The sequence below is a fragment of the Xanthomonas sp. NCPPB 2250 genome (assembly GCF_056725265.1).
Window position 1 is genome coordinate 1,667,295 of sequence record NZ_CM161520.1, and the last position, 54,102, is coordinate 1,721,396.

Consider the following 54,102-nt stretch of genomic DNA (forward strand, 5'->3'; position numbering starts at 1 on the left):
GCTTGGTCTGCGGGCTCTTGATCACGTACGAGGTGATGTACTCGCCGTTGGATCCGTAGACCACCACGATGGTGGTGTTGGCGTCGCGGTAGACCACGGTGGCGTTGCACGGGCAACTCGCCGCGGCGGTGACCATGCCCAGCGGCTGGTTCTTCGCGTCGTTGACCGCGATCATCTGCTCCTCGGCGGCGGTGCCGATCGGCAGCCGTGCCTCGGTGCCCGGCGTGGCGGTGAGCACGGTGATGACCTCGTCCCGCAACGAGTTGATCTGCACGAAGCGCAGCCCGGCCTTCTCGAACGTGTAGACCTTGAACAGCGGCGACAGGCTGACGTTCTTCTTGCCGATGGGCAGGCGTTCGCCCATGCCCTGGATGGCATCGGCGGCGTTGAGCGGTGCGCGTTCGGCGGCCTGCAGGCAGGGCGCCGCCAGCGCGGCCGCCAGCACCGTCAGGGTCAGCAACGGTTTGATCATGGTGTCTCTCCTTGTCTGGATGGTACGGACCTGTACGCCATGGGACGAGCGGCAACCGTGGTCCTTTCCGGCCGGAGCGCCCGCAACGGGCCGTCTCCCGGTCCGTCGTCGCCTGCCGTCCTCCCGGCTCCGCGTGCATGCCCTCATCGGCTGGTACGGAGATAGGAGATTCGGTGGGCGTCGAGTTCAGTATTTCTGACGTTAGCATCGCTGTCAATATGCAAAATCAACCAGATGGAGCGAAAGCTCGTGATGGCTGCAGGTAAGGCGATTCCGTACCTGTCGAGCATCGAGCGGTGCCGTGGTCTTGCCGGGCGTGGAGCGGCCGCCAGCAAGGCGCTCGCCGTCCGCCGTCGCGGTGTGCATCGCGGCCGCGTGCGCGGATCCGCGCTGCGTTGCAGCAGCCATGCCGCCGCTGTGCGCCGATCCGCGCTCGCAGGCGGCCAAACGCGCGCGCAGCCGCACGGCATCGTCGCCAGCCTGTATCGTGTCGCGTTTTCCGCACCCGACCGAGCCGATGCCGCATCCGTCCGCGCCTGTCCCGCCTGCCGCCGCACCCGCCTTGCGCCATGCGCTGAAACCGCGGCAACTGATCATGATGGGATTGGGCAGCGCGATCGGCGCCGGCCTGTTCCTGGGCTCCGGCGTCGGCGTGCACGCGGCAGGGCCCGCGGTGCTGATTTCCTACCTGGTCGCCGGCGCGCTGGTGATCATCGTGATGAACGCGCTGGGCGAGATGGCGGCGGCCAAGCCGGCCAGCGGCGCGTTCTCGGTGTACGCCGCCGACGCGATGGGGCCGACCGCCGGCTCAACCGTGGGCTGGCTGTGGTGGCTGCAGCTGGTGATCGTGATCGCCGCCGAGGCGGTGGGCGCCGCCGGCCTGCTGGCGACGGTGTGGCCGGGCCTGCCGGTACCGCTGGCCGCGATCGCGTTCATGGCCGCGTTCACCGCGATCAACCTGCTGGGCGTGCGCAACTTCGGCGAGTTCGAATTCTGGTTCGCCATCCTCAAGGTGGCGGCGATCGTCGGCTTCATCCTGGTCGGCATCGCCTTGCTGGCCGGCTGGCTGCCCGGGGTGGCCTCGCCGGGTCTGTCCAACGTCACCGGCAACGGCGGCTTCGCGCCGAAGGGCCTGGCTGGTATCGGTGCCGCGCTGCTGGTGGTGGTGTTCGCGTTCGGCGGCACCGAGATCGTGGCGGTGGCCGCGGCCGAGACCGCCGACCCGGAGCGCAGCATCGCCCGCGCCATCCGCACCGTCGCCTGGCGCATCCTGGTGTTCTACATCGGCTCGCTGAGCGTGATCATCGCGGTGGTGCCGTGGCAGAGCGAGGCGCTGAGTTCGCCGTTCGCCGCGGTGCTGCAGGTGGCCCGGATTCCCGGCGCCGCCACCGCCATCACCCTGATCGCGGTGATCGCGCTGCTGTCGGCGCTCAACGCCAATCTGTACGGCGCCTCGCGGATGATCTTCTCGCTGGCCCAGCGCGGCGAAGCGCCGCGCGCCCTGGCCGCGTCCAGCCGCCAGCAGGTACCGTGGATGGCGGTGCTGGCCAGCGTGCTGTTCGGCTTCGTCGCCGCGGTGCTGGAGCTGCTGTATCCCAACCGCGTGCTGCCGGTGCTGCTGAACATCGTCGGCGCCACCTGCCTGCTGGTGTGGACGATCTCGCTGCTGTCGCAGCTGATCCTGCGCGCGCGCGCCGACCGCGCCGGCACCCGCCTGCCGTTCCGCATGCGCGGCTATCCGGTGCTCACCGTGCTGGCGCTGGCGATCCTGGCGCTGATCTTCGGCCTGCTGGTCGCCTCGCCGGACACCCGTATGCAGTTCCTGTCGATGGCGGCGCTGACGGCGGTCATTGCCGTGGTCAGCGGCGTGGCGCGGCGGCTGCGCGCGGGGTAGGGCGCGCGTAGCAGCGGGAGCGTCGGGCCGTTGTGGGAGGGACTTCAGTCCCGACGAGGGGGCGATGGCCGATGGCCTTGCGCGTCGCGACTGAAGTCGCTCCCACAATGGGGGGCTTAGCGCGCGTCACGTGTGCTGCCGCAGCGGCGGCGCTTGTTGCTTTTCATGGAGCAACCGCGGCAGGTGTCCGCGGTAAGGCCTGTCGCGGCTGAAGCCGCTCCTACAGGGGAATTCTGCGAGCTGTCCGATGCCCTCGTAGGAGCGGCTTCAGCCGCGACGCGTTGCGGTAAAAGCCGCCGCGGTCGCTACAGGCCGGGCCTGGGTGCCCATCCCGCGGGCTTGGCCGCCATGGGCAATCCGCGAAGTGCACGCGCGCGACTCAGCCCAGCAGCAGCCGCGCCCCCAGCGCGCACAGCAGCGCCGGCGGCATCACCAGCGCGCCGACCTTGAGGAAGCGCCAGAAGCCCACGTCCTCGCCTTCGCGGCGGATCGCGGTGAGCCACAGGATGGTCGCCAGCGAGCCGGTGATCGACAGGTTCGGCCCCAGGTCCACGCCGATCAGCAGCGCGTCCACCACCAGTTGCGGCGGCTGCGCCTGGGCCACCGTGGTGCTGGCGATCAGCCCCGCGGGCAGGTTGTTCATCAGGTTGGAGCCGAACGCCAGCAGGGTACCGGCGATGCCGGCGGTGGCCTGCGGCGAGTGCGCGGCGGCGTCGGCCAGGGTACGCGCGAGCAGGCCGATCACGCCGGTGCGCGACAGCGCCTCCACCAGCACGAACAGGCCGGCCACCAGCGGCAGCACCGACCACGACACCGCCTTGGCCATCGGCAGCGGCGACTGCCGGCCGCCCAGGCAGACCACGCCGAGTGTCGCCAGGCCGGCCAGGCAGGTCGGCAGACCCAGGTCCAGGCCCAGCGCGGAGACGCCGACCAGCAGCGCCGCGGTGGCGAGGATGCCGACCAGGGCGAAGGTGCCGCCGCGGGTCAGCGGCACCGTGTCCACGCGCGCGGCGCAGTGGCCGGTCAGGTCCTTGCGCTCGGCCCAGCGCAGCATCACGAAGGTCACTCCGATCGCCAGCAGCGACGGCAGCGCGAACGCGGCCATCCACGCGCCCAGGGTCGGCATCTTGCCGCCGTACAGCACCAGGTTGGCGGGGTTGGAGATCGGCAGCACGAAGCTGGCGGCGTTGGCGATCAGCGCGCAGGCGAACAGCAGCGGCAGCGGCTTGGCGCCGGCCTTGCGCGCGGCCGCGTACACCGCCGGGGTCAGCACCACCGCGGTGGCGTCGTTGGACAGGAACGCGGTGACCACGATGCCGACGCCGAACACCAGCGCGAACAGGCGCTGGGTCGAGCCCTTGGCCAGGTTCACCGCATGCATCGCCACCCAGTCGAACAGACCTTCGGCGCGCGCGGTTTCCGACAGCAGCATCATGCCGATCAGGAACAGATAGACGTCCAGGCCCTTCAGTACCGCCTGCCAGGCCTCGCCGCCGGGCATCAGCCCCAGCGCCATCAGCAGCAGCGCCCCGCCCACTGCCCAGCACGCCTCGGGCAGCTTGAACGGCCGCGCGATCACCCCGGCGGTGGCTAGTGCGCAGATGCCCCAGGTGGCGAAATTCGCGGTATGCGCGACGGGCATGCTCATGCCGCCGCGGCCGTGGCACGGGCGCCAAGGCGCGTGCGCGAGCAGGCCGCCGGGGCAGGGCAGGGGAGGGCAACGAGAGCGGGCACGGGCATGGGGCGTCGGGCAGCGGAGTCCGAGGGGCGTGCAGGATAGCAGCGGGGCAGGTGCAGGCCGGGCGGGCATGGTGCTTCGGCGCCCGCGGTTTAGCTTGCGTAGACACGCGCGGCGTGGTCGCCGGCATATCGATGCGCACCTGGGCCGCGCGGCAACGCGGTGCCGCTACCCCAGATGGCGTGCGAGCCACCCTTGCACGAACGCCACCGGCCCGGTCCGCGGCGGTGGCGTCAGCCCGGCGCTGCGCACGAAGCCGGCGGCGGCCTGCGCCAGCGCCTGGTTGGCACGACGCACGGCCTGCTGCGCGGCCGCCTGCTGCTGGCGCAATTGCACCAGGTGCAGCGACGGCCGCCCCGGCGGCGCGAACTTCTGGTCGCGGCGCAGCGCATCGGCGGACAGGCTGTTGGCCTGGCTTGCCTGGTGCAACGCGTCCAGCGCGTCCAGCACCTGCAACAGCCAGCGTCCGCTGTCGCTGAGTTGCAACGCAGCGGCGTCGTCGTGTGCCGGCACCAGCAGTGGCGGAATCGCCGCGCCGGCGACCACCGCTGCGCTCGGTTCCAGGGCGCGCAGGCGGGCATGGAACGCGGTTTGCGATGAAGAGAGGGCGGTCGCCATGCCGGGCCTATGCACGAAAGCGCGGACTGTACGCGGTTTGGCGCGTCGCCGCACCGCTGATTGCGTTGCGCAGCGGGAACTGTCGTCGTCGACCGGACGCGTCACGCGGGGCCGTTGCCGCTGCGCACTACCCGCAGCGCCGCGGCCATGTTCGCCGCGTTGGGCCCGATCGCACCGTCGGTGTTGCCGGCCGTCGACGCACGCGGCGCGTGTCGGCGACGCACCTGCCAGGCCCGCGCCGACCGGCGTGGCGGTGGACCCATGCGCACAGGCCTGTGGTGGTGCCTCTGCCGTAGGCGTGCATCACCCCGGCGCGGCATGCGCGGAAGCGCGGGCAGGGCCTAATGGGCTTGCGACGCTGCCGCCTCCATCTGGTCGAGATACCGCAGCTCGTGCAGGGCGACGGCATTGCCGGGTTCCAGCTCCAGCGACTGCTGCAGGGCCGCGCGGGTGCCGGCCTTGTCCGGGGTGTCGATCAACAGCGAGCCGATGCCGCGCAACGCGATCGCGCGGCCTGCCCGTGCCCGCGGCGACACGTCGGCCAGGGCCAGCGCCTGCCGATAGCTGGCGAGCGCTTCGTCGGTGCGCCCGAGGTTGCGCAACGCATAACCGCGTTCGGTGTAGGCGGAGAACAGGTACGGCCCGAGCGCGATGGCCTGGTCAAGCCATGCCAGCGCCTCCGACCACTGCCGTTGTGCGGCGGCGGCAAAGCCGCGCATCTGCAGTGCGTTGGCGCAACTGAGGTCGATCCATTCGGTCGGCTGGCCGTCGCCATGCGTGGCCATGTAGGCCTCGTACTCGCGCGCGTCGGCCACGCTGACCACGCGCAGGCCGGGCCGCTGCCAGGTGCCGCAGTGGGCGATGATCCGGTCCAGCAGGGCGATGTCCGCCGCATCCATCTTGTCCAGCCGCGCCTGCAGCGCGGCGATGTCCTTGCGGTACTCCGCGCCGGGGCGGGCGGTCGCCGCCTTGCTCTGCAGGTAGGTGGTGACCGGTTCGGTCAGCGCCTGTGCCGCCGCGCCATGGCCGGCGCAGGCCAACAGCGCGCACACGATGGCGCGCAGCATCCCCTTGTGTCGCATGCATCCCCCTGCATCGAACGGTGATCGAAGATCGGCAGCGTGCGGCCAGGCCGGCTGCGTTGCCGCGCACGTGCGCGCAGCGCGGGCCGCGCTCAGTTGTCGGCGGTCGTCTGCGTGGCGGCGTCGCTGCGCTTCTGCGCGAACAGCCACTGCCACATCTTCGGATCGCGGTAGGTGGCATCCCAGGCGTTGTGGTTGCCCTGCGGGTATTCGGTGTAGCGCACGTCGGCGTCGAGGTTCTTGAATGCGCGGACGATCTTGCGGTCGTCGTGCGGCAGCACCACGTCGTCCTGGGCGCCGTGGAAGATCCACACCGGCACGTGCCGCAGGCGCTGCGCCAGGGCGCTGTAGGGATCGGCCAGATAGGCCACCGGCGTCACCACCAGGTATTCGCGGTCTTCGTGCGGGGACAGGATCGCGCCGCAGATCGGCACCAGCGCGGCGAAGCGCTGCGGCTGCTTCAGGGCGATCTCCCAGGTGCCGTAGCCGCCCATCGACATGCCGGTCAGGTAGGTGCGCTGTGGGTCGCCGTTGAACTCGGCACTGCTGTCGTCCAGCGCCTGCAGCGCCATGGTCGCGTTGGCGCCGTTCCATTCCTCGCCGTCGGGCGCCTGCGGCATCACCACCAGGGCCGGGAAATCGGCCAGGTGGCGGCGCAGGTACGGGCCCAGCCCGGCCGTGGTCTGGTCGCGGCCATCGTCGCCGCGCTCGCCGGAGCCGTGCAGGAACAGCACCACCGGCACCGGGCCTTGGCGATGCGCCGGCGCCGGCACGAACACCTGGTAGCGATAGACGCGCCCGTCGAGGCTGAGCTGGCGGCTGACGAAGTGGCCGGTGGCCGGGTCGCTGGGCAAGCTGCTGCATCCGACCATCGACAGGCACAGCAGAAGCAGCAACGAACGCATCGACATGGCCGGCCCTCGGATGGGAAGGCCGCAGTATCGTGGGCGGGACGTCTCCACGACAACCCGGGCAGGGGCGGCGGACATGCGGCAGTCAGCCGGCGGCCAAGGCGCGTGCTGGCGTGGCGTGCCCGTCGTGCGCCTGTGGATGCGGCGACGCGCGCTGCTGCCGCTCCGTGCGGCGCGCCGGCGGGAGGCGCGCCCGCGGCATGGACACGCGCTACAGCAGGACCAGCGTGGCCAGGCCGAGGAAGCTGAGGAAGCCCATCACGTCGGTCAGCGTGGTCAGGATCACCCCGCCGGCCAGCGCCGGATCGAAGCCCAGGCGCTTGAGCGTCAGCGGCACCAGCACGCCGCCCAGCGCAGCGGTGAGCAGGTTGATGGTCAGCGCCGAGCCGATCACCAGCGACAGCAGCGGCTGCTTGAACCACAGCAGCACGATCAGGCCCAGGCCGATACCCAGCGCCAGGCCGTTGATCAGCGCCACCGCCAGCTCCTTGCGCAGCAGTACGATCACGTTGGAGGCGCCGATCTGGCCCAGCGCCAGGCCGCGCACCATCAGCGCCAGCACCTGGGTGCCGGCGTTGCCGCCCATGCCGGCCACGATCGGCATCAGCGCGGCCAGCGCCACCAGCTTGGCGATGGTGCCCTCGAACTGGCCGACCACGCTGGAGGCGATGAAGGCGGTGCCGAGATTGATCGTCAGCCACAGCAGGCGGCGCCGGAATGCGCGCCGCACCGGGCTGAACAGGTCTTCGTCCTCGTCCAGGCCGGCGGCGCTCATCGCCTGGTGCTCGGCCTGGTCGCGGATGATGTCGACCACGTCGTCGATGGTGATGCGGCCGAGCAGGATGTTGTTGTCGTCCACCACCGGCGCGGAGATCCAGTCGTGGTCGGAGAACTGCCGCGCGACCTCGTCGGCGCCTTCGCCGACGTCGATCGCCGGCTGCTCGTCGTCGATCAGCCGGTTGATCGGGGTGGAGTCCTCGTGGGTCACCAGCGCCGCCAGCGACACCCGCCCCAGGTACTGGTGGCGGCGGCTGACCACGAACAGGTGGTCGGTGTGGTCCGGCAGTTCGCCGCGCAGGCGCAGGTAGCGCAGCACCACGTCGACGTTGACGTCGGCGCGCACGGTGACCACGTCCGGGTTCATCAGGCGGCCGGCGCTGTCCTCGGGATACGACAGCACCTGCTCGAGCCGCTCGCGGTTCTCGCGGTCCATCGACTTGAGCACTTCGTCGATGACCGTGTCCGGCAAGTCCTCGACCAGGTTCGCCAGGTCGTCGATGTCCAGGTCTTCGACCGCGGCGACGATTTCGTCCGGGTCCATGTCCGCGAGCAGGCTCTCGCGCACTTCCTCGCCGACGTGGACCAGCACCTCGCCGTCGTCCTCCGGATCGACCAGCCCCCACACCACCTCGCGCTTGCCGGGCGGCAGCGACTCCAGCAGGTTGCCGATCTCGGCCGGCGCCAGCGTATTGACCAGCCGCCGCACCGGGCCCAGGCGCCCGCTGTCCAGCGCATCGGACAGCATGCGCAGCTGCCGCGCGGTCTTGTCGTGGCGGACGGCGTCGGCCATGCGCTGCTCCCTTGGGTGAGGCCGCGCTCCGGAGAAACGCGGTCGGTCAGATGTTCATCCCAACATTATCGCCTGCATGTTGCGGGAAGCACAGTGTTGGTGGGGCCGGGATTGGGGAGTCGGGAATAGGGAATCGCAAGTGCAGAGCGAAGCAGGGTCAGTGCGCTCGGAGAAAAGCGAGGGAGCAGGAAGCGACCAGCTTGCTCTTGGGGAGGTGGGCGAAAGGCAAAGGGCAGGGTGCAGGAACAGGGGAGCAGGGGAATAGGTAGCACCGAGAAGGAAGCAGAGAGCAGTGCAGAAGGCAGGAAAAAAGAAGGCAGAAAGCCAGGGAGAGGGATGTCGATGGGAATGATGCATCTACGCCGGCACGCGGGCGACGGTTTTTTGTGGGAGGGACTTCAGTCCCGACGCGATAAGGGTTCGGGCGTCGGGACTGAAGTCCCTCCCACAAGGGTGCAACGTTGACTGGCACCGGCGTGCGCGCGCGGCGGCCCGGTCTTCTGTAGGAGCGGCTTCAGCCGCGACAGGTGGTGCGGGCCAATCTTGTGATGCTTGAGCTTGTCGCGGCTGAAGCCGCCCCTACGCGATGCAATGCCGCAACGCGCGCGGACGTCACCCGGTCGCGCAACCCAGCCAGCGCTCGATGCCCTTGCGGTCGCGCGCCTGCAGCAGTTTGGCGCCGCGCTGGCGCAGGGTCTGCAGGTCGGTGTCGCGGATCACCTGGCGTACTTCCAGCATCGTTGCCGGGTGCAGGCTGAACTCGCGCAGCCCCAGCGCCAGCAGCATCGGCGTCAGCGCCGGGTCGCCGGCGATCTCGCCGCACACCGCAACCGGTTTGCCATGGGCCTGGCCGGTGGCGATCACCTGCGCGATCAGCCGCAGCACCGCCGGATGCAGCGGCGAATACAGCGCGGCCACCGCTTCGTTGTTGCGGTCGGCGGCGAGCAGGTACTGCACCAGGTCGTTGGTGCCGATCGACAGGAAGTCGATCGTGTCGATGAAGGTATCCAGGGCCAGCGCTGCGGCCGGCACCTCGATCATTGCGCCGAGTTGCACCTGCTCGGCGATGGCATGACCGTCGCGGCGCAACTGCGCGGCGATGCGCTTGAGATGCCGGCGCATCGCCAGCAGTTCCTCGCGCGTGCTGACCATCGGCACCAGCACCCGCACCGGGCCGTAGGCGGAGGCGCGCAGCAGCGCGCGCAACTGGGTGTCGGAGACCTTGGGCCGTGCCAGCGACAGGCGCACGCCGCGCAGCCCCAGCGCCGGGTTTTCTTCATTGCTCATGGTCAGGCCGGTGCGATCGGCCTTGTCCGCGCCCAGGTCCAGGGTGCGGATGGTCACCGGCCGCCCGCTCATGCCCAGCACCGCGTCGCGGTAGGTGTGGAACTGTTCTTCCTCGTCGGGCAGCGCATCGCGCTGCAGGAACAGGAATTCGGTGCGGTACAGGCCCAGGCCGTCGGCGCCGAGCGCGTGCGCGCGGGTGACGTCGTCGCGCGACTCGGCGTTGGCCAGCAGGGTGATGTCCACGCCGTCGCGGGTGCGGCTGGGCTTGGAGCGCAGCTTGCCCAGGCTGCGCTGCAGCTTCGCCTGCTCGCGCACGCGGCTGCGGTAGTCGCGCAGGTCGTCCGGGGTCGGGTCGACCAGCACCGCGCCCTGGGTGCCGTCGATGATCAGCACGTCGCCGTCATTGATCTTCTGCAGCGCGTCGGCGACGCCGACCACCAGCGGTAGGTGCAGGCTGCGCGCCAGGATCGCGCTGTGCGAGAGGGTGCTGCCGGCGCTGGTGACGATGCCGACCACGCCCTGCGCCTGCAACTGCGCCAGTTCCGACGGCGCCACGTTCTCGCACACCAGGATCTCGCCGGCCAGGCCTTCGCTGTCCGGCTGGCGCTTCTGCAGGAACGCATGGATCCGCCCGATCACATGGTCCAGATCGTCCATGCGGCTCTTGAGGTAGGCGTCTTCCATGTCGTCGAACACGGTCGCCAGGCGGTCGCGCTGCAGGCGCAGCGCGTAGTCGGCGCTGTAGCGGCCGGTGCGGATCAGTTCGTCCAGGCCGTGCAGCAGTTCCGGGTCGTCGAGCAGCAGCGCGTGCAGGTCGAGGAATTCGCCGACCTCCTTGGCCAGGGCGCCGTGCAGGCGCTGGCGCAGGCCGTGCATCTCCTCGCGCGCGGCGTCCACCGCACGGTGCAGGCGATCGAGTTCTTCGGGAATCTGCGCGGCGCCGATGCGTTGCTCGGCCACCTCCAGCGCATGCGGCAGGCGCACCCGCGCCCGGCCCAGGGCATTGCCGCGCGAGGCACCATGGCCGGCGATGCGCACGCTCACCGCGCGTGCCCCGTGCGGCGGCACCGCGTCCCTGCCTGCGGCCGCCGGCGGCGCATGCTCAGCTGTCCTCGTCGAAGCGCCGCTCGAACAGGTCGACCACGGCCTTGAGCGCCTCGGCTTCGTCGGCGCCGTCCACCCGCACCGTCACCGGCGTGCCCTGTGCGGCGGCCAGCAGCATCACGCCCATGATGCTCTTGGCGTTGACCTCGCGGCCCTTGGCCGCCAGTGTGGCGTTGCAGCGGAACGACGACAGCGTCTGCACCAGCTTGGCAGTGGCGCGGGCGTGCAGGCCGAGGCGGTTGGAGACCAGCAGTTCGCGTTCAAGCATCGTCGATCACCACGCCGTTGCGCGAGCCGGCGGCGGCGGTCGCGGGCAACTGCTCCAGTCCTTGTTCGGGGTAGTTCATGATCCGCAGCAGCATCGGCAGGCTCAACGCCGAGACGCGCCGCACCGGCGTGCCCAGGCGCGCCAGCCGCGCGGCGAGGTTGCTCGGGCTGGCCCCGTACAGATCCGTCACCACCAACACGCCATCGCCGTCGTCCACCCGCCGCAACGCGGCCGACGCCTGCGGCAGCAGCGCCTCCAGGTCGGCATCGAACGGCACTTCGAACGCTTCGGTCTTCAGCGGCAACTGCCGCAACAACCGGGTCGCCACGCTCAACAGCGCCGCGCCGATCCCGGGATGAGTGATGAGGAGAATGCCACAGGCCATGGGAGAACGTTAACAGGTCAGGCAGGGCGCAGGGAATGCCTGTAGGGAGCTGGGATTGGGGATTCGGGATTGGAGATTGGCAAAAACGGGGGCGTTGCTCTGGCTCTTGCGAATCCCCAATCCCGAATCCCCAATCCCCGCCTTCGATCAATCCTGCTCGCGATGGAAGGTCGCCACTTCCGGCCAGCCCTGTTCGCGGGCGTGGCGGGCCAGGCGTTCTGCCAGGTAGACCGAGCGGTGCTTGCCGCCGGTGCAGCCGAAGGCGATGGTCACGTAGCTGCGGGTGTCGTTGCGCAGCCGCGGCAGCCAGGTGTCGAGGAAGTCGATCAGCTGCGCGGTGTAGCGCTGCACGTCCGGTTGCGCGTCCAGGTACTCGCGCACACCGCTGTCGCGGCCGGTCATCGGCCGCAGTTCCGGGTCCCAGTGCGGATTCGGCAGTACCCGCGCATCGAACACGAAATCCGCCTCGGCCGGGACGCCGCGCTTGTAGGCGAAGGACTCGAACAGCAGCGACAGGGTGTTCTCGCTGGACAGCGCGAACTCGGTGGTGACCCGCCGGCGCAGCTGGTGCACGTTGAGCGTGCTGGTGTCGATCACCGCATCGGCCGCCTCGCGCAGCGGTTCGGTCAGGGCGCGCTCGCGCTCGATCGCTTCCGGCAGCGACAGGCCTTGGCGCGACAGCGGATGGCGCCGGCGGGTGTCGGCGTAGCGCTTGATCAGCGCCTCGTCGTTGGCGTCGAAGAACAGCAGCCGCGCATCCAGGCCGAATTGCGCCACCGCCTCGCGCCAGCGCGAGAGCTGGCTCAGGTCGCTGTGGCGGCTGCGCACATCGATGCCCACCGCCAGCTTGCTGGGGCCGGCATCCTCGCGCACCAGGCTCTTGACGAAGGCCGGCAGCAGTTCCACGGGCAGGTTGTCGACGCAGTAGTAGTCCAGGTCCTCGAAGGTCTTCAGTGCCACCGACTTGCCGGAGCCGGACAGGCCGCTGACGATGACCAGGGTGGAGGTGGGGGCGCCGTCGGTCATGGGCTGCGCCGCTCCAGCAGATTGCTGTGGCGGGCGATGAACATCGCCGCCGGGTCGATGCCCTTGGTGCGCAGGATGTGCAGGCGCGTGGCGGCTTCGGTCAGCACCGCCAGGTTGCGGCCGGGCATCACCGGCAGGGTGATCAGCGGCACGTCCAGGTCCAGCACGTGGCGGGTCCCGGAATCGCCGGTGAGACGTTCGTAGCCATGGGGCGTGGGCTCGGTCATTGGCCGGGTCAGGTGCACGATGAGCCGAAGGTACTTGTTCTTCTTTACAGCCGTGTCGCCGAACATCTCGCGTACGTTGAGCACGCCCAGCCCGCGCACTTCCAGCAGGTCCTGCAGCAGTTCCGGGCAGGTGCCGTCGAGCACGTCGGGGGCGATCTGGGTGAATTCGGGGGCGTCGTCGGCGACCAGCCGGTGGCCGCGGCTGAGCAGCTCCAGCGCCAGTTCGCTCTTGCCCGAACCCGCCTCGCCGGTGATCAGCACGCCGATCGAGTAGATCTCCATGAACACGCCATGCAGGATCACCCGCGGCGCCAGCGTGCGTGCCAGATGGTAGGACAGGTGATTGAGCAGTTCGTGTCCGCGCTTGGGCGAGACCCACAGCGGCGTGTCGGATTCGTCGGCGGCCGCGCGCAGGTCTTCCGGGCACGACTGGTTCTTGGTGACCACCAGCGCCAACGGTCGCACCTGCACGATCTTCTCGATGGTCTCCCAGCGCTGGCGCGCGTCCAGCGAGTCCAGCCAGGCCAGTTCCTCGGTGCCGAGGATCTGCACCTTGTTGGGGTAGATGGTGTTGAGATAGCCGGCCAGCGACGGGCGCCGCGAGACCGCATTGCCGGCCTCCAGCACCCGGTGTTCGCCCTTGTGGCCGGCAATCCAGCGCAGGCCCAGGCGGTCGCGCTGCTGGTCGAACAGTTCGCGTGCGTCGATGCTGGTGTTCATGCGGCGGCCCGTGGCGCGCCGCCGAGCAGCGCATACAGTGCGGCGGCGTCCGGCGCATTGCGCAGGGCGTCGCGGAATTCCTCGATGGAGAACTGCTCGGCCAGTTCGGACAGCAGCATCAGGTGTTGGTGGGTGTAGTGCGCGGGCACGGCCATGGCGAAGATCAGGTCGACCAGGGTGCCCTGGCCGTCGAAATCGATCGGCTGCTGCAGGCGCAGCAGTGCGCCACGTGGGGCGTCCAGGTCCGGCGCACGGCCGTGCGGGATGGCGATCCCATGGCCGATGGCGGTGCTGCCGAGCTGCTCGCGCTCGCGCAGGCTGGCGAAGAGTTCATCGGCGCCGGCCTGCTGGCAGGCCAGCAGACCGGCGGCGGTGTGCAGCAGGGTGTCGCGATCGGCGGCCGGAAGCACCTGGGTGCTGACGGCCGCCATCAGATCGGTCAAGGGCATGGCGGCGCAACGTGGGGAGGATCACGCGAGATTGTCGCGCACCTCGGCCGCATGGTGGTCGTGCTTCTTTTCCTTATGCTTGATGATCAGCCGGTCCAGCTTGTCGGCGAGCAGGTCGATCGCCGCGTACATGGTCTGCGCGGTGGCGTCGGCGTGCAGGGTGCGGCCGGGGACATTGACCGTGGCCTCGACGTGATGGTCGGGCTTGCGCAGCGCCAGCTGGGCGCGGACCTCGATGGTTTCCTCGTAGTGTCGCTTCAGCCGTTGCAGCTTGGTCTCCACATACTCGCGCAGGGCGGGGGTGACTTCGATCTGCTGGCCGTAGGTCTCGATACGCATCGGATACTCCTTGGTTCGGGTTTCACACCTATGAACCATTGCCGCCGCCGCTAGCCGATCCGGACGCGTTCGTGGGAGGCGGAAATGTTCATGGCCTCACGATACTTCGCCACGGTGCGGCGCGCTACAGGCACGCCGGCACTTTTCAGTAGGTCGGCCAGCTTGGCGTCAGAAAGCGGCTTGCGCGGGTTTTCCGCATCGATCAGCCGGCGGATCATCGCCTGGATCGCGGTGCTGGAGGCCTCGCCGCCGCTGTCGGTGTCGATGCCCGAGGCGAAGAAGGCGCGCAGCGGAATGGTGCCGCGCGGGGTGCGCACGTACTTGCGGGCGATGGCGCGCGAGATGGTGCTCTCGTGCAGGCCCAGTTCGCCGGCGATCTCGCGCAGGGTCAGCGGCCGCAGCGCTTGTTCGCCGAACTCCAGGAAGCCGGCCTGCTGCTTGAGCAGGCAGCGGGTCACCTTGAGCAGGGTCTCGCCGCGCGCCTCCAGGCTCTTCAGCAGCCAGCGCGCTTCCTGCAGTTGCCCGCGCAGGTAGCCGGCGTCGCTTTCGCCGCACTGGCGGATCAGTCGCTCGTAGCCACGGTGGATGGTGACCTTGGGTTGCGCGTGCGCGGACAGCGCCGCATGCCAGACCCCGCGCTGGCGCCAGACCACGCAGTCGGGCACCACGTAGGTGTCGCTGCCCAACTCGCCGATCTGCTTGCCCGGGCGCGGGTCCAGCGAGCGCAGCAGCGCGACCGCGGTGTCGACCTCCGCCGCCGGACGCTTGAGTTCGTGGGCCAGCCCGGCCACGCCGCTGCGCGGCAACCGCTCTAGCGGGCCGTTGGCGATGGTGCGCGCCAGCGCCAGCCCCGGCGTGTCCTCGGGCATGGTGTCCAGTTGCAGGGTCAGGCATTCGCCCAGGCTGCGCGCGGCGATGCCGGCCGGGTCGAAGCGCTGGATCTGGTGCAGCACGGTGAGGATCTCGTCCTCATCGGCGGCGATGTCCGGGCGCAGCGTCTCGGCGATCGCGGCCAGCGGCTCGCGCAGATAGCCGTCGTCGTCCAAGGCGTCGATCAGCGCCGCGCCGATGCTGCGGTCGCGCGCCGACAGGGGCGACAGGTGCAACTGCCACAGCAGGTGATCGATCAGGGTATCCGGCTCGGCCACGCGCTCGGCCGCGCTGCCCAGGTCGTCGTCGTCGAACGACCCGCCGCTGCCGCCAGCCCAGGCCGGTTCGGCGTCGGCCCAGTCGGCGCCGTCGGCGGCCTGCGTGGCTTCGCCGCGGTCGCCATCGCCGTCGCTACGTGTCTCTCCTGCCGCGTGGTCGCGGTCAAGGCCGTGGTCGGCGCCTTCGCTGCGTTCGAACGCCGGTGCGGCGTCCTCGGACCACTCCAGCAGCGGATTGCTCTCCACCGCCTCGGCGATCTCCACCTCCAGCTCGGCGCTGGACATCTGCAACAGCTTGATCGCCTGCCGCAACTGCGGCGTCATGACCAGGTGCTGTCCCAGCGATGTCTGCAGCCGTGCTTTCATGCCTGTACCGAGCGCGGAAGGAGCGTAGCCGGCGCGTGCGCGGTCAGAGCCTGAAGGTTTCCCCGAGGTAGACGCGGCGCACGTCGCTGTTGGCCAGCAGCGCTTCCGGCGCCCCCTGCGCCAACACGCTGCCCTCGTTGAGGATATACGCCCGGTCGCAGATTCCCAAGGTTTCGCGCACGTTGTGGTCGGTGATGAGCACGCCGATGCCGCGCTGCTTGAGGTGGGTGACGATGCGCTGGATTTCGCCGACCGAGATCGGGTCGACGCCGGCAAAGGGCTCGTCGAGCAGCATCAGCCGCGGCTTGGCCGCCAGCGCGCGGGCGATTTCGCAGCGGCGGCGCTCGCCGCCGGAGAGGCTGGCGCCGAGCTGGTCGGCGACGTGGCTGATCTGCAGTTCGTCCAGCAGCGCCACCAGTTCGCGTTCCTGGCCGGCGTTGTCCAGATCCTCGCGCAGTTCCAGCACCAGGCGGATGTTGTCGGCGACGCTGAGCTTGCGGAATACCGACGGTTCCTGCGGCAGGTAGCCGACGCCGAGCTTGGCGCGCTTGTACATGGGCAACGCGGTGATGTCGTTGCCGTCGAGCACGATGCGCCCGGCATCGGCGTCGACCAGGCCGACGATCATGTAGAAGCAGGTGGTCTTGCCGGCACCGTTGGGGCCGAGCAGGCCGACCACTTCGCCGGCCTCCAGGGTCAGCGCAAAATCGCGCACCACTTCGCGCTGCTTGTAGCGCTTGCGCAGGCCTTCGGCGAGCAGCATTACTGGCCTCCTTGCTTCGCAGGCTTGGCCGTCTTGGCTGGTGTCGCGGCCGGCTTGGCGGCAGGCTTCGCGCCGCTCGCAGGCGTAGCGGCCGGAGCAGCGCCTGCGTTCTTCGGCTGGATCACCGTGTGCACGCGGGTGCCGTCGCCGCCGCCCTGCATGTCGCCGGTCTTGGTGTTGTAGACCATGCGCTGGCCGGCGTTGGTGCCCTTGGGTGAGGTCATGCGGTAATTGCCGGTGAGGATCACCGTGTCGGTGGGCACCTTGTAGTCGATGTTGTCGGCGACCGCGTCCATCGGCGAGCCGTCGTCCAGTTCCTGCTTCAGGGTGGCCTGCTTGCCGGTGAGCACGACACGGTCGATGTCGCCGTTCTTGCGGAACAGATCGGCAGTATCGGCATGGATCTCCAGCGTGCCCTGGATGATGACGACGTTGCCGAAGAAACGGACCTTGCCGTCGTCGGCCATCATGTTGCCGTCCTGCGCATCGGACTTGATGTCCATCGGCTGGTTGCGGTCGGTCGACTTGGCCAGCGCCAGGGTCGGCAGCAGCAGGGCGAGCAGGGCGAGCTTAGCGGGCAGCATTCGGTTCATAACGGGACTTGACCTGTGAAAGGAGCTTGTACTGCCGGGATTTCAAGTCGACCTGGAAGCCGACGCCGGTCTGCATCATACCGGGCCGGGTCATGGTGACCGGGTCGGCGGTGCGTGCGCTGTTGGTCTGCGGGAAGACGTCCAGGCTCTGGGTACGGAAGGTGGTGGGCGGGATGCTGGGCACCTTGGGGCTGTCGCCGGCGACGTCGTCGCGCAGGCGCAGTTCGTCGCCGTTGGCGCTGACCCAGCCGGTCTTGCTTCGCATTTCCCAGTGCTGGCCGTTGGCGTCGGGCAGCAGGAACAGCGGGGTCACGATCGACATCGTCTGGTCGGCGCGGCTGCGTTCCATCTGCGGCGCGCGCAGGGTCATCGCTTCCTTGCCCTGCTTGTCCAGGCTGACGATCTCGAAGTCGCGGGCGATGTAGTCCACGCTGGCTTCGTCGGACGGATTGCGGCTGGGCTTGCTGCGCTGGTTCCAGGCCGACCAGCCGCTGATCAGGGCGCCGACCAGCAGCAGGCCGCCGAGCGTGGTACGCCAGTTCATGCGCCATGCTCCTGCAGCAGGGACGGGACGTGGCCTTGCGCGGCCAGCAGCACGTCGCACAGTTCGCGCGCCGCGCCTTCGCCGCCGCGGGCGCGGGTGGTCCAGTGCACGTGTTCGGCGGTCCAGGGATGGGCGTTGGCCGGTGCCACCGCCAGGCCGACCACGCGCAGCGGCGCCAGGTCGGGCAGGTCGTCGCCCATGAAGCAGACCTGCTCCAGGCCGATGCCGCGCTCGTCGCACAGCGCCTGCACCCCGGCGCGCTTGTCCTTGACCCCGATCTGCACCAGCAGGCCCAGCTCCTGGCCGCGCTTCTCCGCGGCCAGGCTGGGCCGCGCGGTGATCAGCGCCACGTCGATGCCGTGCCGGCGCAACTGCACCAGGCCCTGGCCGTCGAGCACGTTGAAGGCCTTGCTCTCGTTGCCGTCGCGGTCGTAATACAGGCGGCCGTCGGTCAGCGTGCCGTCCACGTCGAAGCACGCCAGGCGGATCCGGGCGGCGCGGTCGATCAGGTCGGCGGGGAGGTCGGCCAGCGGGGAATAGGGCATGTTCGGGATATCGGGGCGGGGAGGCCGGCTTTCCAGCGGCCAGGGCCAGCGGCGTGGGGCGCCGCTGGCAGTGAACGGGTTCAGCCTGTTAAACCACTCTGGCGCGCAACAGGTCGTGAATGTTGAGCGCGCCGACCGCGCGGCCGGCCGCGTCGACCACGATCAGGCCGTTGATCTGATGGGTTTCCATCAGCCGTGCGGCCTCGGTGGCGAGCTGGTCGGCGCCGATGGTACGCGGTTGCCGGGTCATCACTTCGGCGATGCGGGTCTGGCGCACGTCCAGCGCGCTGTCCAGGGCGCGGCGCAGGTCGCCGTCGGTGAACAGGCCGAGCAGGCGGTCGTCGGCGTCGACCACCGCGGTCATGCCCAGGCGCTTGCGGCTCATCTCCACCAGCGCCTCGCTGAGGCTGGCGTCCTCGCGCACCTTGGGCAGTTCGTCGCCGCGGTGCATGACGTCGGTGATGTGCAGCAGCAGGCGGCGGCCGAGGCTGCCGGCCGGGTGCGAGCGGGCGAAGTCGTCGGCGGTGAAGCCGCGCGCGTCCAGCAGCGCCACCGCCAGCGCATCGCCCAGTGCCAGCGAGGCGGTGGTGCTGGAGGTCGGCGCCAGGTCCAGCGGGCAGGCCTCGGCCGGCACGCTGACGTCCAGGTGCAGGTCGGCCTCGCGCGCCAGCGTGGACTGCGCGCGCCCGGTCATCGCGATCACCGCGTTGCCCTGGCGCTTGAGCACCGGCAGCAGCATCAGGATCTCGTCGGACTCGCCGGAATAGGACAACGCCAGGACCACGTCGGCGTCGGTGATCATGCCCAGGTCGCCATGCCCGGCCTCGCCCGGGTGCACGAAGAACGCCGGGGTACCGGTGGAGGCGAGGGTGGCGGCGATCTTGCGCGCCACGTGGCCGGACTTGCCCATGCCGGTGGCGACCACGCGCCCGCGCGAGCCCAGGATCAGCCGGCAGGCGGCGGCGAAGTTGGCGCCGATGCGGGCGCCGACCGCCGCCAGCGCGGCCTGCTCGATCTCGACCACGCGGCGGCCGCTGGCGACCAGGCCGGCGTCGTCGGGCGCAGTGGGAGACAGGGGCGATACATCCATGCGGGTGCCGGTCGGAGGGTAGAATGGCCGATCATTTTAGGAGGAAAGCCCGGTGGACGCCGAAACCATCCGTAAACTCATCGAGGCCGGCCTGCCGGACGCGCAGGTACAGGTGCAGGGCGACGACGGCGTGCACTTCGAGGCCACCGTGGTCAGCGCCGCCTTCGCCGGCAAGTTGCCGCTGGCCCGCCACCGCATGGTCTACGCCACCCTGGGCGAGCTGATGGGCGGCGCGATCCACGCGCTGGCGCTGAACACCCTGACCCCCGAACAGGCCGAGCGCGCCGCCGGCTGAGCCGCGGCGCGCCCGTTTTTCCCTTTCCCTTCCCCCACGAGACTCATGGCCAAAATCGTAGTGACCGGCGGCAACGCGCTGCACGGTGAAGTGAACATTTCCGGCGCCAAGAACGCCGTGTTGCCGATCCTGTGCGCGACCCTGCTGGCCGATGCGCCGGTGGAGATCACCAACGTGCCGCAGCTGCACGACGTGATCACCACGGTGAAGCTGCTCGGCGAACTGGGCGCGGAAGTCACCATCGACGAAGGCACGCTGTCGCGCGGCAGCGCGATCACCGTCGACCCGCGCAAGGTCCACCAGCACGTCGCCCCGTACGAACTGGTGCGCACCATGCGCGCCTCGATTCTGGTCCTGGGCCCGTTGCTCGCCAAGTTCGGCGCGGCCGAAGTGTCGCTGCCGGGCGGCTGCGCGATCGGCTCGCGGCCGGTCGACCAGCACATCAAGGGCCTGCAGGCGCTGGGCGCGGAGATCAGCGTCGAGAACGGCTACATCAAGGCCAGCAGCAACGGCCGGCTCAAGGGCGGCCGCTACGTGTTCGACATGGTCAGCGTCACCGGCACCGAGAACGTGCTGATGGCCGCGGCCCTGGCCGACGGCACCACCGTGCTGGAGAACGCGGCGATGGAGCCGGAGGTCAGCGATCTGGCCGACTGCCTGATCGCGCTGGGCGCCAGGATCGAAGGCGCGGGTACCTCGCGCATCGTCGTGCACGGCGTGGAGCGCCTGTCCGGCGGCCGCCACGCGGTGCTGCCGGATCGCATCGAGACCGGAACGTTCCTGGTCGCCGCGGCGATGACCGGCGGCAGCGTCACCGTGCGCCGCGCGCGCGCCGACACCCTCGACGCGGTGCTGGACAAGCTCACCGAGGCCGGCGCCGGCATCGAGACCGGCGAGGACTGGATCCGCCTGGACATGCACGGCAAGCGCCCGCGCGCGGTCAGCCTGACCACCGCGCCGTATCCGGCGTTCCCCACCGACATGCAGGCGCAGTTCATGGCGCTCAACTGCGTGGCCGACGGCGTCGGCGTGATCAACGAAACGATCTTCGAGAACCGTTTCATGCACGTCAACGAACTGCTGCGCCTGGGCGCGGACATCCAGATCGAAGGGCATACCGCGATCGTGCGCGGCACCGAGCGGCTCAGCGGCGCGCCGGTGATGGCCACCGACCTGCGCGCCTCGGCCTCGCTGATCCTGGCCGGCCTGGTCGCCGACGGCGACACCACCATCGACCGCATCTACCACCTGGACCGGGGGTACGAGAACATCGAGGAGAAGCTGGGGGCGCTGGGCGCGTCCATCCGGCGCGTCGCATGATCCTCAGCGGCCGCTTCAGCCGCCGGCGCAAGGTGTTGCTGGCGATCGTGGTGGTGCTGCTGGCCTGGGTCGGCTATGCCTGGTACACCGGCATCGCCATCACCCAGGGCATCGAAGAGCGCGACATGGACTGGAACGGCGACGGCCAGGTCACCCGCGACGAGATCTGGCAGTCGTTCTACGCGGTCGGCGTGAGCCGCACCCAGAACGGCCCGCGCGAGTGCAGCACCTTCTACTGGCGCAGCACCGGCGCGCAGATCCGCGTGGATTGCCGCACCACCTTCAAGGCCGCGCCGGCGGAGAAGAAGTAAGGGCGTGGGGCAGGGCGCTGCTTAGCCATCGCCCGCTTTGGGAGTGCGGTAGCGAGAGGCACGGCCGGTTGCCACGCTCCATATCCCATGGATGGGAGTCGACGCGCGCCGCTTTGGTTCTGCTGCAAGTCGCCAGCTGGTTTCCGCAAGACGATTCGCATCCGCGCGTCGGGGCTGAAGCCCCTCCCACATGGGAAGCACGGGCAGGGAATTGCTGTTGCGATTCCCAAATCCCGAATCCCGGCTCACCGCGTCGGGGCTGAAGCCGCTCCTACATGGGAAAAACCCCGGGCGGGGAAGCCGCCGTTGCGATTCCCCAATCCCGACTCCCCAATCCCAGCCCTGACACGGAAACGATCACGGGCGGGGAACTGCTTTCACGATTCCCGAATCCCGATTCCCCATTCCCGGCTCTTCAGCGCAACGCCTTGATCGTCAGGTCCAGCGCGTCCTGGCCGTTCTCGCGCTGCAGGATGCGCACCGGCACCGGCATGTCCGGCACGATCCAGGCGATGATTTCCTTGGAGCCGTCGGTGCGGCTGACCTTGGTCGCCTGCTCGGTCTTGCCGTTGACGGTGACCGCTTCCTTGCCGGCGACGCGGTAGGTCATCGGCTTGGCGCGGCCCTCGTCGACCATGCGGTAGCTCGGGGTCTTGCCGGCGTTGACGTCGCGCGCGATCGCCAGGTTGATCAGCAGCGCGTCCATGTCGCCCGGCTGCAGCTTCACCGGGCCGCGGCGGTCGGCCTTGAGGTCGCCGCCCCAGGTCGCCTGGCCGGTGCTCCAGTCATAGTTGGCGGTCACCGCCTTCTTCTTGATCAGGAACACCGAGCGGTCGTCGCTGCTGAGCGGCCGCAGCTGCCCGCCCTTTTCCTCGAACACGGTGCTCTGGCTGAGGTCGGCGACCTGGTTCTTGATCGCCAGGCTGTAGCGCCAGCGGTCGGCGCCTTGCTTGGCCAGGGTCATCACGCCGTTGGCCTGCATGCCCATGTAACTGGCCTGGTAGTCCGCAGTGAACGGCTCCAGGGCGAGGGCGGGCAGGCTCGCCGTGGCCAGCAGGGCGGCGGCGAGGGCGGTCAGCGGGCGGGCGATGCGGGTCATGGTCAGGCTCCTTGGTATTCGGTCAGGCGCAGGTCGATGCGGTCTTCGCCGTCTTCGCGCTGCAGGATGCGCACCGGCGTCGGCACGCCGTTGGCGATCCACAGGATGGTCTCATTGCGGCCGCCATTGGTGCGCGACACCCGCAACGCGTCGTAGCTGATGTCGCCGACCTGCACGGTCTCGGTCTGGTCGGCGGCGCGGTACACATGTTCGCGCACCCGGCCGACGTCGACGAAGCGGTAGGTCATGGTCTTGCCGGGCTGCGCGTCGCGCATCAGCGAGAGGTTGAGCAGCAGCGCGCTCTGGTCGCCGGGCTGCAGCGGGATCGGCGCCTGCCGGTCCTTCTTCAGGTCGCCGTCCCAGCGCGCCACGCCCTGTTTCCAGTCGTACACGCCGGTGACCTTCTTGCCGAAGAACACCGCCTTCTTGACTGTGCTCTGGCTCTGCGGGACGTAGCGGCCGTCCTGCACGGTGAACACCGTGCTCTGTTCGATGTTGAGGCCGAGGATGCTGGCGAAGCCGCTGCGGCCGTGCACGCCCAGGTCGACCCGCCACTGGTCGCCGCCGGTATGCACCACGTCCATGCGCGCGTCGCCGGCCGGCTTGCCCTTGTACAGCGCGTCGTAGGTGGCCACGAACGGCTGCAGCGGCGGCGGCGTCCAGGCCTCGGCGGGCAGCGCCGGCGACGCTGCGGCAGCAGGTGCAGATGCAGGTGCGCCGGTGGCGGGCGTGGTCGGAGCAGGGGCGGTCTGCGGCGCCGGCTGCGCGGCGGGCGCCGGCGCGACCTGCGCAGCGACGATGGGCGTCAGCAGGCCGAGGCCGGACGCGACGAGGAAGGCGAACGGACGCGGAGCGAGCTTCATGGGATCGGCTGGCGTGAGCGGGAGGGAAGAGGGGGGAGGGAGGGGCCGCGGAAGGTGCGGCAGCGCATTCAGGGAAGCAGCACGTCGTCGCAATCTAGGCGCAGCGGACTAAACCGGCACTGACCGTCCAGCCAGACCTTGCCGTCCCGTTCAGCCAGGCGGCCCGCCGCGGCCAGCCGCAGCACCGCGCACAGCAGCCGGTGTTCGCGCGGCAGCAGACGCTGCGCCAGGTCGTCGGGACCGTCGCCGGGCTGCACCGGCACCCGAACCTGCGCGATCACCGCACCGGCGTCCAGTTCCGGCACCACGAAATGCACGCTGGCGCCGTGCTCGGCGTCGCCGGCCGCCAAGGCCTGGGCATGCGTGTGCAGGCCGCGGTACTTGGGCAGCAGCGAGGGGTGGATGTTGAGCAGGCGCCCGCCGAAGCGCTGCACGAAGCCTGCGCCGAGAATGCGCATGTAGCCGGCGCAGACCACCCAGTCCGGTCGCGCCGCGGCGACCGCATCGCCCAGCGCCTGCTCGAAGGCGGCGCGATCCGGGAAGTCCTTGGGCCGCGCCGACCAGCGCCGGTCCGGCGCCACCATCGCCAGCGCCGGCGCCTCCGGACGATCGCCGAACACGCCGACCACCTCGGCATCGAGGGTGCCGGCGGCGATCGCGGCGAGGATGGCCTGCAAGTTGGAGCCGCGCCCGGAGGCGAGGACAGCGAGGCGGAACGTCATCGGGCGGGAGTCCGGAACAGGGCGCCCACGGCCGGGCGCTGCAATGTCAGCAGGGTGGCGATGCCCAGCGCGGTGCCCAGCGGGAAGCCCAAGCAGGTGATCACGGCGCCGGCGTAGCACAGCCCCAGCTGGCGGCGGTGGCGCAAGGCGCGCGCAACCAGCACCTTGAGCAGCAGCGCGAGCAGGCCGAAGCCGAGCAGGATCGACAGCATCACGATCGCGACGACGCCGCTTTGCGCCTGGTCCGGGCTCTGGCCGACGGCGTTGAGCTGCGCCTCCTCGTGCACGCCGTAGGCCAGCACGGCGCCCACCAGCAGCACCACGAAGACCTGCAGCCCCGCCATGACGGCATACAGCGTCGCCAGGGTGTTCAGGTCGGAGGTGGCACGTACCACATCGGCGGCATGGCCGCCGGGGACGGGGAGGGGCGGTGGCAGCGACATCGTTTGTCTCAGCGCAGGGTGGAGGGAAGCGGGCGCGCGGTGCGTCGCCACGGCCAGGCGCTGGCGCAACCAAGCGTGGCCAGCAGCATGTCCATGTGCGCATCCCAGGGATCGCCCTGCTGGCCGTTGTAGGACTCGGCCTGCTCCGGCGACAGCAGCAGCGCGATCAGCCATTCCAGCCATTCGTAGGCCAGGCTGACGCACATGATCGCCATCGTCGCCAGGACGAAGGCCTGCCGCGCCGACAGCGCCGGCCAGCGCTGACGCGCGTGGTCGCGCAATGCCGGCGCGAAGCACACCCCGAACAGCAGGTGGATCAGCCGGTCGGTGTGGTTGCGCTGCCAGCCGAAGGCCGCGTTCGGCGACCATCCGCCGGTCATCGCGCGCAGCCACTGGTCGTAGGGCACGTTGGAATAGAGCCAGTGCGCGGCGACGTTGTGCACGCTGATGAAGACGCAGATGGCGGCGAAGTGGCCGGTGCGCAGCGGCCAGCGCCGGTCGTGCCAGACCAGCCAGGCCAGGCCCAGCACCGCCAGGGAGCTGTGCATGGCCTGTTCCGCCGGCCACAGCGGCCGTATCCAGCTGGCGGCGAACACCGCCAGCGCCAGCGTCAGCCAGGCGCGCTTGGCCGCCGCCATGCGCCTCAGCCGATGTGCACGCGTTCGCCGGCGTCCGCGGCGGCCACCACCGCGCCGATCTGCCAGTGCGCCAGGCCCAGGCTGTCCAGGCTGCGCTCCAGCGCGGCCACCTGCTCCGGCGCGGCGACCAGCACGAAGCCGATGCCGCAGTTGAAGGTGCGCCACATCTCGCTGTCGGCCACCGCGCCTTCGCGCTGCAGCCAGTCGAATACCGGCGGCAGGGTCCAGGCGCTGGCGCGGATGTCCAGGCCCAGGCCGTCGGGGATGACCCGGATGATGTTCTCGGTCAGGCCGCCGCCGGTGATGTGCGCCATGGCGTGGATGGCTTCGCCCTGTTCGCGCAGCAGCGACAGGATCGGCTTGACGTACAGCGCGGTCGGCGCCATCAGCGCGTCGGCCAGGGCCACGCCGCCGACCTGCAGCGCGTCCGGGCGCCCGGCGCGGTCGTAGATGCGGCGGATCAGCGAGTAGCCGTTGGAATGCGGGCCGGAGGAGGCGATGCCGATCAGCACGTCGCCCTGGCGCACCCGGGCGCCGTCGAGCAACTGCGACTTCTCCACCGCGCCGACGGTGAAGCCGGCCAGGTCGTATTCGCCCGGCGGGTACATGTCGGGCATTTCCGCGGTCTCGCCGCCGATCAGCGCGCAGCCGGCCAGTTCGCAGCCGCGGGCGATGCCGCCGACCACCGCCACGGTGGTCTCCACGTCGAGCTTGCCGGTGGCGAAGTAGTCCAGGAAGAACAGCGGCTCGGCGCCCTGCACCAGCACGTCGTTGACGCACATGCCGACCAGGTCGATGCCGATGGTGTCGTGGCGGCCGAGCTGCTGCGCCAGCTTCAGCTTGGTGCCGACGCCGTCGGTGCCGGACACCAGCACCGGCTCGCGGTACTTGCCGGACAGGTCGAACAGGGCGCCGAAGCCGCCCAGCCCGCCCATCACCTCGGGGCGGAAACTGCGCTTGACCAGGGGCTTGATGCGTTCGACGACGGCGTTGCCGGCATCGATGTCGACGCCGGCGTCGCGGTAGGTCAACGGGGCGGCGGCGGGGGGCTGGGAAGTGGTCACGGGCGGCGGGGTCGGCGGAAAGGCGGCGATTTTAACAGGCCGCATTGGCGCTAGGCCCGCATTCGGGCAACAATTCGCCCCGGATACGCCGAGTACTGGACCCTTCATGCGCCGCAGCCTTGCCTTCCTCCTGTCTTTCGCGCTGTGCCTGCCCGCCGCGACCGCCCTGGCCCAGGCCGAGCTGCGCACCGAGGGCGACGTGGCCGGCGCCACCGGCCCCTACGATGCCGAGGTGCCGGTCAACAGCCAGAGCGAGGGCGACCGCAACGGCGCCCTGGCCCGTGCGCTCGGCGTGGTGCTGGGCAAGATCTCCGGCGACAAGGGCGTGATGTCGCGGCCCGGGGTGACCCAGGCGCTGCGCAATGCCAAGAATCTGGTCGACACCTTCGACTACCGCCAGGACCAGGGCACCTCGCCGAGCGGCGCGCCGACCTTCCGCACCATCCTGGTGGCGCGTTTCCGCCCGCAGGACGTGGACGGCCTGGCCGCGGCGCTGGGGCTGCCGGTGTGGCCGCAGCCGCGGCCCAAGCCGGTGGTGTGGCTGGCCATCGACGACGGCAGCGGCCCGCGCCTGGTCGGCGTGCAGCAGTCCAACGCCGCGCGCAGCCTGCTCGACCGCGCGATCGAGCGTGGCTTCCGCCTCGGCCTGCCCACCGGCAACGCCGCCGAGCAGGCCCTGGCCGGCGCGATCTGGCGACAGGACACCGCCGCGGTGGCCAGCGCCTCGTCGCGCTACAGCCCGCCGATGCAGCTGATCGGCAAGCTCTACCGCGGCAAGGCCGGCGGCTGGACCGCGGACTGGACCTTCGTCGATAGCGGCAAGGTGCTGTCGACCTGGTCGTCCAGCGACGCCGATGCGCGCCGCGCCATGGCCAGCGGTGCCGACGGCGCCGCCGATGCCCTGGTCAAGCGCTACGCCAAGGCGGTCAGCGCCGGCCCGGCCGGGATCTACCGGGTGGTGATCACCGGCATCCGCAGCGCCGACGACTACCTGCGCGCCTCCGCTGCGCTGCAGAACGCCTCGGTGGTGCGGCGCATCGTGCCGGTCCGCGCCGACGGCGATCGCCTGGAACTGGACCTGGACCTGCTCAGCGGCGTGTCCGGCCTGAACCGCATGCTCGGCCCGGACGGCGCGCTGCAGCCGGTGGTCGCGCCGGTCGAGGGTCCGGTGATCCTCAACAGCGAGCCGACGGAGTACCGCCTGAAATGACGCTGTCGCCCGAAGCCGAGATCGCGCTGTTCCTGCGCCGCCTGAAATGGACGGCGGTGATCGTCGGCGTGCTGTGGGTGGTGTGGCTGCTGGCGCCGATCCTGACCCCGTTCGTGCTGGCGCTGCTGCTCGGCTGGCTCGGCGACCCGCTGGTGGACCGCCTGGAGCGCGCCGGGCGCTCGCGCAACATGGCGGTGACCCTGGTGTTCGTGCTGATGGTGCTGCTGCTGGTGCTGGCGCTGGTGATCCTGGTGCCGATGCTGGAGCGGCAGATCGTCACCTTCATCGACGTGCTGCCGCAGGCGCGCGACTGGTTCATCGGCACCGCGATCCCGTGGGCCGAGCAGAAGACCGGGCTGGAACTGATGGCCTGGCTGGATCCGGAGCGGCTGATCGACTGGATCCGCGGGCACTGGCAGCAGGCTGGCGGCGTCGCCGCGACCTTCTTCGGCTACCTGTCGCGCTCGGGCTTCGCGATGGTGACCTGGGTGGTCAACCTGGTGCTGCTGCCGATCCTGACCTTCTACTTCCTGCGCGACTGGGACCTGCTGGTCGCGCGCGTGGCCGCCACCATCCCGCGCAACCACGTCGGCACCATCACCCGCCTGGCGCAGCAATCCAACGAGGTGCTGGGTGCGTTCATCCGCGGCCAGTTCCTGGTGATGCTGGCGCTGGGCGTGATCTACGCCGGCGGCCTGACCCTGGTTGGCCTCAAGCTCGGCCTGTTGATCGGCATCGTCGCCGGCCTGATCAGCTTCATCCCGTACCTGGGCGCGACCACCGGCATCCTGCTGGCGGTGCTGGCCGCCCTGGTGCAGGCCAAGGGCTTCGACCTGCAGTTGCTGATCCTGGTCGGCGTGGTGTTCACCGTCGGCCAGCTGCTGGAAAGCTACGTGCTGACCCCGCGCATCGTCGGCGACAAGATCGGCCTGCATCCGGTGGCGGTGATCTTCGCGGTGATGGCCGGCGGCCAGCTGTTCGGCTTCCTCGGCATGCTGCTGGCGCTGCCGGTGGCGGCGGTGGCCAACGTGCTGCTGCACTACCTGCACGAGCAGTACCGGCAGAGCGACCTGTACGCGGGCGAGAAGTCGGCGATCCTGCTGGATACGGTCACCGAGCGCACCACCATCATCGAACTGCCGCCGCGCAGCCCCGATCAGCCGTGAGCGTGCCGCAACTGCCGCTGGCCCTGCGCTATCCGCCGGAGCAGCGCCTGGACCGCTATCTGGGCGCCCCGGACGGGCTGCTGGCGCAGCTGCAGGCGGTCGCCGACGGCGCCGCCGACGACTGGGTGTACCTGTCCGGCCCCGCCGGCACCGGCAAGACCCATCTTGCCCTGGCGCTGTGCGCGGCCGCCGAACAGGCCGGACGCAGTGCCGCCTATCTGCCGCTGCAGGCCGCCGCCGGCCGCCTGCGCGATGCGCTGGAAGCGCTGGAAGGCCGCGACCTGGTCGCGCTCGACGGCCTGGAGGCGGTCGCCGGGCAGCGCGAGGACGAAGTGGCGCTGTTCGATTTCCACAACCGTGCGCGCAGCGCCGGAGTGACCCTGCTGTACACCGCGCAGGCGATGCCCGACGGCCTGGCGCTCAGCCTGCCGGACCTGCGCTCGCGGCTGTCGCAGTGCACCCGCATCGCCCTGGCGCCGCTGGACGACGCCGGCCGCGCCGCGGTGCTGCGCGAGCGCGCCCAGCGCCGCGGCCTGGTGCTGGAAGACGCGGCCATCGACTGGCTGCTGACCCACGCCGGACGCGACCTGGCCGGCCTGATCGGCCTGCTGGAGCGTCTGGACCGCGAATCGCTGGCGGCGCAGCGGCGGGTGACGGTGCCGTTCTTGCGGCGGGTGTTGGAGGGGCCGGGACCCGGGACTCGGGACCCGGGACCCGGAAAAAGCTAGAACGCCGGTACCCGACACGCCAACACCGCCGCTCGCGCACGACATGCGCGCAAGGGGAGTATCGGAAACGCGTGGAGTTCAGCTCTTCGCGGGTCCCGGGTCCCGGGTCCCGATTCCCGGCTCTTCCTGCAGTTCCGCCAACCGCTGCGGCGTCCCCACGTCGGTCCAGCGGCCGTGATGATGTAGACCATGAAGCTGGCCCTGCTCGGCCTGCGCGCGCAGCAGCGGCACCACCGAGAAGCGGGGCGACGCGCCCGGCGCGGTGGGCGCCGGGGCGGCGATGGTCTGCCAGTCGCGCAGCAGGGCGGGGCGGTACATGCCGATGCCGGCGTAGGTCAGCAGCGGTTCGCCGGCGTTGTGCACGTGTCCGTCGTCCAACAGGGCGAAATCGCCGTGCGCGGCGTAGGCCGGCGGGTCCACCAGCACCAGTTGCGCCAGGCCGGGCGGCTCGGGCGCCAGTCGGGCGAAATCGAAGTCGGTCCAGATGTCGCCGTTGACCAGCAGGAACGGCGCCTCGCCGAGCAGCGGCAGCGCGTGCAGCATGCCGCCGCCGGTTTCCAGCGGCGTGGCGCCTTCGTAGGAATAGGCGATGCGCAGCCCGAACGCGCTGCCATCGCCGAGCGTCTGCGGGAACTGTTCGGCCAGCCAGGACGTGTTGATCACCACCTCGCGCACGCCCAGCGCGGCGAGCTTGCGCAGGTGCCAGACGATCAGCGGCGTGCCGCCCACTGCCAGCAGCGGCTTGGGCGTGTGCGCGGTCAACGGACGCATGCGCTCGCCGAGGCCGGCGGCGAAGATCAGCGCCTTCATGCGCCGGCCGCCGCGCGCTGCGCCAGGGCCGGCTTGATCCGCGCCTGCAGCAGTTGCGCCAGCGGCTGCAGGGTGGGATGCCGCGGCAACGCCTCGTCGAGGTAGGCGATGAAGCGCGGCACGTTGTCCAGGTACCAGGCCTTGCCATCGCGGTAGTTCAGCCGCGCGAAGATGCCCAGGTTCTTCAGGTGGCGCTGCACGCCCATCCACTCGGCGTCGCGCAGGAACTGCGCCAGCGGCGGCACCGGGATCCCGGCCTGCAGCGCACGCGCGTGATAGCTGGCGAGCCAGGCGTCGACCTGCGCCAAAGGCCAGCTGACCGTGGTGTCCTTGAACAGGCTGATCGGGTCGTAGGCCACCGGCCCGATCACGCAGTCCTGGAAATCCAGCACCGCCGGACCGTCGGCCGCCGGCATCAGGTTGCGCGGCATGAAGTCGCGGTGCACCAGCACCTGCGGCTGGGTCAGCGCGTTGTCCATGAGCTGGCGCTGCACCCCATGCAGGGCTGCGCGTTCGTCGGCATCCAGGGTGATGCCCAGGTGGCGTTGCAGGAACCACTCCTCGAACAGTCCCGCGTCACGCTGCAGCAGCGCCTCGCCGAACACGCCCATGCCCGGTGGCGGCGCGATCGCCTGCAGCCGCAGCAACTGGCCGAGCGCGGCGTCGAAGTGTGCGTCCGCCGTGCTCGTGTCCAGGCGTTGCGCCAGGGTCGGTTGGCCCAGGTCTTCCAGCAGCAGGAAGCCGGCCTCCGCGTCCTGCGCCAGGATCGTCGGCACCCGCACGCCGCCGCCGTGCAGCAGCGCGTGCATGCGAAGCCATGGCCGCACGTCTTCCAGGTCCGGCGGCGAATCCATCACGATGCGGCTGACGCCGTGGCCGTGGCTGCGCCAGTAGCTGCGCTGGCCGGCATCCACCGAGGCGCGCTGCAGCGTCGCCTGTGCGTCGTCCAGGGCCGTGCGCGCCCAGGCCAGGCGTTGCGCGGCGCGTGCCGCAAGAACATCGGGAACCATCGGGCTGGCGCTCATCGGCAGGCTGCGGCGGAAACGAGCCGCACAGCGTAAACGGGCGCCGCCGCCGTGGCGAGCGGCGCCGCGTGCCTCAACGCTTGCTGGAGAATAGCCGCAACAGCGCGAGCAGGGCGATGGCGCCGAGCAGCGCGCCGAGGAAACCGGCCGGCTCGCCGCGGCTGTACCAGCCCATGTAGTGGCCGAACCAGCCGGCCAGCAGCGCGCCGGCGATGCCCAGCAACACGGTGAACAGGCAGCCGGAGCGCCCGCTGCTGGGGCCGAGGAAACGCGCCAGCAGGCCGACCACGAAGCCCACCAGGATGATGTAGAGCCAGCTGTCGCTGCCGAACAGAGTGTGCATGGAGAGCATTCCGGACGCGGAAGGGAATCAGCGTCGGATCGTGCCAGATCGACTGTGATGGCGTCGATGCTTGCGTGTGCAGCGCAGGCGGCCCAGCCCTCGAGGCTGGCCGCTCACGTTACCCAGCGATCACGCCACGGAGAGGCGTCGCATCTGGATCGACGCCTCTCCAGCAGTAACCCGGGTAGTCAGGTACTCACGAAGCTGGCTTCGCCAATCCCAAATCCCGACTCCCTAATCCCGGCCCCTCAACAGCACCCATGCCCACCATGCTGCTCGCCGCCGGCCACCGCCGCGCTGCCGGTGGTCTCGCCGCGCAGGCTGGCGGCATGGTGGGCGGCGATCACCCGCGACACGCAGGCGGTGACCCGCTTGCCCATCGGGATGTGCAGGAACTCGTTCGGGCCGTGCGCGTTGGAATGCGGGCCGAGTACACCGGTGATCATGAACTGCGCGCCGGGGAACTTCTCGCCGAGCATGCCCATGAACGGGATCGAGCCGCCTTCGCCCATGTACATCGCCGGCTTGCCGAACGCCGCCTGCGAGGCCGCTTCGATCGCATCCGTCAGCCACGGCGACTGCGCCGGTGCGTTCCAGCCGGAGGAGGACTTCTCCAGCGCCAGCGACACCTCGGCGCCGTACGGCGGATCGCGCAGCAGCACGTCCTTGAGCAGTTCGCCGGCGTGCTTGCCGTCCAGCGTCGGCGGCAGGCGCAGCGACAGCTTCACCGCGGTCTCGGGGCTCAGCACGTTGCCGGCCGAGGCCAGCGGCGGCAGGCCGTCGGCGCCGGTCACCGACAGCGCCGGGCGCCAGGTGCGGTTGAGCACCAGTTCGGACAGGTCCTCGTGCATCGGCCGCATGCCGGGCAGGAACGGGAACTTGCTGTAGACCTCGTCGCCCAGCACCTCGGCGACCTTGCGCGCCTGCGCCAGCCGCTCTTCGGGAATCTCGGCGTACAGGCCCTCGACCTTGATCTTGCCGGTGGCTTCGTCCTCCAGCCGCGACAGCAGGTCGCGCAGCACGCGGAAGCTCGACGGCACCACGCCGGAGGCGTCGCCCGAATGCACGCCTTCGCTCAGCACCTTGACGCTGAAGTTGCCGCCGGCCAGGCCGCGCAGCGAGGTCGTGCACCACAGTTGCTCGTAGTTGCCGCAGCCCGAATCCAGGCACACCACCAGCGACGGCTTGCCGATCCGCGCCGCCAGGTGGTCGACGTAGGCGGGCAGGTCGTAGCTGCCCGATTCCTCGCAGGCCTCGATCAGCACCACGCAGCGTGCGTGCTGGATGCCCTGGTCCTGCAGCGCCTGGATCGCCGCCAGCGAACCGAACAGGGCGTAGCCGTCGTCGGCGCCGCCGCGACCGTACAGGCGGTCGCCCTTGAGCACCGGCGTCCACGGGCCCAGGTCGGCTTCCCAGCCGGTCATTTCCGGCTGCTTGTCCAGGTGTCCGTACAGCAGCACGGTGTCCTCGCCGGTCGCGTCGCTGCTGGCCGGCACCTCCAGGTAGATCAACGGGGTGCGGCCTTCCAGTTGCACCACCTCCACCTGCAGGCCGGGGATCGCCTGCGCGCGCGCCCAGCGCTCCATCAGCGCCACCGCATCGGCCATGTAGCCATGCGCGACCCAATCGGCGTCGAACATCGGCGATTTGTTGGGGATGCGGATGTAATCGACCAGTTGCGGGACGATGTCGTCATCCCACTTTTCGCTCAGGAAACGGTCGATCTTGGCACTGTCCATGAAAAGCTCCGAAGTGATTGCACACGTGTGCAGCCATTCTACGCCCCGGTGCCCGTGTAGGGTTTTTCCTACACGGCGACGCGCCGTTTACCTGCTGTTTGTGACGCGTTCCGACGATAGGCTGTACCCATGTGGCGAGCGATGCTGACAACGCCGGCAGGAAAGGCCGGCGATGTCCCCATCCAAGTCACAAGGAGCGTTGCCATGCAGTCTTTTATCGTGGTCCTGAAGTCGCTGGTCGTTGCCCTGATGCTGTCCGGCTCCGCGCTCGCCGCGGACAAGGTCAACATCAACTCCGCTGGAGCGGAGGAAATCGACCAGGTGTTGGTGAACGTGGGGGCCTCCAAGGCCCAGGCGATCGTCGACTACCGGCAGGCGCACGGACCTTTCAAGAGCGCCGAGGAACTGGCACTGGTGAAAGGCATCGGACTCAAGACGGTCGAGCGGAACCGCGACCGGATCGATGTGGGCGCCACGAAGGCACCCGCACCGACAGCCGCCAAGCAGGCAGCTGCCAAGCCGGTGGAAAGGCGTTAAAGGGATTTGCAACGAAAGGATAGGGCCGGCGCTGGACGCGCGGCCGCAGCCTCACTGAGCAGGATGCGAAGGGGGAAGGCAGGAAGCCGACAGGGAGGTACATCGTCGCCCGGCGTTGCACAGTGACGTGCAGCCGGGCGATGTTTTTTTGGGCGCCATGGCGCCTCCTGCGTCGCATATTCGGGCTGGCCAAGGACAGGTCCCTTGCCCTGATCGTGCAGAATGCGCGCATGGACTGGTGCACGCTGCCCGCGCGGGTGATCCCCGCCAATGAGTATCGCCGCGAACGCTGGCGCAACGGCCTGGGCTGGACCCGGGAGATCCTGCGTCTGCCGGCCGCCGGCGATGACTGGCTGCTGCGCCTGTCCATCGCCGAGATCGAGCAGGATGCCGTTTTTTCACCTTTCCCCGGGATCGATCGCGAACTGGTCCTGCTGCGCGGCAACGGCGTGCGCCTGCGTTTCGACGACGGCGAGGAACAGCTGCTGCAGGACCCTTGCGCGCGCCTGCGCTTCGCCGGCGAGCGGCCGCTGCGTGGCGAGTTGCTGGACGGGCCGACCCACGATTTCAACCTCATGTGGCGACGTGACCGGCTGCGCACGCAACTGCTGCACCGGCCGCTGGTCGGGCCGATGCTGTTCTTCGCCGAACCCGCTGTCGCCTGGGCCGTTCATCTTCTGGCAGGGCAAGCGCAGTTCGATGCGGCCAGCGGACTGCCGCCATTGGCGGCCGGCGACAGCGCCTGGTTGGCCGCCGATGCCAGGCGCCGCTTCGCTTTGAGCGGGGGCGGGGAGGTGTTAGCGATGCGCATCGAGGCCCTGCCGACGCCCGCGGACTGAGCCCGCTCCACCACGCGCGCGGCTCTTGCAGCGTCGACGCCGACCGCGTCCAATGCGCGAACGCGGCCATCCGGGCCGTACAGCGGAAGCCGACAGGTGCTCTCGGACAACAGGTGGTTGGCGAAAATTCTGGTGGCGGACGCGGACGCGGTCTTGCGCGACCGGATTCGCGATTACCTGGCGTGTTTCAACCTGCAGGCCCACGACGCCGACAGTGCGCCGCACCTGCAGGCGCAACTGGCGGCCGGGCATTACGACGCGGTGGTGCTCGATGCCGGCCTCGACGGTGCCGAGGGCCTGCGCTTGTGCCGGCAACTACGCGACCGCGGCGACATCGCCATCGTGATGATGGCCGACCGCGCCGAGCCGGTGGACCGGGTGATCGGGCTGGATCTGGGCGCGGACGACTTCCTGGTGCGGCCGCCCGACCTGCGCGAACTGGTGGCGCGGCTCAACGCGGTGCTGCGTCGGGTGCGAGCGACCCAGCCGCCGGCAGCGGCGCATGGCGGCTGGCAGGTCGATGCCGCGCGCCACCAGGCGGTGGCGCCGGATGGGCGGACGATCCCGCTGTCGCCCGGCGAACTGCGGCTGATGGCGGTGTTCCTGGAGCAGCCGGGCGAGGTGCTCACGCGCGAGACGCTGCGCACCGCGCTGGGCGACGGCGAGGCCAGCATGCCTGCGGGCAGCCGCGGCATCGATCTGCAGGTCTCGCGGCTGCGCCAGAAGCTCGGCGACGACCCGCTGGTGCCGCAATGGATCCGCACGGTACGCGGCAAGGGCTATGTGTTCGAGCTGCAGCGCATGGGGCTGCCGGCTTCGCGTTGAGGACGTGACGGCGTGGCGTTCCTGGCATCGCCGCGGCCGAAGCGGTAACCGTAGCGGCGGCGGTCGGGTAGCGGCGCGTCGTCCGGAACACGCCGGCGCGTCGTCTCGCGCGGTGCCCTGGTGTTCTCCCTGGCCGCGGCTCATCGAGCAGCGCACCGCGCTCAGCCACGCGCTAACGCCGCGAAGCCGCTGCTGAGCCGCTCCTGCACTGCGCCGTCGTGGCGCACCAGGAAGCGCACCGCCAGTCCTTCGCGCTCGGCGCAGGCCAGTCCGGCCTCGACACCGAGCACGCTCAGGGCGGTTGCCCAGGCATCGGCACGCATAGCGTCGGCGGCCACCACCGTGACCGCGGCCAACGTCGCGGCGATCGGGCGGCCGCTACGCGGATCCAGCAGGTGTCCGTAGCGCCGTCCGTCCTGTTCGAAGTGGTGCCAGCGGTCGCCGGAGGTGGCCACCGCCAGGCCGTCGACCGCGAGCGCGCGCGGCGATGCAGTGCCATGCACCTCCTCGTCCGCAGTGGCCTCGATCAACACCCGCCACGGCTGCGCGTCCGGCTTGCGACCGTAGCCATAGAGATCGCCGCCGACCTCGACCAGTGCGCTTTCCACGCCATGCGCGCGCAGCGCCGTCGCCGCCAGGTCGACGCCGTAGCCCTTGGCGATCGCCGACAGATCCAGATGCAGCCCGCCCGGCTGGTGCCAGCGGCCCGCGTCGTCGACGGTCAGCCGGCGCCAGTCGCCCGCGGCGCGGGCCTGTTGCAGTGCGGCGGGCTCCGGCACCCGCCGATCTCCGGCGGTGGCACCGAAACCCCACGCGCCGACCACGGCGCCGATCGTGGGATCGAAGGCGCCGCCGCTGCGATGCGCCACCTCCAGCGCGCAGCGCAGCACCGTGTCGAACGCGGCGGGCAAGGCATGCCAGGTATCGGCGTCGGCGCGGTTGTAGCGGCTGAGATCCGATTGCGCGTCCCACGTGCTCATCTGCGCGACGACCAGATCGAGCTGCGCCTGGATCGCATCGCGCAGCGTGTGCAGGTCGCGGCCGTGCGCCGGCAGCAGCCTGGCGCTCCAACGCGTGCCCATGCTGCTGCCGTGCAGTGTGGCGATGCCGGCGCTGGCGCGGAGTGCGGTCGGTGAAGCGGGGCGACTCACGCGTCGACGCAGCGCGACCGTACAACGGCAACGCGCAGGTGCCCTACGCTGCGCGACCGTGGGTCGGCGGCATGTTCGGCGTTCCGGTCCCCACGTGCGCTCATGTCTCCGACCAGTCGCGCAGCAGGTTGTGGTAGACGTTGGTCAGGCGCAGCAGCGCCGCCGCGTCCGCGCCGCTGGCGGTCAGCGCCTGGATCGCGGTGTCCAGGTCGAACAGGGTCTGCCGCCGGCCGGCGTCGCGCACCAGGCTCTGCACCCAGAAGAACGAGGCCAGCCGCGCGCCGCGGGTCACGGGTGCGACCCGGTGCAGGCTGCTGGACGGATACAGGATCAGGTCGCCCGCGGGCAGCTTGACCTCGTGCTCGCCGTAGGTGTCGTGGATCAGCAGTTCGCCGCCGTCGTACTCCTCCGGCGCACTCAGGAACAGGGTGCAGGACAGGTCGCTGCGCACGGTCAGCGCCGGCTGCGCGGCGCTGGCGGCCTGGGTCATCACTGCACCGTCGACGTGCAGGCCGTAGCTGCCGCCGCCGCTGTAGCGATTGAAGCGCGGCGGGATGGTGCGCAGCGGCAGCGCCGCGGCGAAGTACAGCGGGCTGCGCGCCAGCGCGCTCAGCACCGCCTGGCCGAGGTCCTGCTTCAGCGGCGAGGCGTCGGCCAGTTGCAGGTTGCGCTTGACCTGCGCGCCCTGCGCGCCGACGGTCTCGCGGCCGTCCACCCAGTCGGCGGTCTCCAATGCCTGGCGAAACCGCGCGACCTCAGCGGCGGTGAGGATGTCGGGAATGTGCAGCAGCATGAGGCGCTCCGGCGGTGGACGGCCAGCATAGGACGTCCACCGTGCGTTGGCAGGCGCGGTCGTTCAGAAGCGGACCTCGGCAGTCAGCAGCACCGAGCGCGGCGCGCCGGGAGTGTAGCGGAAGCCGCTCTTGTTGATGGCGGCGACGTAGTCCTTGTCGAACAGGTTGTAGGCGTTCAGGCGCAGCGCCACGTGGTCGTTGACCGGGTAGCTCAGCACCGCATCCCACACGGTGTAGGACTTCACGAACGCCGGCGTGCCGACCGCGCCGTCGCGGCCACGCTTCATCTCGCCCGAGTAGCGCACGCCGCCGCCGACGGTCAGCCCGAACGGCAGGGTGTAGGTGGTCCAGGCGGTGAACGCGCTGTCCGGCGTGTAGGCCAGGTCCTGGCTGCCGTCCTGCGAGACCGTCGTGCCCTGGCGCACCCGCGCATCCAGCTTGGTGTAGCCGCTGGACAGCGACCAGCGCTCGGTCAGCTTGCCGACCGCCGACAGTTCGATGCCCTGCACGCGCTTCGCGCCGCTCTGGTAGTACAGCCCGTCGCTGCCCTGCACGATCTCGTTGTTCACGTCGGTACGGAACAGCGCCAGCGTCGCGAACAACGCATCGTCGAGGAAGTTCCATTTCGTGCCGACCTCGGCGGTCTTGGCCTTCTGCGGATCGAAGCGCGGATTGTTGGCATTGTTGGCCGAGGCGCTCAGTTCCAGCGTGCTGCCGCCGGGCGGCTGCTGCGAGGTGGCGAAGTTGGCGTACACGCTCACATCCTCGTTGGCCTTGTAGACCGCGCCGAGCTTCCAGCTGAACAGCGTGTCGGCGATGTCGGTGTCCAGGCCAACCACGGTGGTGCAGGGCGCGGCGGTGGAGGTGGTGGAACTGCACACCAGGCTGTCGAAGTCGGTCTTGTAGCGATCCGCGCGCACTCCGGCGGTGACCAGGAAGCTGTCGCCGAACTTCAGCGTGTCGAAGGCATAGGCCGAGTAGGTGGTGGTGGTGCCATGGCTGCGCGCGCCGTTGCGTGCGGTGCGCAGCGGCGTGGTGTTCCAGTCCGGCGCATACAGGTTGGCCGGATTGGCCGCCAGCCAGGCGGCGCGGTCGACGATGTTGTGTCCCCAACTGCGCAGTTCCTCGCGCGAGGCTTCCACGCCGGTGCTGAGGTTGTGCTGCACCGCGCCGGTGGCGAAGTCCACGCGCAGGTTCAATTGATCGGCGAGGATGGTGTACTGCTGGTCCTTGAAGGTCGGCAGGCTGCGCAGCACCGTCCAGGTCGATGCATCGGCCGGATTCGGCGTGCGCAGGTTGGCGGCGTTGGGCATGAACGCGAACAGCAGGTAGTCCTGCTCGTTGCGGCCCCAGCGCGCGGTATTGGTCAGCTTGACCGAGTCGGACACGTCGTGCTCGATGCGGAAGGTGGCCATCTTCGCGGTCACGTCGTCGTGGTCGTCGCGGGTGCCATAGAAGTTGCTGCTGTCCACGCGCGCCGCGCCGCCGAGCCACGGCCGTGCGGGGTCGGGCGAGCTGTAGCCTGGCAGGCCGAGGGTGGGCACGCCGCCGTCGGGCACGTTGTCCTGCTTCACGTACAGCAGGTCGAGCAGGTAGCGCGTATCGGTGCCCAGGCCGAACGCCAGCGACGAGGCCAGGCCCCAGCGCTTGTTGGCGACGTGGTTGCGGCCGATGGCGTCGCTGTCCTGGCCCATCAGGTTCAACCGCAGCGCGCTGCTGGCGCCCAGCGCCTGATTCCAGTCCGCGGTCGCGCGGCGCTGGCCATGGTCGCCGCCGGACAGGGTGGCGCTGCTGGCGTTGTCCAGGTGCGCCTGCTTGCTGACCAGGTTGATCGCGCCGGTCGGCGCGCTGCGGCCGTTGTCGGTGCCGGCCGGGCCTTTCTCCACCTCGATCTGCTCGATGTTGAACACGTCGCGCGAGATCGAGCCGAGGTCGCGCAACCCGTCGACGAAGATGCTGCTGGAGCTGTCGAAGCCGCGCATGTAGATCGCATCGCCGGTGCTGGTGTTGCCGTTCTCGCCGACATAGAACGTGCCCACGCCCGGGCTGTTGCGCAGCGCTTCGGTGAGGGTGGTGGCGCCCTGCTCGTTGAACAGGTCCTTGCCGATGATGTTGAGGGTCTGCGGGGTATCGATCAGCGGCTGGGTGAACTTCGGCGAATCCGGCACTTCCACCAGGTAGCGCTTGGCGCGCTGGGCCTGCACGTCGACCTTGTCCAGGGTGGTGGGCTGGTCGCCGGTGTCCGCATGCGCGGGGGAAAGCAGGCTCAGCCCGCCCAGCAGCACGGCGGTGGTAAGGGTCGGTGCGGCGGCCTGGCGGGTCACGGCGTGTTTGCGGCGCTTGATCGGAGAGGTCATGGGCGGTTCGATTTGCAGGAGGGGCGGCACCCCGATCGCGGGCAGCGGCCGTCCCCCAGCGGGAGCGGCCGCGGCGGCGAGATCGGGCGGCTGGGCGAAACGGTGTCTGCCGCGCATGCGATGCAGGCAGTGCGTTCATTTTCCATGCAAATGCGAATTGTTTGCAATCTCTTTGTCATCGGCACGGGTCCGCCGCGGTTCGGATACTCGGAGTCGCCAGAAAATGCGGCCTATCGACCAAGGCGCGTGATCGGCCAGAGGACCGGGCATTGGGTGGTTTAGGACCCGCACCTGCGGGCGCGTGACGCCAGCGCCGATGAGGCGGGCGCGGAGGATGCGCGGAAGTCCGAGCTAGGGGCCGGAGAGAGGCGCGCCGGTGTCAGGCAGCCGATGCTGCCAGGAGATGCCGTGGTGTCGGCGGCGCAGTGTCGCTGCCGGACCGTCTTACCAAGTGCGCTTCGACGTATGCCGAAGGAGCGGGTGGGGCAGTGCCAGATCGCGTGCCGCCCTGAGTGTCGCCAGTGCTGACGGACCACCAAGCCGGGCCGGCAGACGCCCTATGTGCAAAGGCGGCAAGCGCCAATGCGGTCGGGATTGGCCGCTTGCGGCGCCGTCCTGCGGCGCCGCAAGGGGCGGGGTTCAGGCCGCCGCGGCCTGTGCCACGCGCGGGCCTTCGCGCAGGGCGCGGCCGATCAGCCCGACCAGCAGGTCGAGTTCTTCGCCGTCCATCGCGAAGTGCGGGGTGAAGCGCAGCGAGTTCTCGCCGCCGTGGATCACGTTGACGCCGTGCTGGCGCAGCCACTCCTCGGTGGAGCCGGCGCCGTAGCATTTGTACTGCGGGGCCAGCGCGCAGGAGAACAGCAGGCCGGTACCCTGCACCTGGGTGATGGCGCCGCCGAGTTCGGCCTTGAGCTTCTCCAGCTTCTGCACCGCCTCGGCGCCGCGCTCGCGGATGTTGGCGCGCACCTGCGGGGTCAGCTGCGCCAGGGTTGCGGTCGCCACGTCCAGCGCGCGCGGGTTGCTGGTCATGGTGTTGCCGTAGGTGCCCTTGCGGTACACCTGCGCCGCATGCTCGGTCACTGCCAGCACCGACAGCGGGTACTGCGCGGCGTTGAGCGCCTTCGAATAGGTTTCCAGGTCCGGCGGGTCGAGCTGCTCGAAGCCGGGATAGTCCACCACCGACAGCACGCCGTGCGCGCGCAGGCCGGCCTGGATCGAGTCGACCAGCAGCAGGCTGCCGTGGTTGCGGGTCAGTTCGCGCGCGGCGGCATAGAACGCCGGCGGCAGCGCGCGGCCGGGGTCGCCTTCGCCCATCACCGGCTCCAGGAACACCGCCTCGATGAAGCAGCCGTGCTGCTCGGCCTCGGCAAAGGCGCGGCGCAGCGCCTCCACGTCGTAGGGCGCGATGGCGATCAGCCCATCGTCGCCGCGGTAGCTGGCCAGGTGCTGCAGATAGGTCTTGCGGCTGGAGTCGGAGTACATGCCGGGCCGGTCGGTGCGGCCGTGGAAGCTGCCCTTGACCACCAGACGCTTGATCTTGGCGCCGGCGTGGCGCGCGCCCGGATCGGTCTGCAGCTTGGCGTTGATGTCGACGATGCGTGCGGCCAGGCCCACCGATTCGGAACCGGAATTGAGGCACATGAAGCGGGCGTACGGACAGCCGCCGCGGCGGTGGCCGATCTCCGCACGCAGCGCGCGCTCGAAGCGCAGCTGCGACAGGTTGGGGGTCATCACGTTGGCCATCACCTGCGGCCGCGCCATCGCCTCCAGCACCGCCTCCGGGGTGTGGCCGAAGCCGAGCATGCCGTAGCCGCCGGCGTCGTACAGCACCGCGCCCTTCAGCGTGACCACCCACGGGCCGCGCGCGCTCAGCGCCACGTACGGGGTCACCGCGTCGTCGGCGTAGAAATTGACGAACCCGGCCTGCAGGCGGCGGATCTGCTCGGCCTCGTCGAGGTCGAGCAGGTCGCCGAACTCCGCGGCGATGCGCGCGTAGTCCGCACCGGCCGCGTCGATCGCCGCGCGCAGCGACGGATGCGAGGCCGCCAGGCGCTCGATGCTGGCGTCGTCCAGGCCCTGGGTCAGGCGATCGCCGGCGTGGGCACGGAGCGGGGCGAGGGGGCCGAGTACGGTCATGGAGATCTCCTGAAGGCGGGCTGTCTGGCGACGATCCTCTCTATTATCGGGACAGGATCGTCGAATGGCAGCGTGAATCCGTGCAGGAATTGACGCATTTTCGTCGATTCGACGAAAATCGGTGGTCATGAAGATCACCGCCTCCGACGACGCCCTGCTGTCGCTGCTGCGCGAGGACGCGCGCGCCTCCACCGCCCAGATCGCCCGTCGCCTGGGCGTGTCGCGGACCACCGTGCAGAGCCGGATCGAGCGCCTGGAGCGCGAGGGCGTGATCTGCGGCTACACCGTGCGCACCCGCGACGACTACGAACAGGGCCATATCCGCGCGCACATCCTGATCACCGTGCTGCCGAAGAAGATGACCTCGGTGGTCAAGGCGCTGCGCGAGATCGATGCGGTGCGCGTGCTGCATTCGGTCAGCGGCTCCTTCGACCTGATCGCGCTCGGCGTGGTGCCGGGCGTCAACGACATGGACGAACTGACCGACCGCATCGGCGCGCTGGACGGGGTGGAGCGCACGACCTCGTCGATCATTCTGTCCACCAAGTTCGAGCGCTGAAGAGTTGGGATTCGGGATTGGGCATTAGGGATTGGCAGGAGCGCGATCCCGCTTTTTGCTTCAACAAATCTCCAATCCCGAATCCCCAATCCCGGCGCCGCTACAATATTCGGCCCCGCTCCCGATCGTCCCCGGCGCCGTGAAAAAGTCCGATTTCCACTACGACCTGCCTGAAGAGCTGATCGCGCAGGAACCGCTGGCCGAGCGCTCGGCCAGCCGGCTGCTGCTGGTGCCGCCGGCGCCGGCGGCCTTCGCCGATCGGCACGTGCGCGATCTGCCGGCGCTGCTGCGTGCCGGCGATCTGCTGATCTTCAACGACACGCGGGTGATCCCGGCGCGGCTGTTCGGGCAGAAGAGCACCGGCGGGCGGGTCGAGATCCTGATCGAGCGGCTGCTCGGCGGCCAGCGCGCGCGGGCGCAGCTGGGCGTGAGCAAGTCGCCCAAGGCCGGCGCGCGCATCGCCCTGGATGCTGGCGGCGAGGCCGAGGTGCTGGGCCGCGACGGCGAGTTCTACCAGTTGCAGTTCCATGTGGACGGCGCGCTGGAGCACTGGCTGCAGCAGGCCGGGCGGCTGCCGTTGCCGCCGTACATCCGCCGCGAGCCGGGCCTGGACGATCGCGAGCGCTACCAGACCGTGTTCGCGCGCGAGGCTGGCGCTGTTGCGGCGCCGACGGCGGGGCTGCATTTCGATGCGCCGCTGCTGCAGGCGCTGCAGCAGCGCGGGGTCGAGGTTGGGCATGTGACCCTGCACGTGGGCGCCGGCACCTTCCAGCCGGTGCGGGTGGAAGCGCTGGAGCAGCACCAGATGCATCGCGAGTGGCTCAACGTCGGCGCCAGCCTGGTCGAGCAGGTGCGGCGCACGCGCGCGGCCGGCGGCCGCGTGATTGCGGTGGGGACCACGGTGGTGCGCGCGCTGGAGAGCGCCTCCAAGGACGGTGAGCTGCATCCGTTCGCCGGCGAGACGCAGATCTTCATCCTGCCGGGCTACCGCATCCGCAGCGTCGACGCGATGGTGACCAACTTCCATCTGCCGGAAAGCACGCTGCTGATGATGGTCTCGGCCTTCGCCGGCCGCGAGCGCATCTTCGCCGCCTATCGCCACGCCATCGCCCAGCGCTACCGCTTCTTCAGCTACGGCGACGCGATGCTGCTGTGGAGCAGCGAGACGCCGGCAGGCCACGCGGTGTGATGCGCCGCGTTGCCGTGCCCGCCCGCATGAGGTGCAGCGCGTTCTGCCATGGACGCGCGCGACGCGCGTCGTCCATGCGCGGGTGATTGCATCGCCGCGTCGATGCCGCTCGGACCTGGCGCCGGCGTGCATCGCTTGACGGCAGCGCCGTCCAGTCGCTGAAGCTCGCGGCGAGCAACCTGCACTCATGGTTGGCTTGCCCGGAAGCGAGGTGTGTGGCGCGTGCGCAAGCAGGCCCCGTAGACCGCAGCGGCGCCTGGCGATGCGCTTTTTCCGCGACCTGTCCCGCCTCGGACTGGTACGGCTGCGGGGTGATCGTAGCAAGATCTCCGCTTTGCGCTGCGACCATCACCTGCCACCAAGCAGTCCGGCCCAGGTCTTTCGCCGCTTGCAACAGCCCCCTCCCGCGAGGGGGCTTTTCCCTGGGTGCATCAGCATCGCCGCCGTTGCCAATCCCCAATCCCGACTCCCCAATTCCGACTACTTGATCGGCTCGTCCAGCATCAGTTCGCGCACGAACCGCACCGGCGGCGCGCCGTAGGACAGCACCTGGTCGTGGTAGGCCTTGAGGTTGAACTTGTCGCCGAGCTTGTCCTGCATCGCCTTGCGCAGATCCAGGTGTTCCTGCACGCCGACGAAGTAGGTCGGCAGCTGCGCCGAGGTCAGCTGCGCGCGCACCCACTTGCCCTCGGCTTCGCTCTGCTGCTGGAAGGTGTCGTGGACCATCAGGTGCAGCGCCTGTTCCTTGCTCCAGCCGTCCACGTGCACGCCCTGGTCGAGCAGCGCGTTGGCGATGCTGCGCAGGTAGAACTTCAGCTGCGCCAGGTGGAACAGCGGATCGTTGTCCAGGTAGCCCTGCTCCTGCATCATCCGCTCGGTGTACACCGCCCAGCCCTCGGCGAACACACCCGAGCGCAGCACGCCGCGCAGCGTCGACGGGAACTTGGCCGAGTGCCAGCCTTCCACGTAATGCCCGGGCACGCCCTCGTGGATGCTCAGCAGGTGGATCATGCGGCTGTTGTATTCGCGCAGGAACGAGTCGGCCTGCTGCGCGGTCCAGTCGTCGGGAATCGGCGACACCGCGTAGAAGGTCTTCAGGTTCTTGTCCAGCGGACCGGGCGAATCGCAGTAGGCCACCGCCACGCCGCGCTGGAATTCGGGCATCAGGATGATGTCCACCGGCGCGTCGGGCAACGTCACCAGATCCTTCTTGCGCACGAAGTCGGTGGCATCGGCCAGCGAGGCCTTGGCGTCCTCGACCACCTTGTCGCGCGCCGGATGTTGCGCGTAGGCCAGCTCCAGTGCGGCCTCGATCGCCTTCTGCTGCTGTTCGTCGCTGGGCGCATCGACCAGTGCCGGCGCGCCGGGCTTGTCTTTCAGCACGGTCCGGGCGATGCCGTACATGTCCTGGCGCACGCGGGTGAGCTCGGCTTGGGCGCGCTGTTTGATGTCGGCGCGCGACAGCGAGGAGTTGAGCGCGAACTTCAGCTTCTGGTCGTACTTCTCCGCGCCGAGGCGGAAATCGCCCTTGGCGTTGGGCACCAGGGTCTGGTCCAGCCAGGTCTGCTGCTCGGCCACGGCCTTCTTCAGGCCGTCGATCGCCGCCTGCAGGCGCTGCGCGTCGGCCTGCGGCAGTTCCTGGATGTGCGGGACGATAAAGCTGTCGACGATGCTGAGGATGCCGCGGTTCTGCTTGGCCACGGTCTTGGCGCTGATTTCCGACACGCGTGCCGGGTCCAGGTTGGCGCGCGCCTGCGCGAACAGCGCCGGGATCTTCTCCATGCGCGCGGTGGCCGACTTCAGCCGCTCCGGCAGCGGCGCGAACTCGCGCGCCATCAGCCCGTAGATCGCGCCGCCGGCCAGGCCGTTGTAGACCTGCGGGTCGGTCGCCCAGCCCTGTGCCACCTCGCTGTTCCAGATGTCCGACTGCAGCTGGTTGCGCAGGATCGCCGCGTCCACCTGGTTCTCGCGCGAGAGCTTGGCGACGTCGAGCTTGTCCAGCTCGGCCAGCAACTGCTTGCTCGCGTCCAGGCTCTTCTGCCGGCCCGCGGCGCTGAGGTCGTCCAGCTCGCTGTCGTAGCGGTGATCGCCGGTCTGGGTGGCGCCGACCGGGGACAGTTGCATCCAGGTGTCGACGGCGCGCTTGGAGAGTGCGGCGAACGCGGTGTCGGCGGCCGGGTCTGCCGCGGCGGCGGCCGAGCCGGGGGCGGCGGTGCTGGCGGCAGGCGCGTCGGCGGGTTTCTGGCAGCCGGCAAGGGCGGCGAGCAGGGCGGCGGCGAGCAGGTGCTTGCGCATCGGGGTTCCTGGAGTGGGTCGATCCACCAGGGTAGCCGCGCCGTGCTGCCAGCGCCCCTGCCATTGGATTACCCTGAACGCTTTCGCCATTCAGGAGCACTGCAATGCAGGACAAGGGACGTCGCCATCGTGGCCATGTCGTACGCGACACCGCGTTCGATCCGGAAGGCGTCGCAGCAGCGGCTGGCACGCTCGATGTCGAAGCGCCTGCGCCTGCGCGCTGGTGTCGCTGGGGCGCTTCCCTGGCGCTGGCGGTCTCGATCGCTGCCTGCAGCCGCGGCGGCGAGAGCGCGGCGCTGCCGGCCGCTCATCTCTATTCCGCCGATGCCGCCAGTAGCGCGGCCAGTGCCGCCGAGGCCGCAGCGCAGGCGGCAGAGGCAGCCGTCGCAGCGCCGCCGCCGAGTCCCGGCGCTTTCGCCATGCCGTCCCTGGCCTATGAGCACGAGGTCGATGTGGCATTGCCGGCTGCGCAGATTCCCGCGCGGCTCAAGCAACTCCAGGAAAGCTGCCTGAAATCCAGTTTCGGCGCGTGCACGGTGTTGCAGGTCGAACAGCGCGGCGGCGAGCAGCCGCGCGGCGAACTCAGCGTACGGATCGCGCCGACCGGGGTCGAGCCGTTGATCGCGCAGGCGGGCCAGGACGGCCAGATCGAAAGCCGTACCACCCATGCCGAGGACCTGGCGCAGGCGGTGCAGGACAACGACGCGCAGCGTCAGCGCCTGCAGGCCGAGCAGCGGCGCCTGCAGGAGTTCCAGCAACGCCGCGATCTCAGCGTGGCCGATATGATCGCGCTGTCGGAGAAACTGGCCGCCGTGGAGACGCAGTTGCTCGCCACCAGCCAGGAAGCCGCGCAGCAGCGCCGGCGCCTGGATACGCAGCGGGTGACGCTGACCTTCGCGGCGCCGACCGCCGAGCGGAGCCGCAGCGACATCGGCGATGCGCTGCGCGACAGCGGCGAAATCTTCGCCGGATCGATCGCCTGGGCGATTCGCGCGGTGGTCGGCCTGGCGCCGTTCGTGCTGCTGGGCTATGCGCTGTGGCGGCTGATCGCCTGGCGCCGACGTCGGCGTCGTTCGGCCTAGGAGACAGGCACTGTTCCCGTCCGATGGGATCGGGCGGGAGCGGATGGAGGTGAGTACGCGCGGTGTTGCCACGCGTTGCCGACGGAAGGTGGCACGTCATCCAGCCGCCATGAACGATGCTGGGTCGCGGGTCGCGGCTGAAGCCGCTCCTATAATTCTTCTCGTCTGACACTCAAGCTTGCGCAACAGCAAAACGACGCCTGCCGGGGCTCGCGATACATTGGCTGGGTGCATTGTGGGAGGGACTTCAGTCCCGACGCCTTGCAGTCGGGTGTCTGTGTAGGCGTCGTCGTCGCGGTTGCTTGGCAGTCGGCTGCGACGCGCGTGTGCGCAGTGGCGGCACTGTCGGTGCTGCAATTCCGTCGCGTGGCCGCGGCGTGGCGGAACCATGAGGCACGGCTGGCGTCGCTGGAAAGCAAGGATGCTGGCCATGGGCACGCCAGGACGCTGCGCCAAGCGGCGCAACGCCCCGGATGCAGGCCCTCAACCTTCGTCCTGTTCGAACTCCACGATCACGTCCAGTTCGAACGCCAGCGCTTCCACCGCCTCGCGCACCTTCTGGGCAGTGGCGGCGTTGCCGGCCTCCACTTCCACTTCGTGGGTGCCCGGTCCCTGGTCGTCGGGCAGACCGGCAGAACTGGAATCGTCGTCGTCCATGTGCGGCATCAGGTCGTCGATTTCCTCGACGTGCTCGATGCCGTCCAGGCTCGACAGCAGGTTGATGATGGCGCGGGCATCGTCCTCGCTGCCGGTGATGCGGATGCGGAGCTGGGGCATGGGCCTTCCTCTTAGGGGGAAGGCGCAGGCTAGGCAGGCATCGGCTAAGGCGGGGTGATGATGCGCTCAATGCATCGGCGCGACCGCATCCGGCCCGGCATGCTCGGCGAACGGCTGCAGTAGCGCCTCGGCGGCCGCGCGCAGCAGCGTCGGGGCGATGTAGCGGCGGTGCGCGGCGGCGATCAGCGCCATGTACAGGTGTCCGAAGCGGTTGCGGCAGGCCACCCGCGTTTCCAGGCTCAGTTCGGCGCTGCCGTCGTCGCGCAGCGTCACCCCGACGCAACTGCGGAACACCAGGTGGCGATCGTCGGCACCGAGCAGCACCTGCACGCGCCGCGCCTGCGCGGACGAGGCCTGCGCCAGCACCGGGAACCGCCCGGCGAACAACTGATCGCGTTGCGGCGACAGCAGCGAGGACACCGGGCAGCCCAGCGGCGAGGTGCGCAGCCGCAGCGGCGCCACCAGCACGTTGCGCAGGCGCATCAGCCAGGTCACGCCGCGCGGCGGGTGCTGCAGGAAGCCGTCCAGCAGCGCCGTCATCAGCGCATGCGCTCCCAGTGGCCGCAGCGCCTGCGCCGGCACCGTCAGCCGCACGCTGTCCTGGTGATGGTGCGCGGGCAGCTGCGGTTCGAGCAGCGAGCCGGGCAGTAACTGCGGCGTCACCCGCGCCCGCGACAGGCGCGGCGCCAGCGCCGCGAAGCCGGCCGGATGCCGCCAGGCACCCAGCCGCTGCCGCAGGCGACCGCTGAGGGCGCGCAGGCCGGCACACCAGGCCAGGCGCCGGCTACCCGGCGAGGCCGCCAGCGACAATCGCACGGTCGGTACGGCCAGCCCCTGCGCCTGCGGCGATGCCAGCAGGGTCGCGACTGGCGCCGGCAGCAATTCGGTGAGCGTGGCGATATCGGCAGTGCCGGCCAGCACCTGCGCGCGCACGTCCTCGGCCAGCGTGCCGCCGGCTTCGTCGCTGTGGCAGGACAAGGCGAAGAACGCCGGATGCCCGGACTGCGCGCGCAGCGGCGCGAACTGGTGCCAGGTGCCGCCGCCGAAGCGCACACTGAACAGGCAGTCGGCGGGCAATTCGACATGCCGCAGCGCGGCGAGGAAATGCTGCGGATCCTGCGCCAGTTGCGCCGGCGAGGCGGTGCTGAAGCGCAGCAGCGCGCCGCCGCTGCCGGTGATCGCGGTGAACATGCGATGCCCGGCATGGCAATGGAACGGATGGCCGCCGCTACCGACCGCGAACGAGTACAGCGCGGTGGACTCGCCGTTGCCGAAATCGGTGCCTGCCAGGCGCGCCGAGGGTTCGTCCAGCGCGTCGCGGAACTGCGGATGCGCGCGCTGGCGCAGGCAGGCCTGGGCGATCAGCGGATCGCCGGCGCCGACACCGAGCTGGGCGATCAGGATGACCTCCACCGGCAGGCCGCCGCTGTAGGAGGGCAGGCGCACCGAGGGGAATCCGGTTTGCGCGGCGGCGTGTTCGCTGAGCGGTGCGGCGGTCATCGGCGGACTCCTGTTGCCGTGGCGGAAGGATCAGGCGGTGCGCTTGGCCTGCCTGCGCGACTCGCGTTTGAGCGGGCCGGCGCTGGGGCAGATCTCGAAGGCGAAACCGCTGAGGGTGTTGACCAGGTTGTCGGGGGTGAGCCGGTAGACCACGAACTGGCCGCGGCGCTCGCTCGCCACCAGCCCGGCCGCTTCCAGCACGGACAGATGCCGCGAGATCGCCGGCGCGCTCATCGCGAAGCGCTGCGCGATCTCGCCGGCCGTGAGTTCCTGTGCCGACAGGTAGGCCAGGATCTCGCGGCGGGGGCGCGAGGCGAGGGCTTCGAAGACGCGGTCGATGGACATCGGGATTAGATAATTAACGAATTAGTTAATTAATGACGTGTTGCCTCGTCTATGTCAAGTGCCGAATCGACGCGGTGACGCGGTTTCCCCCAAGGGGGTTCGCCATCCATGAGAAGAGCCGCCGTGTTGAAGAGGTGACGGGCGCAGTCCCCCCGCTCGTCAACTTTCCTTGTGCGTCGTCACCAGGCGCAGGAAGGCTTCGTGCTGGTAGCGGCTCATGCGCAGTTGCTGCCCCGTCTCCATGGTGACCACGTGGTGGCCGTTGAACCAGGGGTGGATCGCCCTCACCCGACGCAGGTTGACGATCGCCGATCGATGCACGCGGGCGAAGTGGCGCGGGTCCAGCCGCGCGGCCAGCGTGGCCATGGTCTCGCGCAGTTCATGGGTGCGGTCGGCCAGGTGGATCAGCACCGTGTTGCGACTGGCCTTGATCCAGACGATGTCCTCGACCGCGACCAGCACCACCGCTTCGTCGACGCGCACCGGAATCCGTTGCAGATAGTCGTCGCGTTGGCGCAGCGCATCCAGGGTCTGCAGAATGCGTGCCTCGACAAAGGAACCCGCGCCGCTGCTGAAGGACAGTCGTCGTTTGGCGCGGTGCAACGTCTCGGCGAAGCGTTCGCGGCTGAAGGGCTTGACCAGATAGTCCACCGCATTGGCCTCGAACGCACGTACCGCGTACTGCTCGTAGGCGGTGACGAAGATCGTCGCCGGCATGTTGGCCGCGCCGATCGTGGCGACGACGTCCATGCCGGTCATGGCCGGCATCTGGATGTCCAGGAACACCAGGTCGGGCGATTGGCTGCGGATCGCGATCACCGCGGAGGCGCCATCGCCGCATTCGCCCAGCAGTGCGATATCCGGATCGGCGCGCAGCAGTCGCACGATGGCGTGGCGCGCGATCGGCTCGTCGTCGATGACCAGCGCCGTGATGCTCATGCAGCGACGTGCTCCGGGGCATCCTCGGCGTCCAGTTCGCGGAACGGCAGCCGGATACGGCAGGACACGCCCTGCGAATAGAGCATGTCGAGCCGGATGTCGGCGTTGTCGCCGTAGAGTTCCTTCAGCCGCAGGCGGCTATTGGAGAAACCGATGCCGTGTCCACCCGCACTGCTGTTGTCCTGCAGCGTGCTGTTGCCGTTGCGCACTTCGATGGACAGCGTTTCGCCTTCGCGTCGGCACTCGATCTCGATACGGTCGCTGCCGACACGTTGGCCGATGCCATGGCGGATCGCATTTTCCACCAGCGGTTGCAGCAGCAGGCTGGGCACTGCGCAGTGCAGCGTGCCGGGCGCAACATAGAGCTTCGTGCTCAGGCGCTCGCCATAGCGCTTGCGCTGGATGCCGAGATACAGGTCGAGCAGGGCCAGTTCGCGTTCCAGGGTGATTTCCTGGCCGTCGTAGTCTTCCAGGAAGGCGCGCAGCAGTTCGCTCAACCGCAGCAGCATGTCCTCGGCGGCGACGGTGTCTTCGTCCAGCAGGGTGACGATGGCATGCAGCGTGTTGAACAGAAAATGCGGTTGCAGCTGGCTCTTCAGCGCTTGCAGGCGCGACTGCGCGAGTTCGGCGGCCAGACGGCTGGCTTCCACCTCGCGCCGGGCCTTCTCGGCGTGGAAGTGCAGCGCTTGCTGGATCGCGAACAAGGTCCAGTAGGTCAGCAACCCGATGGCGAAGTGCTGCTCCAGGAAATACCCCAGTTGTTCAGCGAAACCGCTGGGCTCGAACAGGGTGGAGACGAGCGCGCCGATGACCATCGCGGCAAACGTCACGCACAGGCTTGCGGCCGCCTGCGCGCCAAGCCCGTGGAAGCGCTGGGCGCCGCGGACAGGGAAACGTTCGGCGAGCCGGAAGACGGTGGGCGCCAGGAGGGCCCAGCTGTACCACTGGATCAGCGACCACCGGATGAGCACCTCCAGAGGCCACCTGCCGGCAGACGCACCGTTGTTGATGATGTTCTGGAGCATGAACACCATGGACACCAGCGTCCACAGCGCGACATAGCGCCACAGGCTGATTTCGGTACTGCCGAGTCGGACGTTCATCCAGCGATGGCCGAAGGGTGACGGGCGCATCCTATGCGCAGCGACACGCCATGGAAAGCGCCGATGCGCGCGCACTACGATTGGGAGCGCGAGAACGACGATTCGTCCCGAATCGATTTGCAACCGCACGGCCACACGGCCTGATGGGCACGTCAGCACCAAGGGAATCTGTTCCCTCGTGGCTGGCGAATCCTTTTCATCGGAGCTCTGTCATGCCCTCGATCCGTGTCCTTGCCTTGATCCTTTCCCTGTCCGTCGCGACCGCAGCGGCGGCCGCCGCCGAGCCGGTTCGCTATCTGGAACTGAGCAACCGCGCCTACGACGCGCTGACGGCGCTGGCAGTCGCTGCGCCAGGCAGCCATGCTTTTCGTGACGTCGCGCTCGGTGCGCCGTTGCGGGGTGGCGGCGACGCAGCGACCTTCCCGCTCGCAGGCGCCGCATGCCGCTACGACCTCCGCTTCACCTTTCGCAACGGACGTTCGATGCTGTATCCGGATGTGGATGTCTGTGCCCACCGCGTGCGCATCCGGCCGTTGCCGCGCCAGAAGCCGGGCGCGCGTGCGGTGCAGGTCGCAGGAGCCGCAGGAACGTCGCCCTGACGCGCGCTGCGTTCGGCTTCGTCGCCGTACGACTGCGTCGTCGCAAGGCGCTCTCCGTCGCGTCCGTCGCGGCGGACGCCGCGCCTGCGAATGCGTGCGGGGAGAGGCGCTAGCCCGCCTTCGGCGGCAACCCGAGCAGTTCCGCCGGCAGCGCCGGCATCGGCGTGCGCTCGTCCAGCGCCTCGCGCTTGAGCCAGTCGACGAAGTGGCTGGCGGCCGGGCTGAGCAGGCGGTGGGTCGGATGCACGATGTAGTAGGAATAGCGCGCGGTCAGCGCCGGGCCGGGCAGGCGTACCAGTTCGTAACGCTGCAGGTAGGGCTGGGCGATGTGCTTGCGTGCCAGCACCGCGCCCACGCCGTACACCGCCGCACGCATCGCATCGGTGCTGTCGTTGAAGGTGTGCATGGGCGGCAGCGCCACGCCGCGCACGCCGGCGGCGCGGAACCAGTCGCGCCAGCCCTGCGGCGACATGTCGGTGAGCAGCGGCAGCTGCGCGATCTGCTCGGGCCGGCGCAGCGTCGCCAGTTGCGGCAGGGCGGGCGAGGCCACCGGGAACAGTTCGTCGTCCATCAGGTGGTGCGAGGTCAGCCCGGGCCAGTCGCCCTGGCCGTAGCGGATGCCGAGTTCCGGGCCGCCGTCTTCGAAGCGCGAGAACGCGGAGTCGGTCTGGATCTCCAGGCGCACGTGCGGGTAGGCCTGGCAGAAGCGCGGCAGGCGCGGCAGCAGCCAGCAGTACGAGAGCGAGCGCAGCGTGGTGAGGCGCAGCGGCGCGGTGTCGGCCTGTGGATGCAGGTTGCCGGCGACCGCGGCGATGTCGGCCAGCGCCGCGCTGGCGGCATCGGCCAGTTGCCGGCCTTCGGCGGTCAGCTTGACCCCGCGCGCGTGGCGCTGGAACAGCGTGGCGCCGAGCAGGGCTTCCAGGCGCCGCACATGGTGGCTGACCGCACTGGCGGTGAGATGCAGTTCCTCCGCGGCATGGGCGAAGTTCTGGTGGCGCGCGGCGGCGGCGAACACGCCGAGCGCGGGCAGCAGGGACGGGCGCAGTTGCATGAGCAGGCACGCGGCAGATTTGTGGCTCGCGACGATACTACGCGCTTGTCGGCCCTGTGGCGCAGGGGGATGCTGGCAGCCGAACACGACATGCGCGGCGGGCAGCGGGGATGCGGAATCGGCGCGGACGCGCCGCCCGGCGTCCTCAGCCGGCAGCGGATGCGTGGCGTCGCACGACCGCTGCGGCGCGTATCCGATCGACCGCGAGCCTTTTCCATGCCCACCTCCGATTCCTCCCTGCAGCCGGCCATCGCTTCCGCCCCTGCTGCGTCCGCATCCGACGGCGCGCCCGCCCGCGACTGGCGCACGCCGCTGGAACTGGGTTTCCTCGGCGTCGTCTGGGGCTGCTCGTTCCTGTTCATGCGCGTGGCCGCGCCGCAGTTCGGCGCCTACGCGCTGGTGGAACTGCGCCTGGCGCTGGGCGCGGCGGTGCTGCTGCCGTTCCTGTGGCTGGCGCGGGCGCGCTTCCCGCTGCGGCGATGGCCGACCCTTGCGGCGATCGGCTTGCTCAACTCGGCGCTCCCGTTCCTGCTCTTCGCCTGGGGCGCGCAACATGCGCCGGCGGCGATCGGCGCGATCTGCAACGCGATGACCGTGCTGTTCACCGCCTTGATCGCCTTCCTGTTCTTCGGCGAGAAGATCGGCACGCGCCGCGCGCTGGCGTTGTTGATCGGATTCGCCGGCATCGTGGTGCTGGCCACCGGCAAGTCGGCCGGCATCAGCGTGGGTCCCGCCGCGCTGGCCGGCACCACTGCCTCCTTGCTGTACGGCATCGGCTACAGCCTGGTGAAGCGGCACATGAGCGATCTGCCGCCGGCCGCGGCGGCCGCGTCAACCCTTGGCTGTAGCGCGTTGCTGCTGGCGCCGCTGGCCTGGACGCATTGGCCGGCCGCACCGGTGCCGGCGGTGGCCTGGGCCTGCGCCGGCGGCCTGGGCGTGCTCTGCACCGGCCTGGCGTTCCTGTTGTACTACCGGCTGATCCAGCGCATCGGCCCGGCGCGCGCGTCGACAGTGACCTATCTGGTGCCGGTGTTCGGCGCGCTGCTGGCCTGGGCGATCCTCGGCGAGCCGCTGACCTGGACCATGTTGCTGGCCGGCATGCTGATCCT

At 69.8% G+C, this 54,102-nt stretch carries 56 protein-coding genes (2 of these 56 running past the window's edge); 15 read left to right on the forward strand and 41 right to left on the reverse strand.

What is annotated here, in order from left to right; genetic code table 11:
• Both AC1PMG_RS06845 and AC1PMG_RS06850 read right to left on the reverse strand, forming a co-directional pair.
• A protein-coding gene (locus AC1PMG_RS06845; protein WP_295933356.1) for a hypothetical protein crosses the window boundary here: on the reverse strand, nt 1–472 show its 5' portion. 11 nt of this gene lie to the left of the window's left edge; only the first 472 of its 483 coding nucleotides appear in the window; it begins with the start codon at nt 470–472; the stop codon falls past the left edge of the window.
• Nucleotides 473–685: 213 nt separating this feature from the next.
• Nucleotides 686–1,069 (reverse strand): hypothetical protein, encoded by a 384-nt coding sequence (locus tag AC1PMG_RS06850; RefSeq protein WP_481111738.1) that lies wholly within the window; start codon nt 1,067–1,069, stop codon nt 686–688.
• Here AC1PMG_RS06850 and AC1PMG_RS06855 point away from each other — a divergent pair.
• Nucleotides 990–2,366 (forward strand): amino acid permease, encoded by a 1,377-nt coding sequence (locus tag AC1PMG_RS06855; RefSeq protein WP_481111093.1) that lies wholly within the window; start codon nt 990–992, stop codon nt 2,364–2,366. The two genes, AC1PMG_RS06850 and AC1PMG_RS06855, sit on opposite strands and share 80 nt — an antisense overlap.
• Before the next feature lie 379 nt (nt 2,367–2,745).
• Here the strand turns inward: AC1PMG_RS06855 and AC1PMG_RS06860 are convergent, their stop codons facing one another.
• The 18 genes from AC1PMG_RS06860 to AC1PMG_RS06945 form a co-directional block, all read right to left on the reverse strand.
• Nucleotides 2,746–4,014 carry an arsenic transporter gene (locus AC1PMG_RS06860; RefSeq protein ID WP_481111094.1) on the reverse strand — a complete coding sequence of 423 codons (1,269 nt, stop codon included), beginning with the start codon at nt 4,012–4,014 and terminating at the stop codon, nt 2,746–2,748.
• Nucleotides 4,015–4,272: 258 nt separating this feature from the next.
• Nucleotides 4,273–4,722: a hypothetical protein gene (locus tag AC1PMG_RS06865; RefSeq protein WP_481111095.1), complete on the reverse strand. Its 450-nt coding sequence runs from the start codon at nt 4,720–4,722 to the stop codon at nt 4,273–4,275.
• Between the two features lie 341 nt (nt 4,723–5,063).
• Complete coding sequence (locus AC1PMG_RS06870) at nt 5,064–5,804, reverse strand: tetratricopeptide repeat protein (RefSeq protein WP_481111096.1); 741 nt, start codon at nt 5,802–5,804, stop codon at nt 5,064–5,066.
• Between the two features lie 92 nt (nt 5,805–5,896).
• Nucleotides 5,897–6,715 (reverse strand): carboxylesterase family protein, encoded by an 819-nt coding sequence (locus AC1PMG_RS06875; protein ID WP_017915553.1) that lies wholly within the window; start codon nt 6,713–6,715, stop codon nt 5,897–5,899.
• Nucleotides 6,716–6,926: 211 nt separating this feature from the next.
• Nucleotides 6,927–8,285 (reverse strand): magnesium transporter, encoded by a 1,359-nt coding sequence (mgtE, locus tag AC1PMG_RS06880; protein ID WP_017913818.1) that lies wholly within the window; start codon nt 8,283–8,285, stop codon nt 6,927–6,929.
• Between the two features lie 612 nt (nt 8,286–8,897).
• Nucleotides 8,898–10,616: a phosphoenolpyruvate--protein phosphotransferase gene (gene ptsP, locus AC1PMG_RS06885; RefSeq protein WP_481111097.1), complete on the reverse strand. Its 1,719-nt coding sequence runs from the start codon at nt 10,614–10,616 to the stop codon at nt 8,898–8,900.
• 58 nt (nt 10,617–10,674) lie between these two features.
• Complete coding sequence (locus AC1PMG_RS06890; protein WP_010344110.1) at nt 10,675–10,944, reverse strand: HPr family phosphocarrier protein; 270 nt, start codon at nt 10,942–10,944, stop codon at nt 10,675–10,677.
• Nucleotides 10,937–11,329, reverse strand: a complete 393-nt coding sequence (locus AC1PMG_RS06895; RefSeq protein ID WP_184645748.1) for a PTS sugar transporter subunit IIA — start codon at nt 11,327–11,329, stop codon at nt 10,937–10,939. Before AC1PMG_RS06895 ends, AC1PMG_RS06890 begins: the two co-directional genes overlap by 8 nt.
• 147 nt (nt 11,330–11,476) lie before the next feature.
• Nucleotides 11,477–12,355, reverse strand: a complete 879-nt coding sequence (gene rapZ / locus AC1PMG_RS06900) for an RNase adapter RapZ (protein WP_017913816.1) — start codon at nt 12,353–12,355, stop codon at nt 11,477–11,479.
• Nucleotides 12,352–13,302 carry an HPr(Ser) kinase/phosphatase gene (gene hprK, locus AC1PMG_RS06905; protein WP_017910661.1) on the reverse strand — a complete coding sequence of 317 codons (951 nt, stop codon included), beginning with the start codon at nt 13,300–13,302 and terminating at the stop codon, nt 12,352–12,354. Before hprK ends, rapZ begins: the two co-directional genes overlap by 4 nt.
• Nucleotides 13,299–13,751, reverse strand: a complete 453-nt coding sequence (locus tag AC1PMG_RS06910) for a PTS sugar transporter subunit IIA (RefSeq protein ID WP_017913815.1) — start codon at nt 13,749–13,751, stop codon at nt 13,299–13,301. The genes hprK and AC1PMG_RS06910 overlap by 4 nt, the downstream gene beginning before the upstream one ends.
• Nucleotides 13,752–13,772: 21 nt before the next feature.
• Nucleotides 13,773–14,090, reverse strand: a complete 318-nt coding sequence (hpf, locus tag AC1PMG_RS06915) for a ribosome hibernation-promoting factor, HPF/YfiA family (RefSeq protein ID WP_152236581.1) — start codon at nt 14,088–14,090, stop codon at nt 13,773–13,775.
• 50 nt (nt 14,091–14,140) lie between these two features.
• Nucleotides 14,141–15,604, reverse strand: coding sequence for an RNA polymerase factor sigma-54 (locus AC1PMG_RS06920; RefSeq protein WP_481111098.1), 1,464 nt, complete (start codon nt 15,602–15,604; stop codon nt 14,141–14,143).
• A gap of 43 nt (nt 15,605–15,647) precedes the next feature.
• Nucleotides 15,648–16,367, reverse strand: coding sequence for an LPS export ABC transporter ATP-binding protein (lptB, locus tag AC1PMG_RS06925; RefSeq protein WP_152239442.1), 720 nt, complete (start codon nt 16,365–16,367; stop codon nt 15,648–15,650).
• A complete protein-coding gene (lptA, locus tag AC1PMG_RS06930) occupies nt 16,367–16,960 on the reverse strand; it encodes a lipopolysaccharide transport periplasmic protein LptA (protein ID WP_481111099.1) in 594 nt (197 codons plus the stop codon). Before lptA ends, lptB begins: the two co-directional genes overlap by 1 nt.
• Nucleotides 16,938–17,504 carry an LPS export ABC transporter periplasmic protein LptC gene (gene lptC / locus AC1PMG_RS06935; protein ID WP_152182017.1) on the reverse strand — a complete coding sequence of 189 codons (567 nt, stop codon included), beginning with the start codon at nt 17,502–17,504 and terminating at the stop codon, nt 16,938–16,940. Before lptC ends, lptA begins: the two co-directional genes overlap by 23 nt.
• The gene (locus AC1PMG_RS06940; RefSeq protein ID WP_017910666.1) at nt 17,501–18,049 is read right to left on the reverse strand and encodes a KdsC family phosphatase; all 549 of its coding nucleotides are present in this window, start codon (nt 18,047–18,049) and stop codon (nt 17,501–17,503) included. The genes lptC and AC1PMG_RS06940 overlap by 4 nt, the downstream gene beginning before the upstream one ends.
• Before the next feature lie 88 nt (nt 18,050–18,137).
• On the reverse strand, nt 18,138–19,139 hold the full coding sequence (locus tag AC1PMG_RS06945; protein WP_481111100.1) for a KpsF/GutQ family sugar-phosphate isomerase: 1,002 nt from the start codon (nt 19,137–19,139) through the stop codon (nt 18,138–18,140).
• A gap of 52 nt (nt 19,140–19,191) precedes the next feature.
• Between AC1PMG_RS06945 and AC1PMG_RS06950 the strand changes: the two genes are divergently transcribed.
• From AC1PMG_RS06950 to AC1PMG_RS06960, 3 genes are read left to right on the forward strand one after another with little or no spacing between them, the layout of a single operon-like run.
• The gene (locus AC1PMG_RS06950) at nt 19,192–19,434 is read left to right on the forward strand and encodes a BolA family protein (RefSeq protein WP_010344098.1); all 243 of its coding nucleotides are present in this window, start codon (nt 19,192–19,194) and stop codon (nt 19,432–19,434) included.
• A gap of 45 nt (nt 19,435–19,479) precedes the next feature.
• Nucleotides 19,480–20,754, forward strand: coding sequence for a UDP-N-acetylglucosamine 1-carboxyvinyltransferase (murA, locus tag AC1PMG_RS06955; RefSeq protein ID WP_481111101.1), 1,275 nt, complete (start codon nt 19,480–19,482; stop codon nt 20,752–20,754).
• A complete protein-coding gene (locus AC1PMG_RS06960; RefSeq protein WP_010344096.1) occupies nt 20,751–21,065 on the forward strand; it encodes a hypothetical protein in 315 nt (104 codons plus the stop codon). The genes murA and AC1PMG_RS06960 overlap by 4 nt, the downstream gene beginning before the upstream one ends.
• A gap of 415 nt (nt 21,066–21,480) precedes the next feature.
• Here AC1PMG_RS06960 and AC1PMG_RS06965 read toward each other — a convergent pair whose 3' ends face one another.
• From AC1PMG_RS06965 to purM, 6 genes are all read right to left on the reverse strand, one after another.
• Nucleotides 21,481–22,164, reverse strand: a complete 684-nt coding sequence (locus tag AC1PMG_RS06965; RefSeq protein ID WP_017910671.1) for a DUF3108 domain-containing protein — start codon at nt 22,162–22,164, stop codon at nt 21,481–21,483.
• Nucleotides 22,165–22,166: 2 nt separating this feature from the next.
• Complete coding sequence (locus AC1PMG_RS06970; RefSeq protein ID WP_481111102.1) at nt 22,167–23,027, reverse strand: DUF3108 domain-containing protein; 861 nt, start codon at nt 23,025–23,027, stop codon at nt 22,167–22,169.
• 68 nt (nt 23,028–23,095) lie between these two features.
• On the reverse strand, nt 23,096–23,749 hold the full coding sequence (purN, locus tag AC1PMG_RS06975) for a phosphoribosylglycinamide formyltransferase (protein ID WP_481111103.1): 654 nt from the start codon (nt 23,747–23,749) through the stop codon (nt 23,096–23,098).
• A complete protein-coding gene (locus tag AC1PMG_RS06980; RefSeq protein WP_481111104.1) occupies nt 23,746–24,192 on the reverse strand; it encodes a hypothetical protein in 447 nt (148 codons plus the stop codon). The genes purN and AC1PMG_RS06980 overlap by 4 nt, the downstream gene beginning before the upstream one ends.
• 8 nt (nt 24,193–24,200) lie before the next feature.
• Nucleotides 24,201–24,830, reverse strand: a complete 630-nt coding sequence (locus tag AC1PMG_RS06985) for a DUF2238 domain-containing protein (protein WP_481111105.1) — start codon at nt 24,828–24,830, stop codon at nt 24,201–24,203.
• 5 nt (nt 24,831–24,835) lie between these two features.
• On the reverse strand, nt 24,836–25,894 hold the full coding sequence (purM, locus tag AC1PMG_RS06990; protein WP_481111106.1) for a phosphoribosylformylglycinamidine cyclo-ligase: 1,059 nt from the start codon (nt 25,892–25,894) through the stop codon (nt 24,836–24,838).
• 106 nt (nt 25,895–26,000) lie between these two features.
• On the opposite strand from purM, the gene AC1PMG_RS06995 reads away from it, so the two are divergent.
• From AC1PMG_RS06995 to hda, 3 genes are read left to right on the forward strand one after another with little or no spacing between them, the layout of a single operon-like run.
• Nucleotides 26,001–27,104, forward strand: a complete 1,104-nt coding sequence (locus AC1PMG_RS06995; protein WP_481111107.1) for a DUF2066 domain-containing protein — start codon at nt 26,001–26,003, stop codon at nt 27,102–27,104.
• On the forward strand, nt 27,101–28,270 hold the full coding sequence (locus AC1PMG_RS07000) for an AI-2E family transporter (RefSeq protein ID WP_342072281.1): 1,170 nt from the start codon (nt 27,101–27,103) through the stop codon (nt 28,268–28,270). The genes AC1PMG_RS06995 and AC1PMG_RS07000 overlap by 4 nt, the downstream gene beginning before the upstream one ends.
• Complete coding sequence (hda, locus tag AC1PMG_RS07005; protein ID WP_481111108.1) at nt 28,267–28,998, forward strand: DnaA regulatory inactivator Hda; 732 nt, start codon at nt 28,267–28,269, stop codon at nt 28,996–28,998. Before AC1PMG_RS07000 ends, hda begins: the two co-directional genes overlap by 4 nt.
• A gap of 78 nt (nt 28,999–29,076) precedes the next feature.
• Here hda and murU read toward each other — a convergent pair whose 3' ends face one another.
• From murU to AC1PMG_RS07025, 4 genes are all read right to left on the reverse strand, one after another.
• Nucleotides 29,077–29,808, reverse strand: a complete 732-nt coding sequence (gene murU / locus AC1PMG_RS07010; protein ID WP_481111109.1) for an N-acetylmuramate alpha-1-phosphate uridylyltransferase MurU — start codon at nt 29,806–29,808, stop codon at nt 29,077–29,079.
• The gene (locus tag AC1PMG_RS07015; protein WP_481111110.1) at nt 29,805–30,833 is read right to left on the reverse strand and encodes an aminoglycoside phosphotransferase family protein; all 1,029 of its coding nucleotides are present in this window, start codon (nt 30,831–30,833) and stop codon (nt 29,805–29,807) included. Before AC1PMG_RS07015 ends, murU begins: the two co-directional genes overlap by 4 nt.
• Nucleotides 30,834–30,906: 73 nt before the next feature.
• Complete coding sequence (locus AC1PMG_RS07020; RefSeq protein ID WP_010344083.1) at nt 30,907–31,176, reverse strand: GlsB/YeaQ/YmgE family stress response membrane protein; 270 nt, start codon at nt 31,174–31,176, stop codon at nt 30,907–30,909.
• A 248-nt stretch (nt 31,177–31,424) separates the two neighbouring features.
• A complete protein-coding gene (locus AC1PMG_RS07025) occupies nt 31,425–32,915 on the reverse strand; it encodes a M20 family metallopeptidase (RefSeq protein ID WP_481111111.1) in 1,491 nt (496 codons plus the stop codon).
• A gap of 204 nt (nt 32,916–33,119) precedes the next feature.
• Here AC1PMG_RS07025 and AC1PMG_RS07030 point away from each other — a divergent pair, with 204 nt between their 5' ends.
• From AC1PMG_RS07030 to AC1PMG_RS07040, 3 genes are all read left to right on the forward strand, one after another.
• Entirely contained in the window at nt 33,120–33,452 is a 333-nt protein-coding gene (locus AC1PMG_RS07030) for a ComEA family DNA-binding protein (RefSeq protein ID WP_017909203.1), read from the forward strand.
• Nucleotides 33,453–33,682: 230 nt separating this feature from the next.
• Nucleotides 33,683–34,291, forward strand: a complete 609-nt coding sequence (locus tag AC1PMG_RS07035) for a HutD/Ves family protein (protein WP_481111112.1) — start codon at nt 33,683–33,685, stop codon at nt 34,289–34,291.
• A 132-nt stretch (nt 34,292–34,423) separates the two neighbouring features.
• Nucleotides 34,424–35,116, forward strand: a complete 693-nt coding sequence (locus AC1PMG_RS07040) for a response regulator transcription factor (RefSeq protein ID WP_017913796.1) — start codon at nt 34,424–34,426, stop codon at nt 35,114–35,116.
• 161 nt (nt 35,117–35,277) lie between these two features.
• Here the strand turns inward: AC1PMG_RS07040 and AC1PMG_RS07045 are convergent, their stop codons facing one another.
• From AC1PMG_RS07045 to AC1PMG_RS07060, 4 genes are all read right to left on the reverse strand, one after another.
• On the reverse strand, nt 35,278–36,198 hold the full coding sequence (locus AC1PMG_RS07045; protein ID WP_481111632.1) for an FAD:protein FMN transferase: 921 nt from the start codon (nt 36,196–36,198) through the stop codon (nt 35,278–35,280).
• A gap of 169 nt (nt 36,199–36,367) precedes the next feature.
• Complete coding sequence (locus tag AC1PMG_RS07050; protein ID WP_342072276.1) at nt 36,368–37,060, reverse strand: Fe2+-dependent dioxygenase; 693 nt, start codon at nt 37,058–37,060, stop codon at nt 36,368–36,370.
• A gap of 63 nt (nt 37,061–37,123) precedes the next feature.
• Nucleotides 37,124–39,418 (reverse strand): catecholate siderophore receptor Fiu, encoded by a 2,295-nt coding sequence (locus AC1PMG_RS07055; protein WP_481111113.1) that lies wholly within the window; start codon nt 39,416–39,418, stop codon nt 37,124–37,126.
• Between the two features lie 639 nt (nt 39,419–40,057).
• Nucleotides 40,058–41,554, reverse strand: a complete 1,497-nt coding sequence (locus tag AC1PMG_RS07060; RefSeq protein ID WP_481111114.1) for an aminotransferase class III-fold pyridoxal phosphate-dependent enzyme — start codon at nt 41,552–41,554, stop codon at nt 40,058–40,060.
• A gap of 127 nt (nt 41,555–41,681) precedes the next feature.
• On the opposite strand from AC1PMG_RS07060, the gene AC1PMG_RS07065 reads away from it, so the two are divergent.
• Together AC1PMG_RS07065 and queA are read left to right on the forward strand one after the other, a co-directional pair.
• Nucleotides 41,682–42,113: an Lrp/AsnC family transcriptional regulator gene (locus AC1PMG_RS07065; RefSeq protein WP_017909210.1), complete on the forward strand. Its 432-nt coding sequence runs from the start codon at nt 41,682–41,684 to the stop codon at nt 42,111–42,113.
• Nucleotides 42,114–42,252: 139 nt separating this feature from the next.
• Nucleotides 42,253–43,302 carry a tRNA preQ1(34) S-adenosylmethionine ribosyltransferase-isomerase QueA gene (gene queA, locus AC1PMG_RS07070; protein ID WP_481111115.1) on the forward strand — a complete coding sequence of 350 codons (1,050 nt, stop codon included), beginning with the start codon at nt 42,253–42,255 and terminating at the stop codon, nt 43,300–43,302.
• Nucleotides 43,303–43,782: 480 nt separating this feature from the next.
• On the opposite strand, the gene AC1PMG_RS07075 is transcribed toward queA, so the two are convergent.
• Nucleotides 43,783–45,597, reverse strand: a complete 1,815-nt coding sequence (locus AC1PMG_RS07075) for a DUF885 domain-containing protein (protein ID WP_481111116.1) — start codon at nt 45,595–45,597, stop codon at nt 43,783–43,785.
• Between the two features lie 104 nt (nt 45,598–45,701).
• Between AC1PMG_RS07075 and AC1PMG_RS07080 the strand changes: the two genes are divergently transcribed.
• Nucleotides 45,702–46,679 (forward strand): DUF4349 domain-containing protein, encoded by a 978-nt coding sequence (locus AC1PMG_RS07080; RefSeq protein ID WP_481111117.1) that lies wholly within the window; start codon nt 45,702–45,704, stop codon nt 46,677–46,679.
• A 483-nt stretch (nt 46,680–47,162) separates the two neighbouring features.
• On the opposite strand, the gene AC1PMG_RS07085 is transcribed toward AC1PMG_RS07080, so the two are convergent.
• From AC1PMG_RS07085 to AC1PMG_RS07105, 5 genes are all read right to left on the reverse strand, one after another.
• Entirely contained in the window at nt 47,163–47,456 is a 294-nt protein-coding gene (locus AC1PMG_RS07085; RefSeq protein WP_481111118.1) for a hypothetical protein, read from the reverse strand.
• A 66-nt stretch (nt 47,457–47,522) separates the two neighbouring features.
• The gene (locus AC1PMG_RS07090) at nt 47,523–48,956 is read right to left on the reverse strand and encodes a DUF2867 domain-containing protein (RefSeq protein ID WP_481111119.1); all 1,434 of its coding nucleotides are present in this window, start codon (nt 48,954–48,956) and stop codon (nt 47,523–47,525) included.
• A 30-nt stretch (nt 48,957–48,986) separates the two neighbouring features.
• On the reverse strand, nt 48,987–49,301 hold the full coding sequence (locus tag AC1PMG_RS07095) for a metalloregulator ArsR/SmtB family transcription factor (RefSeq protein ID WP_019798027.1): 315 nt from the start codon (nt 49,299–49,301) through the stop codon (nt 48,987–48,989).
• A 159-nt stretch (nt 49,302–49,460) separates the two neighbouring features.
• Nucleotides 49,461–50,240, reverse strand: coding sequence for a LytR/AlgR family response regulator transcription factor (locus tag AC1PMG_RS07100; protein ID WP_481111120.1), 780 nt, complete (start codon nt 50,238–50,240; stop codon nt 49,461–49,463).
• Nucleotides 50,237–51,373, reverse strand: a complete 1,137-nt coding sequence (locus AC1PMG_RS07105) for a sensor histidine kinase (RefSeq protein ID WP_481111121.1) — start codon at nt 51,371–51,373, stop codon at nt 50,237–50,239. Before AC1PMG_RS07105 ends, AC1PMG_RS07100 begins: the two co-directional genes overlap by 4 nt.
• 182 nt (nt 51,374–51,555) lie before the next feature.
• Between AC1PMG_RS07105 and AC1PMG_RS07110 the strand changes: the two genes are divergently transcribed.
• A complete protein-coding gene (locus AC1PMG_RS07110; RefSeq protein WP_481111122.1) occupies nt 51,556–51,942 on the forward strand; it encodes a hypothetical protein in 387 nt (128 codons plus the stop codon).
• Nucleotides 51,943–52,051: 109 nt separating this feature from the next.
• On the opposite strand, the gene AC1PMG_RS07115 is transcribed toward AC1PMG_RS07110, so the two are convergent.
• A complete protein-coding gene (locus tag AC1PMG_RS07115) occupies nt 52,052–52,993 on the reverse strand; it encodes a LysR substrate-binding domain-containing protein (RefSeq protein WP_160969964.1) in 942 nt (313 codons plus the stop codon).
• Between the two features lie 216 nt (nt 52,994–53,209).
• Here AC1PMG_RS07115 and AC1PMG_RS07120 point away from each other — a divergent pair, with 216 nt between their 5' ends.
• A protein-coding gene (locus tag AC1PMG_RS07120; RefSeq protein WP_481111123.1) for a DMT family transporter crosses the window boundary here: on the forward strand, nt 53,210–54,102 show its 5' portion. The gene runs 34 nt beyond the window's last position; only the first 893 of its 927 coding nucleotides appear in the window; the start codon lies at nt 53,210–53,212; its stop codon lies beyond the right edge, outside the window.

Coding starts and splice junctions, on each gene's coding strand:
- AC1PMG_RS07080 (WP_481111117.1), top strand. CDS start 45,702: ATGCAGGACAAGGGACGTCGCCATCGTGGCCATGTCGTACGCGACACC.
- lptB (WP_152239442.1), bottom strand. CDS start 16,367: ATGCTGCTCGCCGAAGGCCTGCGCAAGCGCTACAAGCAGCGCGAAGTG.
- AC1PMG_RS07115 (WP_160969964.1), bottom strand. CDS start 52,993: ATGCAACTGCGCCCGTCCCTGCTGCCCGCGCTCGGCGTGTTCGCCGCC.
- AC1PMG_RS07015 (WP_481111110.1), bottom strand. CDS start 30,833: ATGAGCGCCAGCCCGATGGTTCCCGATGTTCTTGCGGCACGCGCCGCG.
- hprK (WP_017910661.1), bottom strand. CDS start 13,302: ATGAACACCAGCATCGACGCACGCGAACTGTTCGACCAGCAGCGCGAC.
- AC1PMG_RS07050 (WP_342072276.1), bottom strand. CDS start 37,060: ATGCTGCTGCACATTCCCGACATCCTCACCGCCGCTGAGGTCGCGCGG.
- AC1PMG_RS07045 (WP_481111632.1), bottom strand. CDS start 36,198: ATGGGCACGCGTTGGAGCGCCAGGCTGCTGCCGGCGCACGGCCGCGAC.
- AC1PMG_RS07085 (WP_481111118.1), bottom strand. CDS start 47,456: ATGCCCCAGCTCCGCATCCGCATCACCGGCAGCGAGGACGATGCCCGC.
- AC1PMG_RS06985 (WP_481111105.1), bottom strand. CDS start 24,830: ATGGCGGCGGCCAAGCGCGCCTGGCTGACGCTGGCGCTGGCGGTGTTC.
- AC1PMG_RS06850 (WP_481111738.1), bottom strand. CDS start 1,069: ATGATCAGTTGCCGCGGTTTCAGCGCATGGCGCAAGGCGGGTGCGGCG.
- AC1PMG_RS07065 (WP_017909210.1), top strand. CDS start 41,682: ATGAAGATCACCGCCTCCGACGACGCCCTGCTGTCGCTGCTGCGCGAG.
- AC1PMG_RS06965 (WP_017910671.1), bottom strand. CDS start 22,164: ATGACCCGCATCGCCCGCCCGCTGACCGCCCTCGCCGCCGCCCTGCTG.
- AC1PMG_RS06865 (WP_481111095.1), bottom strand. CDS start 4,722: ATGGCGACCGCCCTCTCTTCATCGCAAACCGCGTTCCATGCCCGCCTG.
- AC1PMG_RS07110 (WP_481111122.1), top strand. CDS start 51,556: ATGCCCTCGATCCGTGTCCTTGCCTTGATCCTTTCCCTGTCCGTCGCG.
- AC1PMG_RS06860 (WP_481111094.1), bottom strand. CDS start 4,014: ATGAGCATGCCCGTCGCGCATACCGCGAATTTCGCCACCTGGGGCATC.
- AC1PMG_RS07025 (WP_481111111.1), bottom strand. CDS start 32,915: ATGGACAGTGCCAAGATCGACCGTTTCCTGAGCGAAAAGTGGGATGAC.
- lptA (WP_481111099.1), bottom strand. CDS start 16,960: ATGAACCGAATGCTGCCCGCTAAGCTCGCCCTGCTCGCCCTGCTGCTG.
- purN (WP_481111103.1), bottom strand. CDS start 23,749: ATGACGTTCCGCCTCGCTGTCCTCGCCTCCGGGCGCGGCTCCAACTTG.
- AC1PMG_RS06890 (WP_010344110.1), bottom strand. CDS start 10,944: ATGCTTGAACGCGAACTGCTGGTCTCCAACCGCCTCGGCCTGCACGCC.
- AC1PMG_RS06895 (WP_184645748.1), bottom strand. CDS start 11,329: ATGGCCTGTGGCATTCTCCTCATCACTCATCCCGGGATCGGCGCGGCG.
- AC1PMG_RS07075 (WP_481111116.1), bottom strand. CDS start 45,597: ATGCGCAAGCACCTGCTCGCCGCCGCCCTGCTCGCCGCCCTTGCCGGC.
- AC1PMG_RS07095 (WP_019798027.1), bottom strand. CDS start 49,301: ATGTCCATCGACCGCGTCTTCGAAGCCCTCGCCTCGCGCCCCCGCCGC.
- AC1PMG_RS07090 (WP_481111119.1), bottom strand. CDS start 48,956: ATGACCGCCGCACCGCTCAGCGAACACGCCGCCGCGCAAACCGGATTC.
- AC1PMG_RS07105 (WP_481111121.1), bottom strand. CDS start 51,373: ATGCGCCCGTCACCCTTCGGCCATCGCTGGATGAACGTCCGACTCGGC.
- murU (WP_481111109.1), bottom strand. CDS start 29,808: ATGAAGGCGCTGATCTTCGCCGCCGGCCTCGGCGAGCGCATGCGTCCG.
- AC1PMG_RS06960 (WP_010344096.1), top strand. CDS start 20,751: ATGATCCTCAGCGGCCGCTTCAGCCGCCGGCGCAAGGTGTTGCTGGCG.
- AC1PMG_RS06920 (WP_481111098.1), bottom strand. CDS start 15,604: ATGAAAGCACGGCTGCAGACATCGCTGGGACAGCACCTGGTCATGACG.
- AC1PMG_RS07030 (WP_017909203.1), top strand. CDS start 33,120: ATGCAGTCTTTTATCGTGGTCCTGAAGTCGCTGGTCGTTGCCCTGATG.
- hpf (WP_152236581.1), bottom strand. CDS start 14,090: ATGCGTATCGAGACCTACGGCCAGCAGATCGAAGTCACCCCCGCCCTG.
- AC1PMG_RS06995 (WP_481111107.1), top strand. CDS start 26,001: ATGCGCCGCAGCCTTGCCTTCCTCCTGTCTTTCGCGCTGTGCCTGCCC.
- mgtE (WP_017913818.1), bottom strand. CDS start 8,285: ATGGCCGACGCCGTCCGCCACGACAAGACCGCGCGGCAGCTGCGCATG.
- AC1PMG_RS06855 (WP_481111093.1), top strand. CDS start 990: ATGCCGCATCCGTCCGCGCCTGTCCCGCCTGCCGCCGCACCCGCCTTG.
- AC1PMG_RS06970 (WP_481111102.1), bottom strand. CDS start 23,027: ATGAAGCTCGCTCCGCGTCCGTTCGCCTTCCTCGTCGCGTCCGGCCTC.
- AC1PMG_RS06980 (WP_481111104.1), bottom strand. CDS start 24,192: ATGTCGCTGCCACCGCCCCTCCCCGTCCCCGGCGGCCATGCCGCCGAT.
- AC1PMG_RS07000 (WP_342072281.1), top strand. CDS start 27,101: ATGACGCTGTCGCCCGAAGCCGAGATCGCGCTGTTCCTGCGCCGCCTG.
- murA (WP_481111101.1), top strand. CDS start 19,480: ATGGCCAAAATCGTAGTGACCGGCGGCAACGCGCTGCACGGTGAAGTG.
- AC1PMG_RS07100 (WP_481111120.1), bottom strand. CDS start 50,240: ATGAGCATCACGGCGCTGGTCATCGACGACGAGCCGATCGCGCGCCAC.
- AC1PMG_RS06940 (WP_017910666.1), bottom strand. CDS start 18,049: ATGCCCTATTCCCCGCTGGCCGACCTCCCCGCCGACCTGATCGACCGC.
- lptC (WP_152182017.1), bottom strand. CDS start 17,504: ATGAACTGGCGTACCACGCTCGGCGGCCTGCTGCTGGTCGGCGCCCTG.
- AC1PMG_RS06945 (WP_481111100.1), bottom strand. CDS start 19,139: ATGGATGTATCGCCCCTGTCTCCCACTGCGCCCGACGACGCCGGCCTG.
- AC1PMG_RS06910 (WP_017913815.1), bottom strand. CDS start 13,751: ATGCCCTTGACCGATCTGATGGCGGCCGTCAGCACCCAGGTGCTTCCG.
- AC1PMG_RS07020 (WP_010344083.1), bottom strand. CDS start 31,176: ATGCACACTCTGTTCGGCAGCGACAGCTGGCTCTACATCATCCTGGTG.
- AC1PMG_RS07060 (WP_481111114.1), bottom strand. CDS start 41,554: ATGACCGTACTCGGCCCCCTCGCCCCGCTCCGTGCCCACGCCGGCGAT.
- rapZ (WP_017913816.1), bottom strand. CDS start 12,355: ATGACCGACGGCGCCCCCACCTCCACCCTGGTCATCGTCAGCGGCCTG.
- AC1PMG_RS07055 (WP_481111113.1), bottom strand. CDS start 39,418: ATGACCTCTCCGATCAAGCGCCGCAAACACGCCGTGACCCGCCAGGCC.
- AC1PMG_RS07035 (WP_481111112.1), top strand. CDS start 33,683: ATGGACTGGTGCACGCTGCCCGCGCGGGTGATCCCCGCCAATGAGTAT.
- AC1PMG_RS06870 (WP_481111096.1), bottom strand. CDS start 5,804: ATGCGACACAAGGGGATGCTGCGCGCCATCGTGTGCGCGCTGTTGGCC.
- AC1PMG_RS06875 (WP_017915553.1), bottom strand. CDS start 6,715: ATGTCGATGCGTTCGTTGCTGCTTCTGCTGTGCCTGTCGATGGTCGGA.